This is a genomic window from Sphingobium sp. ZW T5_29, assembly GCF_044987515.1.
Lineage (GTDB): Bacteria > Pseudomonadota > Alphaproteobacteria > Sphingomonadales > Sphingomonadaceae > Sphingobium.
Genome location: NZ_JBJDRM010000004.1, coordinates 219,535 through 264,188, shown reverse-complemented (window position 1 = coordinate 264,188; position 44,654 = coordinate 219,535). Strand labels below are relative to the sequence as shown.

Below are 44,654 nucleotides of genomic sequence, written 5' to 3'. Positions count from 1 at the left end.
GTTCGGGGGCGGCGGCGCTGCTGGGGAACGCCGGGGCGGCGGTGGATTCGGGGGCTTTGGGCGGCAGGCCCCACCCCAGCGCGGGGCCAATGTTTCCTACCGGCTCGCGGTCAGCTTTGTCGACGCGGCGACGCTGGCCCCGCAGCGTGTCACGCTCCAGGACGGCAAGAATATCGACCTCAAGCTTCCGGCTGGCGTCGAAACCGGCACCCAGATGCGTTTGTCGGGGAAGGGTCAGCAGGGGAGTGGCGGCGCGGGCGACGCGATCGTCACCATCGAAGTAAAGCCGCACCCCTTCTTCACCCGTGAAGGCGACAATGTGCTGCTCGACCTGCCGATCACGCTGGATGAAGCGGTCAAGGGCGGGAAGGTCAAGGTGCCCACCGTCGATGGCCCGGTGATGCTGGGCGTGCCCGCAGGCTCCACATCCGGCAAGACGCTTCGGCTGCGAAACAAGGGCTTTACGATGAAGAATGGCGAGCGCGGCGATCAACTGGTGCGATTGCAGATCGACGTTTCCGCCGACGACCCCGCGATCCGCGAACTGGTCGAAGGCTGGCAGGACAGCCGGGCCGTCCGGGCCCATCTGGGCGTCTAGGCGTTAAAGGCGGATGCAACCTTCGCCTTATTCGCCCGAAACCCGTCGGCGCAGGGTCGCCAAGCAGGCCCGCGCGCGATGGCAGCGCCATATGGAGCGCGTGCCACCCGGATCCTACATGCTGGAGATATTGAAGCGGGTCGCGGTAGGCACCTATAATGACGGCTTCATCCACGCGGGCAACCTTGCCTATCTGTCGTTGATGACGCTGTTCCCATTCTTCATCGTCGCGGCTGCGGTGGCGAGCATCTTTGGACGATCTGCCGACGGGCTGGCGACCGTAGGCACTTTCCTTCAATCCGTGCCCCAGGGCGTCGCCGATGTCGTGCGCAAGCCCATCTACGACGTGTTGAACGCCCGCACCGGGCCGCTGCTGTGGCTTGGCGGCCTTGTGGGCCTGTGGACAGTGGGCAGCCTTATCGAAACCATCCGCGATATATTGCGCCGCGCCTACGGGACGGAAAGTACGCGGCCTTTTTGGCATTATCGGCTGAACGCGATCGGCATCACCCTGGTCAGCGTCCTTGCGGTCATGTTCGCCTTTTCCATGCAGGTCCTGATGGCAGGCGCGGAACAATTTTTGCTGCGGTTGCTGCCCTTTGCCGATGATGCGATCCGTATCGTGACGGTTACGCGGTTCGTGCCGATCGCGATCCTGTGCGTCGCTCTCTACTATCTCTACTTTTCCCTGACCCCCAGCGCCTACAAGCATAAACGCTTCCCCAAATGGCCCGGCGCGGTAGCCACGGCCCTGTGGTGGTATGGCGTCACGACGCTCCTTCCGCCCACCTTGTCCTTGCTGGGCAACTATGATGCGACCTATGGCAGCCTGGCAGGTGTGATGATCACGCTCATTTTTTTCTTTCTCGTTGGGCTTGGCGTGGTAATTGGCGCGGAACTCAATGCGGCGCTTGCTGAATTTCCCGAAGAGGAATGGCAGGCGGTTGTCGCCGAAAGCAAAGGGAACGGACATCAGAATGACGGGCTTGATGGCGGGAAAACGCGGCCTCATCATGGGGCTGGCGAATGACAAGTCGCTTGCATGGGGCATTTCCAAGGCGCTGCGGGCGCAGGGCGCGGAACTGGCCTTTGCCTATCAGGGCGATGCCCTGGCCAAACGTGTGCGGCCGCTGGCGGAGGAACTCGGCTCCGATTTCCTGATCGATTGCGATGTTTCCGACATGGCAAAGCTGGACGCGGCGTTCGACGAAGTGAAGGCGCGCTGGGGCAAGCTGGACTTCGTGGTCCATGCCATCGGATTTTCCGACAAGAACGAACTTCGCGGCAAATATGTCGACACCAGCCTGGAAAACTTCCTGCTGACGATGAATATTTCCGCCTACAGCTTCGTCGCCGTGGCCAAGCGGGCGCGCGCATTGATGACGGAGGGCGGCAGCCTGCTGACGCTCAGCTATTATGGCGCGGAAAAGGTCATTCCCCATTATAATGTGATGGGCGTCGCCAAGGCGGCGCTGGAAACCAGCGTCAAATATCTGGCGATGGACCTGGGGCCTGAAAATATCCGCGTGAACGCCATTTCTGCCGGTCCGATCAAGACGCTGGCGGCGAGCGGCATTGGCGATTTCCGTTACATCATGAAATGGAACGAACTGAATTCGCCGCTGCGCCGCAATGTGACGATCGAAGATGTAGGCGGCGCGGGCCTTTATCTATTGTCCGATCTGGCATCGGGCGTCACCGGCGAAGTGCACCATGTCGATGCGGGCTACAATGTCGTGGGCATGAAGGCGGAGGACGCCCCGGACATCGCGCTCGACAAGGGCTGATGGGGACGCCAAAGGTCAGGGCATGAGCTTCAACACATTCGGCCGCGTCTTTCGCTTCACCACCTGGGGGGAAAGCCATGGTCCCGCCATTGGCGCGGTCGTGGATGGCTGTCCTCCCGGATTGGCGCTGAGCGAAGCGGAGATTCAGCCCTTTCTCGACAAGCGCAAGCCCGGCACGTCCAAATTCACCACCCAGCGTCGTGAGCCGGACGAGGTGCGCATCCTTTCGGGCGTGTTCGAAGGGAAGACCACCGGAACGCCGATCAGCCTGATGATCGAAAATACCGATCAGCGGTCCAAGGATTATTCCGAAGTCGCCAAGGCCTATCGTCCCGGCCACGCCGATTATGCCTATGACGCCAAATATGGCTTTCGTGACTATCGCGGCGGCGGACGCTCATCCGCGCGCGAAACGGCAAGCCGGGTCGCGGCGGGTGCGGTCGCGCGGCTGGTCATCCCGGACATCGATATCTTTGCCTATGTGAGTGAAATTGGTGGCGATGCGATCGACCCTGCGCGCTTTGACGCGAGCGAGATCGACAACAATCCTTTCTTTTGCCCGGACGCGCAGGCGGCGCTGCGCTGGGAAAAGCTGGTGGATGACGCGCGCCGGGACGGTTCATCGCTCGGCGCGGTGGTGGAATGCATCGCCAGCGGCGTCCCTGCGGGCTGGGGCGCGCCGCTCTATGCCAAGCTCGATAGCGAACTTGCTGCGGCGATGATGAGCATCAATGCGGTCAAGGGCGTTGAGATTGGCGACGGTTTCGCCGCCGCCCGGCTGCGCGGCGAACAAAATGCCGACCCCATGCGGCCAGGCAAGGATGGGCCTGAATTCCTGGCCAATCATGCAGGCGGCATCGCTGGCGGTATTTCCACCGGCCAGCCGATCAAGGTTCGCATCGCCTTCAAGCCGACCAGTTCGATCCTGATCCCGGTCGAAACCGTGACCCGCGAAGGGGAAGCATCGGACATCATTACCAAGGGGCGGCATGACCCCTGCGTCGGCATCCGGGGCGTTCCCGTGGTTGAGGCGATGATGGCGCTGGTCCTTGCCGATCAGAAACTGCTGGACCGCGCCCAATGCGGTGACGGCGGCGAGGGCCGCTGACGCGATGAATTGAGCCGGCCTTCGCGCAAATGCGCGATTCCGGCGAGACGACTCGGCAAATCTAGGTTACTATCCTTGTCATCGATCGCCCGCGGGAGGGCGAGCGGCAGCGCGTAAGCCTGGGGAGCGTCATCATGCTGAGCATGGCTTGACGGTCAAAACGTCCCCCTAAGCCGCAACACGGGCCAGCCATGACAACATGGCTGGCCCTTTGTCGTTGACGCCGGGACTGTCGGTTGGACACAACCGCGTCATCCTGTGCGGGCGTGCCGCAACGGTGATGGAAGGCGCTTTCCAGCTGGGACCGCCAGAGTTCAGCGGGGGAACAGCGCGATCAGCCTGGCGAGGCCTGATTTCAGCGCCTGACGCTGTTCCTTGTGTGGAGAAAGGCCGATCCGTACGACGGTCAGTTCCTGCGAAGGCGACACCAGAATATATTGCCCGCCATGCCCGACGCAGCCGAACAGGCTGGCGGACGCCTGACCCGGCATGAGGGCGCTTTCCCCGCTGTCCCGGTTCAGCCACAGATGTGCGCCATAGGCGGGATTGCGCCGGGAAGGCGTGCGCATGAAATCGACCCATTTTTCCGGGACGATCTGATGCCCGCCCGGTCCCCGCCCATGATTGCGCAGCAATTCGCCAAAGCGCCCATAATCGCGCGCCGTCATGTGCAGGAAACTGCCCCCGATCATGGTGCCCGCCGCATCATATTCCGCCGTCAGACTGTCAAGGCGACCGGGTATCTTCAGCCGCCCGTCGATGAACGTCTGCATTGCGCGCCGCCGCTCGTCGGGGTCGGCGCTGCTGGTCAGCATCCGCGTCATCAGATCGGCCAGGATCAGCGTGCTGCCCGTGCTGTAGGAAAATGTCGATCCAGGCATATGGCCCAATGGCTGCGCTTCGGCAAAGGCACTCATATCCTGTGCGCCATCGGTGAACAGCATGCGGACGGTATCGGCGGTGGCGATCGGTTCATCGTCCTCCACATGGTCGAGGCCTGACGACATGGACAGCAATTGCCGCAAGGTGATCCTGCCGCGTGGGTCGCCAGGCTGGCTCCAGGCGGCCACGGGCACCGGCGAATCGAGCGCCAGACGCCCGTCGGCCACCATCAGGCCCACCAGCACCGCCGTCACGCTCTTGGCCATCGACCAGGACAGCAGCTTTGTTTCGGGGCCATAGCCCGGCGCATAGCGTTCCGCGACGATTTCACCCCGATGCATGATCAGCAGCGCGCGCGTCTCTCCCACATCATCATCATCGCCATCGAACAGCGGATCGATGGCCGACCGGAGCATCGTTTCTTCAACGGCGCCGTCATTCATCACATGATAGGCCGGATCGGCGCCAGAGGCCTGCGCCGTCCACACGCCGACCATCGCCAGCAGCGACAAAAGGCCGACTGCCGCGCCAAGACGCTTTACGCTTTTCCGATCGAGCTTCATAAGCCGCGCCCTAGTGGATTGATTTTTGACATTTGCATCCCGCCAACCGGATAGGATGGTCGCAAATGCCCAATCGGACCACTAGTGCATTTTTGCGCCGGGTGAAAAGCCAGGGGCCACGAATTACGTCAACAGTCACTGGAATGCAGGAATGGGGAGCATGGCGGGCCGCCCGAAGTGGATATTTGCCCTTGCCGTCGTGGCGCTGGTGCTGACGGCGCTGCTGGCCTGGAAATGGGGTGATCTGCGCGCCCGGGCCGAGGTGGGGGCTGGCTATGGCGCACGCATCGCCTGCTCATGCCGCTATGTCGAGGGACGGCCAATGGACAGCTGCCGCAGCGACAAGGAACCGGGCATGGCGCTGGTAACGCTCGCCGATCAGCCCGAAACGCGATCCGTCCGCGCCAGTGTGCCACTGCTCGCATCGCGCAGCGCGCATTACCGGCCCGGCTGGGGATGCCTGCTCGATCCACTGCAATGAATATTTGCGCGGGGGCGCATAGCGGCTAGGACCCTGCGGATGCAGCCCGACATTCTTACCCTTCTTCACGACGTTTTTGGCTTTTCAGGCTTTCGCGGCGTGCAGGACCAGGTCGTCGGGCGCGTCATGGCGGGACGGCCCACCCTTGCCATCATGCCGACGGGCGCGGGAAAGTCGCTTTGCTATCAGCTGCCCGCCGTGGCGCTGGACGGGTGCTGCGTCGTGATTTCCCCCCTAATCGCCCTGATGCACGATCAGCTTCGCGCCGCGCAGGCGGTCGGCATAAAGGCGGCCAGCCTCACCAGCGTCGACGCCGATTGGCGCGAAACGCAGGATCGCCTGCGCAATGGCGACCTCGACCTTCTCTATGTCGCGCCCGAACGCGCGAGTGGCGAGGGGTTTCGCAACCTGCTGCGCTCCGTCCGCATCGCGCTATTTGCCATAGACGAAGCGCATTGCGTTTCGGAATGGGGGCATGACTTCAGGCCGGATTACCGGCTTCTTCGCCCGTTGCTCGACGAATTCCCCGACGTGCCGCGACTGGCGCTGACCGCGACCGCCGACGCGCACACGCGCGAGGATATTCTCGTCCAGCTGGGCATCCCGCGCGAAGGGCTGGTGATTGCGGGCTTCGACAGGCCGAATATCCGCTACGCCGTGCATCCACGTGATGGACTTAACCGTCAGCTCGCCGACCTGATCGCGAGCAATCCGGGGCCGGGTATCATCTATGCGCCGACCCGCGCGGCGACGGAAAAGCTGGCGGAGGCGCTTGGCCGGGGCGGACGTCCGGCGCGGGCCTATCATGCCGGGCTGGACCCGCAGGTGCGCGCCGCCAACCAGACCGCCTTCATCGCCAGCGAAGACATGGTGATGGTCGCCACCGTCGCGTTCGGCATGGGCATCGACAAGCCGGACGTGCGCTTCGTCGCCCATGCGGGGCTGCCAAAGTCGATCGAGGGCTATTATCAGGAATCAGGCCGCGCCGGGCGCGATGGGGAGCCTGCGCAAGCCCATCTTTTCTGGGGAGCGGAAGATTTCGCCCGCGCCCGCATGCGGATCGCCGAACTGGAACCGGCGCGACAGCAGGGGGAACGCACGCGCATCGCCGCCTTGGGCGCGCTGGTCGAAACGGGGACTTGCCGCCGCGCCATATTGTTGCGCCACTTCGGTGAAAATCCGCCGCCCGGCTGCGGCAATTGCGACAACTGCCTGAACCCGCCCCCCAGCATCGATGCGACCCAGACCGCACGAAAATTCCTGTCTGCCGTCTACCGGACCGGCCAAAGCTTTGGCGTGGGGCATATCGAATCCGTCCTGACGGGCGCGGTGACGGATAAGATCCGCGAACGGGGCCATGACCGGATTTCGGTCTATGGCATCGTCGAAGGGGAGGAAACGGCCCTGCTCCGTCCCGTCTCCCGCGCGCTGCTGGTCAGGGATGCGTTGCAGACGAATGAACATGGCGGGCTGGAACTTGGTCCCAGCGCGCGGCCCATCCTGCGTGGGGAGGAGTATGTGAGCCTGGTGCTGCCTCCACGCAAGGAACGTCGCAGCCGCAGGAGCGCGCGGAACGGCAGCGACGCCAATCCCGGGGGCAATCCCCTGTTCGACGCGCTGCGCGCCTGCCGCCGCGAACTGGCACAGGAAGCGGGGGTGCCGCCCTATGTCATCTTCCATGATTCGACGTTGCGGGAAATGGCCGAGCAACGTCCGTCCACTTTGGCCGAACTCAGCCATGTGAGCGGCGTCGGCCATCGCAAGCTGGACGCCTATGGCGACGCGTTCCTTGCGGCGATCAGGCTCCACCTTTGAACGGGGCAGGGCAGGCGACCATTGTCCTTGCCCCTTGAAAGCCGCGTCCCACAGGCGCATGGCAGGCCGCAATACAAGGAGTATGCCCATGTTTCGCCAGCTAACGAAAAGCCTCTACGTGTCTCCCCAGATCAGCGTCGATCAGGTGGAAGAGGCCAAGGCGCTGGGCGTGACCATGATCGTGAACAACCGTCCCGATGATGAAGAGCCTGGCCAGGTCAACGGTGCAGCCATCGAAGCGGCGGCGCAGGCCGCTGGCATCGGCTATGCCGCCGTACCGGTCGCCCATGGCGGTTTTGCGCCCTGGCAACTCGACGGCATGGCCGCTGCGCTGGAACGGGCGGGGGAGGGCAAGGTCCTGGCCTATTGCCGGTCCGGCACGCGCAGCACTTTGCTATGGGCGTTGACCCGCGCACGCGCAGGCGACCACCCGGCTGCCCTGACCGAACAGGCGGCGGCGGCTGGATATGACGTCGCCCCGGTTCGCCAGATCATGGACGCGCTCGCCACCGGATGACGTCGGCCAATCAGGAAAATTTCGACGCCATCGTCCTGGGCGCTGGCGGAGCGGGCCTTATGTGCGCGGCGACCGCCGGGCAGCGGGGCAAGCGCGTCCTTGTCATCGACCATGCGGATCAGGCGGGCAAGAAGATCCTGATTTCCGGCGGTGGCCGTTGCAACTTCACCAACATCCACACCGCGCCCGACCGCTATCTGTCGGCCAATCCGCACTTCGCCAAATCCGCGCTGGGCCGCTACACCGCCGCCGACTTCCTGGCCATGGTGGATAAGCACGGCATCGCCTGGCATGAAAAGACGCTGGGCCAGTTGTTTTGCGACGGCAGCGCTCGTCAGATCGTGGCCATGCTGCTGACGGAGTGCGATGCGGGTGGGGTGACGATCCACCTCGATCACGCCATCACGTCCATCAGCCATGCCGACGGACATTATCGCGTCGCCCATGGGGACCGGCTGGCGGTCGCGCCAGCGCTTGTCATCGCCACGGGCGGTCCTTCCATTCCGAAAATGGGCGCCACCGGCTTTGCCTATGACCTGGCCCGGCAGTTCGGGTTGAAGGTCGTGGAGCCGCGCCCGGCGCTCGTGCCTTTGACGCTGGGCGGCGAAGACCTGTTGTTCCGGGCCTTGTCGGGCGTTTCGACCGACGTAATCGCGCGCCACCGCAAGACCGCTTTTCGGGAGGCGGCGCTCCTGACCCATCGCGGGCTGTCCGGTCCCGCGATCCTGCAAATTTCGTCTTTTTGGCGTCATGGTGAATCGATCAGCCTGGATTTCCTGCCGGATCAGCCAACAGGCTGGCTGGTCGAGGCCAAGCGGACCAAGGCGCGGACCACCGTCATGGCACTATTGCGCGGGCTCCTGCCCGCCCGACTGGCCGATGTGCTGGCCGACCGGCTGGGCCTGGTCGGCGATCTGGGCAATATTCCCGACCGCCGGCTGCAGGACGCCGAACAACGACTGCGCGGCTGGACCTTTACCCCTAACGGTACGGAAGGGTTCGCCAAGGCTGAAGTCACGGTCGGCGGCATAGCGACGGCGGACCTGTCATCGCAGACCATGGAGGCGCGCCGCGTTCCCGGCCTCTATGCGATCGGCGAAGCAGTGGATGTGACCGGCTGGCTGGGCGGATACAATTTCCAGTGGGCCTGGGCGAGCGGATGGGCGGCAGGCCAAGCGCTCTGATCGTTGCTCCGGCGGTTAGCGTTCAGCCGCATTCCACCGTCACATGCTCCATCCGGGGAAGGGCGCGCACGCGATTGCGCACCGCCTTGGCATCGACGCCGGGGGCAATGCTGATGATCGCGGCATGCGCATGGGGTCCGATGCGCCAGACGTGCAGGTCGCGAATGATCGCCCCTTCCGCCTCTGTCAGCGCCCTGACACGCGCCATCAGGGCAGGCTCCGCCGTGTCGAGCAGGATCGCGGCGGTATCTTTCATCAGGCCCCAGGCCCAGCGCGCAATCACCACCGCGCCCAATATGCCGACCGCAGGGTCCATCCACCACCATCCCATATAGCGCCCGGCCAGCAAAGCGACGATGGCCAGCACGGATGTCAGCGCGTCGGTCAGCACATGGATATAGGCCGCACGCAGATTATTGTCGGCGTGGCTGTGGCTCGATGATGCGTGATCGCCATGGTCATGGTCGTGATCATGGCTATGATCATGGCCCAGCAGCAGGGCGCTCACCAGATTGACGACCAGTCCGATCACGGCGACCAGTGTAGCCTCGCCGAACTTCACCGCCACGGGATCGAAAAAGCGCAGGATCGATTCCACGGCGATGAACAGGGCGGTCACGCCCAGCAGCAGCGCCGATGCAAAGCCCGAAAGGTCGCCCACCTTGCCCGTGCCGAACGTATAACGGGGATTGCGCGCATGTCGGCGGGCATAGCTGTAGGCCGCCGCCGCTACCGCAAGTGCACCGGCATGGGTCGCCATGTGAAAACCGTCGGCCAGCAGCGCCATCGACCCCGTCAGCCAGCCGAAGACGATTTCCACCACCATCGTCACGGCGGTCAATCCGACCACCAGCAACGTCCGCCGGGCGTTGCGGTCATGACCAGCGGTCAGGTAGATATGGTCGAAATAATGACTTTCTTCGCCATTGCCATCAACGGATGGGCCGACGGGCGGCGCAAAGCCTTGCTCATCATGATGATGCGATCCGTCATGCGCGTGGCAATGACCGCCATGATCCTGATGCATAGTCATTTCCCGTACCGCCGGATCAGCGCCAGCATTTCTTCCGCCGCCGCCTGCCGTTGCGCATCTGTAAGGCCGGGGCGGGCAACATGGTCGCGCATATGCTGCTCGATCAATTCCTCCATCAGGCTGCCGACCGCGCCGCGCACCGACGCCACTAGCTGGAGTGTTTCGGAACAATCGGCTTCCCCCGACAACTGACGCTCGACCGCGCTAACCTGACCCGCGATGCGGCGAACGCGGGCCAGCAGCTTGTCTCTATCTACAACTATATGCATAGGATACCCCCCTATACTATATCGTGCGCTATCGCAAGTTCGGCCCTTCCCGTCGGCTCCCCCTCTCTCTAACAGGGGCAGGATGACAGATGGGCTGGACTATGATCTTGCAATCGTGGGCGGCGGACTCGCTGGCAGCCTGGTGGCGCTTGCGTTTGCGCAGTTGCGTCCTGAGGTGCGATTGCTGCTGGTCGAACGGGACGGCGCGCTGGGCGGAAATCATCTCTGGTCCTTCTTCGACGGCGATGTCCGGGCGAAGGATCGGTGGCTGGTCGATCCCCTGATCACGCATCGGTGGGCGCAGGGGCATGAAGTGCGCTTCCCCACCTATGTTCGCCGTCTCGATACTCCGTACAACAGCATCGCCTCGTCCCAACTGGACGCGCATGCGCGCAAGCTGCTTGGCGACCGGGTGGTGCTGGACGCTGACGTGACGAACATTGCGGCGGATCACGTAACGCTCGCCGACGGTCGCATCTTTCGTGCGCGCGCAGTGCTTGATGCACGCGGCGGCGGCGACCTGAAGGACCTGCAATGCGGGTGGCAGAAATTCGTTGGCCATGCGCTGCGGCTGAGCGCGCCCCATGGGCTGGAGCGCCCGGTCATCATGGATGCCACGGTGGACCAGCTGGACGGCTATCGTTTCGTCTATCTGCTCCCATGGGATGAGCGCACCCTGTTCGTCGAGGACACCTATTATAGCGACACGCCCGATCTGGATGGCCCCGTCCTGGACGCCCGCATCGCCGCCTATGTCCATGCCGCCGGATGGCAGGTGGAGACGGTGGTCCATCGCGAAAGCGGTGTGCTGCCCGTCGTTCAGGGCGGCGACTTCGATCGATTCTGGCCCCGGCATGACCCGGTGGCGCGCGTCGGGGTTCGCGCCGGGCTGTTTCACCCCATGACCGGCTATTCCCTGCCCGACGCGGTGGCTTTCGCATTATGGGCGGTGGAGCAACCGCTGGAAGGGCTGGCGACCGCCACGCGCGCGCGGGCATCGGCGCATTGGCGCTCCGGCGGTTTTTACCGGCTGCTCGCCCGCATGCTCTTTCGCGCCGCCGCGCCGGATCAGCGCTGGCGCATATTCCAGCGCTTCTACCGCCTCGATCCTCGCCTCATCGGCCGTTTCTATGGCGGTCGCTCCACTTGGGCAGATCGCATCCGCATCTTGTGCGGAAAGCCTCCGGTGCCCATAAGGAGCGCCATGCGCGCAGTTTTGAATCCCCCCGCCCGATGAACCGGAAAGCTATTGTCATTGGAGCGGGCTTTGGCGGGCTGGCGCTTGCCATCCGGCTGCAGTCCGCCGGTGTAGACACCACTTTGGTGGAAGCGCGTGACCGGCCCGGCGGTCGGGCTTACATGTGGGAAAAGGATGGTTTCGTCTTTGACGCGGGGCCGACCGTCATCACCGATCCTGACTGCCTTGCCGAATTATGGCGGCTGTCCGGCCACGACATGGCGGAGGATGTGACCCTTGTCCCGGTCACGCCCTTTTACCGGCTGAACTGGCGTGACGGCACCAACTTCGATTATTCCAACGACGAAAACGCGTTACGGGCGCAGATTGCCAATCTGAACCCGGAGGATGTGGCCGGTTACCAGCGCTTCCTCGACTATGCGGGCGAAGTATATGAAGAGGGCTATCGCAAGCTGGGCTCGGTCGCCTTTCTCGATTTCGTGTCCATGATCCGCGCCGCCCCCGCGCTAGCGAAAAATCAGGCGTGGCGGTCGGTATATTCGATCGTTTCATCCTATGTGAAAAACGAGAAGCTGCGCGAAGCGCTGTCATTTCACACGCTGCTGGTCGGCGGCAATCCGATGAATACCAGCGCCATCTACGCCCTCATCCATAAGCTGGAAAAGGATGGCGGGGTGTGGTTCGCCAAGGGCGGGACCAACCGGTTGGTGCAGGCGATGGCGACCCATTTCGAACGGTTGGGCGGCACCATGCGCCTGGCCGACCCGGTTGTTCGGGTCGAAACCCACGGCGACCGGGCGGTGGGCGTCACCACGGCATCGGGATGGCGGGGGGAGGCCGACGCGGTCGCATCCAACGCCGACCTGATGCACAGCTATCGCGACCTGATCGGCCATCATCCGCGCGGACAAAAGGAAGCGGACAAACTCAGCCGCAAACGCTGGTCACCCAGCCTGTTCGTGCTTCATTTCGGCATCAAGGGCAGCTGGCCGGGCATCCCCCATCACATGATCCTGTTTGGACCGCGTTATGAAGGGTTGTTGAACGACATCTATCAGCACGGTGTGCTGCCGCAGGACTTTTCGCTCTATCTGCATCATCCCACCGTCACCGACCCGTCAATGGCGCCGGACGGGCATTCGACCTTCTACGCGCTTGCCCCCGTGCCGCACATGGGCAAGCTGCCGATCGATTGGGAACAGTTCGGGCCCGTATTTGCCGAACGGATTCTGGACGAGATAGAGCATCGACTGATCCCGGACATCCGTTCACGCATCGTCACCCAGTTCCATTATGCGCCGCCGGATTTCCGCACCGACCTTGCGGCGCATCTGGGCAGCGCGTTCAGTCTGGAGCCGCTGCTGACGCAGAGCGCATGGTTCCGCGCCCATAACCGGGACGATGTGATCCCGAACCTCTATCTGGTGGGGGCGGGGACGCATCCGGGCGCCGGGATTCCCGGTGTCGTCGGCAGCGCCAAGGCGACCGCCACGTTGATGTTGGAAGACCTCGCCTGAAGGGGGCGCGATGAAAAGACTGGCTGTATATTGCGGTTCGGCTACACCCGCCGATCCGGTTTATGTCGAAGCCGCGCGACATGTCGGGCGCGCATTGGCGGAACGGGGCATCGGCATCGTTTATGGCGGCGGACGGCTGGGCCTGATGGGTGCGGTCGCGGACGCGGCGCTCGCCGCCGGGGGTGAAGTCATCGGCGTCATTCCCGAAGCACTGGTCGGGGCGGAGGTAGCGCACCGTGGCTGCACGCAGTTGCACGTCGTCCAGACCATGCACCAACGCAAACAACTCTTCACCGACCTTTCGGACGGGTTCCTGACCCTGCCCGGCGGGGTGGGGACGATGGATGAATTGTGGGAAGCGATCAGTTGGGCGCAGCTTGGCTATCATGCCAAACCCGTGGGATTGCTCAATGTCGCTGGATTTTACGACCAGTTGATCGCGTTCGACCGGCACATGATCGACGCGGGGTTTATCCGGCCCCAGCACGCCGGTATCCTGATGCATGCCGACAGCCTTGAACTGCTGCTCGAACGCTTGGCCGCCTATCGCCCGCACCAGCCGATCATCGCGATGAAGGCGGACAGCCTCTAGCCCCGCCTGCTAACCGGTGGCTTGCGGACACAGGCTGGCGCGGGCATGGCTCTGTCGGTGACCGATAGCCATCCGCCTTCTCCGCTTCATACGCCCGATCGCGCCGCACTGGTCGCCTTCGCGCGGGACAGCATCGCCCGTGGATCAAAATCCTTTGCCTTGGCGTCGAAGCTATTCGACCGTCAGACTCGTGAGCGTGCTTGGCTCCTCTATGGCTGGTGCCGCAAATGCGATGACATCGCCGATGGGCAGGACCATGGCGGCTTGATGCAGGGCGTGACCGACGGACAGGCGCGGCTGTCGTCCATGCGGGTCCTGACCGGGGCCGCTCTGCGCGGGGAGCCGACCGGCGATCCCGCATTTGACGGCTTCGGCCTGGTAATGCGCGAATGCGCCATACCCCCGCGCTATGCCCATGACCTGATCGAAGGTTTCGCGCTGGACGCGCAGGATTGGCGCCCACGCAGCGAAGCCGACATGCTGCGCTATTGCTATCATGTGGCGGGCGCGGTCGGATGCATGATGGCGGTCTTGATGGGCGTCGACCCGCAGGACGACGCCACGCTGGACCGCGCCTGCGACCTCGGCCTTGCGTTTCAGCTCGCCAATATCGCCCGCGACATCAGCGAGGATGAAGCCGCTGGCCGCTGTTACCTACCCATGGAGTGGCTGGCGGAAATGGATATTCCCCCTGGGGAGCATATGAAACCATGGGCCCGGCGCCAACTGGCCATCCTGGCGCGCCGCCTGGCTGACATGGCTGCCGACTATGAAGCGAGCGCCCGGCACGGCACAGGCGCGTTGCCGCCGCGCGCGGCCTGGGCCGTGTTGGCTGCGGCGGGCATATATGGGGACATAGCACGGGAAGTGGCGCGCCGTGGCGAACGGGCATGGGATCATCGCGTCATCACTGCCAAAAGTGCCAAGGCAGGCTGGGTGTTGCGCGCGGCATGGCAGGTTGCGGGTCGATCCATCCGCTGGCCTGCGTCATCGCCTCGCCCGGCGCATCTATGGACACGGCCCAGGGGATAAGGCGGCAGCGCCCGCTCTTTCCGAAACGCAATCGAATCAGCGAAACAAAAAAAGGACCGATACTTTCGTACCGGTCCAAGGCGTGTTCGCAGGAGGAACATCGTGTGGCGGGCGGGCCGTGCCCCTTGTGATGGCGGCCCGCCCTGCCGAATTTGATCAGACGTTGTAGGCGCGCTCGCCATGTTCGCCGAGGTCGAGACCTTCCTGTTCGACTTCGCGGCTAACCCGCAGGCCGGTGACGGCCTTGGCGATGAAGATGGCGATTGCAGTGCCGATCGACGCCCAGACGATGGTGGTGACGGTGGCCAGGACCTGCGTCACCAGCTGGTCGCCGATGACGAAGTCTTCGCCGCCCGGTCCACCCAGCAAGGGCGAATAGACGATGCCGGTGCCGATCGCGCCGATCATGCCGCCGATGCCGTGGATGCCGAAAGCGTCCAGCGAGTCGTCGTAGCCCAGCTTGGGCTTCAGCACGGTGACCGCGTAGAAGCAGATGATCGAAGCGACAGCGCCCAGAACGATCGCGCCGAACGGACCTGCATTGCCGGCTGCCGGTGTAACAGCGACCAGACCGGCGATGATGCCCGAACAGAAGCCCAGAGCCGACCCCTTGTGACCGCTGACGCGCTCTGCAAGCATCCAGAACAGGCCACCCGATGCCGTTGCGACAAAGGTGTTGATCATGGCCAGCGCCGCCGAACCATTGGCTTCCAGTGCCGAACCGGCGTTGAAGCCGAACCAGCCAACCCACAGAAGGCCAGTACCGACGCCGGTCAGCGTCAGCGAGTGCGGAGGCATCGGTTCCTTGGGGAAGCCCATGCGCTTGCCAAGGATGAGGCAGGCGACGAGAGCCGACACACCGGCGTTGATGTGCACGACCGTGCCACCAGCGAAGTCCAGCGCGCCCATTTCGAAGAACAGGCCGCCAGCAGCCCAGACCATGTGAGCGATGGGGAAGTAAACGATGGTCAGCCAGACTGCGGCAAAGACCATAACCGCTGAAAACTTGATCCGCTCGACCACAGAACCCAGTACCAGCGCGACGGTGATCGCGGCGAAGGTCATCTGGAAGCTGACGAAGACATATTCGGGAATGACCACGCCATCAGTGAATGTCGCGGCGGTCGAATCGGGCGTGATGCCCTTCAGGAAGACCTTCGACAGGTCCGAAATGAAGCCGTTGCTGGGGCCAGCGAAGGCCAGGCTGTAGCCGTAGATTACCCAGATCAGCATCGCCAGGCAGGCGACGGCGCCGATCTGCGTCATGACCGACAGCATGTTCTTGGTGCGGACCAGGCCGCCGTAGAACAGGGCCAGGCCGGGAAGAATCATGGCCAGCACCAGAACGGTGGATACCATCATCCAGGCGGTGTCGCCCTTGTCGGGCGTTGGCACGGCGGCAGCCGCGTCCTGCGCCCAGGCGGGCAGCGCGGCGAACAGGGACAGGCCAGCTGCCCCCATCGCGCCGCAAAACTTCTTGGAAAAGGTCATTATTCCCCCCTTCTTTACAGCGCGGTTTCGCCGGTTTCGCCGGTGCGGATACGCACGGCCTGACCGACATCCAGGACAAAGATCTTGCCGTCGCCGATCGCGCCGGAATTGGCCGCTGCCTGCGTGGCTTCCACGACGCGCGGCGCGAGATCGTCGTCGCAAACGACCTCGATCTTGATCTTCGGAACCATGTTCGTGGAATATTCGGCGCCCCGGTAGATTTCGGTTTGCCCCTTTTGGCGGCCGAAGCCCTTCACCTCGGACACCGTCATGCCGGCGATGCCTAGCGAGGAGAGTGCCTCGCGGACATCGTCAAGCTTGAACGGCTTGATGATTGCCATGACAAGTTTCATGTCGCCCCCTGTTAATGGTGTGCGGGGACAATCCAGCAAGAGCCGTGCCAATTTCTTAAAGGCGGTTTAACGCGGGCTTTTTCCACGCCCGACGGATCAGGAGCGCAAAAAAAATGGGCAGATGTCGCGCTCTGCCCAAAAATTGGGCAGTCGGGCTACCAGTTCCTGCCTTTGCGCACGGCTTCTTCTTCTTCGGGCAAGGTCTGGCGACCCAGCACGGCATTGCGATGAGGAAAACGCCCGAAGCGCTCGATCACCGCATGATGCTTCCGGGCGAAATCCAGGGACTTCGGGTCGCCCGCAGCCTCGAACAGGCTCAGCGACAGCGTCTGGTCCTCCATATCTTCACTATGCTGGAACGGCATGTAGAAAAAGATACGCCCAGCGCCGCCGATCTGGATGTCATAACCATGCGCAATCGCCCCGCGGGCGACCTCTCTCGCCAGCAGGTCGGTAGCAAAAGCCTTTGCCGTGCCGCGAAACATATTGCGCGGCAACTGGTCGAACAGGATGACCGCCGCCAGGGCATCATCGGCGCGATCCAGAAATTCCTCCGGCGCCAGACCCTGCTTTTCTTCCCACAGCGAACCGAACCGATCGACGCAGGCGCGGTCCAGCGCAGGGTCATGTTCCCACCAGCGCTGCTCCCCGACGCGATTGAACCAGAAATCCAGTAGCGACGCCGCCCAATCGGCGGTCACGGCATCATGGCTATCGGTCAGCATGTTCATGATGAAAGAAAGACGGACAGGCCTTTCTGGTTCCACCAATGCTGCACCATCCGTGGCGTGGGCGCCTCAGGTCGCCGTGCCGCCGATCGTTAGCCCCTTGATCAGCAAGGTAGGCTGGCCGACCCCTGCCGGAACGCTCTGCCCGCCCTTGCCGCACATGCCGACGCCATGGTCCAGCGCCCAGTCATTGCCGATGCCCACAACCTTGGTCAGCGCAGTCGGACCGTCGCCGATCAGCGTCGCGCCCTTGATGGGATCGCCCAGCTTGCCATTTTCGACCTTATAAGCCTCTGTACAGGAAAAGACGAACTTGCCCGATACGATATCGACCTGACCACCGCCAAAGCTCCGGGCGAAAATGCCGGATTTTACGCGCGAAAGCAGCTCTTCGGGGTCATCCTGCCCACCCTTGATGAAAGTGTTGGTCATGCGCGGCATCGGGGCATGGGCGTAGCTTTCGCGGCGACCGTTGCCGGTGGGTTCAACCCCCATCAGTCGGGCGTTCAGCCGGTCCTGCATATAGCCTTTGAGTATCCCGTCCTCGATCAGGACATTTTCCCTGGTCGGCGTGCCTTCGTCGTCGATCGACAGCGACCCGCGCCGGTCCGTGATCGAACCATCATCGACAACGGTCACGCCCGGCGCGGCCACGCGTTCGCCGATCCGTCCCGAAAAGGCGCTGGTCCCCTTGCGGTTGAAGTCGCCTTCCAGCCCGTGCCCAATCGCTTCATGAACCATCACGCCGGGCCAGCCTGGCCCCAGCAGAACCGTCATCTCACCCGCAGGCGCGGCGACGGAGCCAAGATTGACCCGCGCCTGCGCCAGAGCCTCGTCGATCGCCCTGTTCCAGACGGCCGGCTCCATCACCTGATCGTAGAGATAGCGCCCGCCGATACCGAATGTGCCAGTTTCGCGGCGGCCATTTTCTTCCAATATGACCGACACGTTCAACCGCACCAGCGGGCGTATGTCGGTCGCGGTGAAACCGTCCGCACGCACGATTTCAACCACGGACCAGCTGCCCGACAGGCTGACCGACACCTGAGCGACACGCGGATCGCGCGCCCGCGCGGCGGCGTCGATGGCGGCGCACAGCGTCACCTTTTCAGCAAAGGGCACGATTTCCAGCGGATTGGCGTCCGTGTAAAGATGGCGGTTCGTCCGCTGCGGCGGCGGGGCGGGCTGGCCCTTCGCCGGATCGAGCAGGGTCAGCGTTTCGGCGGCACGGCGTATCGCTGCTTCGCTGATGTCGTTCGCATGGGCAAAGCCAGTCATTTCGCCCGACACCCCGCGCAGGCCGAAACCTGCGTCGGTGGAATAATCGGCGGTCTTCAGCCGACCATCGTCGAAACCAAAGCTCTCGCTGGCTCTATATTGCAGATAAAGCTCGCCATCGTCGCACTGGCGCAACGCGTCGGCGGTCAGGCGTCGCGCGCCATCGGGATCAAGCAGCCCAGGACGATAAAGCAGGCCACGCGCGTCGGTGAATTGAGAGGCTATGTCGTTCATGCCGCCCGATATAGGGGGCGCGGCGCGCAAGCCCAATCAAAATTACAAGCGTCGCCTGATCAGAGGCTGGCGATCAGAGGCTGGCCCCGGAAGCGATGTCGGGCAACCCGGCGATTTCCGGTGTGTCTGCCGGTCCGCCGATCAGGACGAAGCGCCGGTCGCAATAGCCGCAATCGACATAGCCATGCTCATCAATTTCCAGAAACACGAGCGGATGCCCAAGGGCGGCGGGGATGTCCCCCGAACCGTCGCAGGAAACGCGCGGCTTGGTGACTCGAAGGATTTCAGGCGGCTGGATCATGGATCAGCCGATTAGCAGCGGTGCGCGCACGCCGCAATATGCGGCGCGCCCGATTGCATGGAACGACGTAAGACGGGGAAGAATGGTGGGCGATGACGGGCTCGAACCGCCGACATTCTCGGTGTAAACGAGACGCTCTACCAACTGAGCTAATCGCCCGGAGCCGCAACCTGTAACGGTGCGACCGGAGCGCGTCTATCTAGGGCAATCGACGCGCCGGTCAACCCTCGTTACGCCATTGCGTTCACCCGCACAGGAAACGTCGGCTGGCCGTGAACCAGCGGCTGAGCGCTTCGAACGTGTCGTCGGCCAGAGCGATGAAGATGCGGCGGCCATCCTGCGGGTCCGCCTGACGCTGGACGAAACCCTGTTCGGTAAGGGTGCGAATCCAGCGTAGCGCCGTGGTCGGCGGCACGGCAGAGGCGATACACAGGCTGGAAACCGACACACGTTCCTGTTCCAGCCGGGCAGCCAGCAGGTCGAGCAACATGTCCCAGGCGGGATCGGCGAACAGGTCGCCGGGCAGGAAATCTTCCCGCAGGCGACGCGCGCGCAGCATGTCGCGCACCTGGGTAGCGCTCAGGCTGGGTTGGTCCGCCGGTGCCTGGTGGCTCCCCATCGGCGTCAGCGCGGGCATGCCGATATAATCGCTGTCCCGGTCGGAAATGCGAGAGCCGAGCGCGAAGGACGGAGGAGCATGGCGCGGGCGGGACGTCAACGCCTCCAGCGTGCGGGCCAGGCGGCTGACTTCTTCGCTCAACTGCTGGAGCCGCACGCCTTCGCTTTCCTGATTGACCTCATGCACGGTCCGCTGGGGCGTTGTCCTCCCTGCCGTCAGGAGCGCGGCGGCGATGTCGGCATGATCGGGCGAACAGAGCAATTGCGTCCGGTCGCTGCGCATGCATGCATAGGCCAGGTCCAGGCTGTCGATGCCGCTTATCAGAATGACGGAAAGGTCATTCTGAACCGCCAGCGTTTCGGCCTGCACCAGCAAGCGTTCCAGTTCGGCAGAAGGATGCGGACAGAATAGCAGGATGACATCGCACCCCACCTGCATGTCCAGCCGGGCGGACGCCTGCTCTATCGGCACAATGTCCAGCAGGCGGAAATCGGCCGCCTCCGCCAAGCCTGTCACATCGTCGAGAAAAATGTCATTGGCCAGGATCAGCAGACCCGGCCTTTGGTCTTTCATCCCGTACAGTTCCCCAGCCGGAACGCGCAAGTCTGTCCGGGTTCGATCCATTTCCACCATGATAATCCCCTGTTTGTTCCGACCTTACCGGAACGCGATGATTTCACCGCAGCTCTTTTCTCCGTTTCGGACCCCGACCCGCTGCTGGCGCCGCGCCTGATTTGTGCGCATGTAAGACCCGGCCTTCGATACCGATCCTTGCTGTCGTCAAAATGGCGGCGTTTCCTGCCGAAACGGTGGGATATCCTCCCCGTCCATTCTGGTCCGAAATGGAGATGCTTCTTTGCCCGGTGTAGCTCAAACCGCCGTGCGGCGCGCAAAATCAACGTAAATCTCGCGCAGGCGGGTCGCAACGGGGCCGGGTCTGCCATCGCCGATGGGCTGGCCATCGATACGGACTACCGACTGGCACAGCGTCGATGCGCTGGTGATGAACGCCTCCTTCGCACCCAGCGCCTCCGCCACGGTGAAAGGGCGGCGGACGACCGTCATCCCAGCTTCCTGGGCAAGGGCCGTAAGCGCCGCGCCGGTGCATCCCGCCAGCACGGCCTGCGAATAGGCGCGGGTGACGATAGCGTCGTCTGTAACGATGAAGGCGGTGGAGGATGCGCCTTCCGTCACATGGCCGTCCTCGACCATCCATGCCTCCTGCGCTCCCGCGTGCGCCGCGATCTGTTTCGCCATCGCCTGAGCGAGCAGCCCGGTGCTCTTGATGTCGCGGCGCGCCCAGCGCAGGTCCGGCGTGGTGACGACCGCTATGCCTGTTCTGGCCGCTGACGCATTCAGGAACAGCTTGTGCTGCACGAACATCACCAGCGTCGGCTGCAGGTCCGGCGCGGGCAGGAAGTCGCGGCTTTCGTCTGCGCCCCGCGTCAGCTGAAGGTAGATCAGCCCTTCGTCCAGGCCATTGCGCTCCACCAGCTGCTTCTGGGTCGCTTCTATCTCATCGGGGATTAGGGGGAGGGCAATGCCGATCTCGCCAGCCGATCGCGCCAGCCGATCAAGGTGCGACGCGCTGTCGACCAGGCGCCCATCGATCACAGCCGTCACCTCATAGACGCCCTCAGCGAACAGGAAGCCCCGGTCGAGCACCGATATGCGTGCATCGGCAATCGGCAGGAACCGACCATTGAGATAGGCGATGGACATGACAGGCTGCTTCCCCCTGAAGGCGCGACGATTTGGATAGGGGATGTCGCTGGGCGGAAGCGCCGGGTCAAGCCGGAACGGCGCAACCCTGTCGTCTCGATGGGAGCGCCGTCATCAGGAAATCGCCTTCGCCCGCACGCCGATTTCACGCAATTCCTCGACGAACCGGGCGCGTTCCTGCGCCTTGCGCGCTTCGTCTGGAACGCGCAGCAGAAAACTCGGATGGATCGTGACCCAGCCTTCCGCCCCGCTTTCCAAAACTATCGGCGCGCCGCGCGTGCGGCTGATCGTGACCGCCTTGCTTAGCAGCGCGCGTGCGGCAGTCACCCCCAGGGCGACGATGATCCGGGGACGCAGCAGGTCGATTTCCTGGTCCAGCCACCAGCGGCAGGCCTGAATTTCGGGCGTTTCAGGCGTCTGATGAATACGGCGCTTTCCCCGGCGCTCATGTTTGAAATGCTTGACGGCGTTGGTGACATACAGCCGACCGCGGTCGATTTCCGCCTCCTCCAGAACGCGGTCGAGCAACTGCCCGGCCGGACCGACGAACGGACGTCCGGCCAGATCTTCCTGATCGCCCGGTTGCTCGCCAATCAACATCAGCGGCGCGTCCAGCGGACCTTCACCAAAGACGGTCTGTGTGGCGTCCTGATAAAGTGGGCATCGGGTGCACGCCATCGCCTGTTCCTTCAGCGCTGACCATGACGCTGCGATATTGCTGGGGCGGCTCGCGTCTCGGTTCGCCCCGCTCGGACGGGCAGGGGGTTTTGGCGATGTCGCGATCATGGCCGCCTCCCTTGCCTGGGCTCCGGCCACCAGGTCGGGAATCAAAGCTGCTTCGGGCAGGTTGCGCCAATATTTGCGGGGCATTTCCGACAGCATGGCGCGCTGCTTCAGCCGGGCCGGGTTGAAGATCGCGGCGTAATAGCGTTTCCACGCATCTTCCACCGGATCTCCATCAGGCGCGTCGGATCGGGTCGCACCGGCGCTTTCGGTCAGGATCTCGCCGTCCCAGTGGATGCACAGTTCCGGCGTCAGGATCGACCAGCGCATCGACGCGAACCGGCGCACGAAAAATCCTGCATTGGCCCGGACGATATGATGTTCCGGTTCGAACCAGGCGACGAAGCGCGCTCCTCCTTCATCCTCCACCTCGCGGAACCGGACGAAGGCGCGCATCTTGTGGATGTCGCGCCTGACCGCCTTGGCGAGCATGTCCACCCTGCGCAAAAGTGGGTCGGCGCGGTCCTCCATCAATGCGGGGTTGTCCCGCACCCGGACCAACAAGGCGTAAAGTAGGGCGAACCGTTCCCGGTCATGATGCAATATTGCGCTTTCCGCCACTGCAATGAAGGCGCGGGGCACGGAAAAGGCACCGCCGTTAATGGGTGGCGGCGGGGCCTCGAAAGGCAGCAGGGACGCTTCATCGCCCTCCACCTGCCAGTCGATCCCTGTCGCTTCGACGCCGCCCATGGCAAAGCGCCGCGCTGCTTCTCGCCACCCGTCGAAATCGTCAGGGCCGTTCAGCAGCGCGCGATACATGGCCTTCGGTCTGCGGCTTCTGCCCGTTTCAGCTCGGCGGGTTTGCGCTTGGCAAAGATTTCCGCAAGCCGTGTTTCCTCTTCCGCTGTCAATTCTTCAGCGGCATTGGGAAACATTTCCTCCTCCTCTTCCTCGATATGATGGAGGTAGCGCTTTTTCAGCTGGTCGAAGGTCTGCCGCCATTCTTCGCTGTTGAATTCCAACTCGTCCAGCTCTTCGAGATAATCGTCTATCTCCTTATGCTCGGATACGCTGTGCTGTGCATCTTCGCGCAGGTCCGGCCGGGCCAGCATGGTGGCGTAGAGCGTTTCTTCCTCAGCGGCGGCGTGGGCGGTCACTTCGACCTTGAACTGATCGAACAGCTTTTCCAGGCGATCATGGTCATCCTTTGCATCAGCCATCTTGTCGAACAGCTGACGGTGGGCGTCGTGATCTTCCTTCAACCGGTCGAAAATATTGGCATTCGCCATGGCATGCTCCTCTGTCTTGCAGGGGGCATAACGAAGCGTCGCGGGCTTTGTGTCCGCTCGATCAACCGAACAGAAAACGGAAAATGACGGCTATCGGTATCCACAGAAAGCTGCTGGCGATGCTCACCATCCAAAGCTGCGCCGCGTCACGGCGAAACCGGACATCCAGGCCGCGCGTGGACAAACCGCTTGAATCCAGCAGTTCCCAACGCCGTTCCAGCCCGCGAGCCGCGATGGCGAAGGCGCCAATGGCGACGATGATGCCCAGGTGGAGGACGAGCGATCCGCCCATTTTGGCAACGATGAAAATCTGAAGCAGGCAGAAAGTGACGAGCGCGGCTGCCAGATGCGAACTCATGCGCTTTGCATATCCCGACGCCTGCGCTTCCGCCGAATGTCCCTTGACCAGCTGTCCTTTAAACAGTGTTGCCACCAATATCGCCCTTCCCCTGCTCCACGATCAGGAAACCATGGAATTCCGCTGTGATCAACGGCAAAATCGGGCTTCAGGCGAAAAGCTCAAATTGCTGTGGCGCCGGACCGAGTCTGGGGCGCAGATCGAGGCTATCCGCCAGGCGAACAGGTCGCCAATCGCTCGCCACCAGAAAGGGGCGCAGCTTTTTGATGGAACTGGTGACGCGGGCGACATCGTCCAGCCGCAGGCGCCTGTGCCGTCGGCTCATCAGGATGCGGTCCACGGCCTTCACGCCCAGTCCCGGAACGCGCAGCAACATCTCGCGCGGGGCGCGGTTCACATCGACGGGAAATATATCCCGATGCCTCAGCGCCCAGGCGAGCTTGGGATCGATGTCGAGGGGCAGGCATCCGCTGTCCGGGTCAGTCGCCCCATCCAGATCATCCGCTGAAAAGCCGTAGAAGCGCATCATCCAGTCGGACTGGTAAAGCCGATGTTCGCGCAGCAGCGGTGGGCGCTTGAGCGGCAGGACGGTGCTGGGCGACGGGATTGGGGAAAAGGCGCTATAATAGACACGGCGCAGGGCGTGCCGGTCATACAGCGATCGCGCCCGCCGGATGATCGCCCGGTCGTCCGCTCCATCGGCCCCGACGATCATCTGCGTCGACTGGCCTGCGGGCGCGAATCGGGGCGCGTGTCGATATTTGCGCCGTGCCTCCCCCATATCCTCCATGGAACTGCGCATGCCCGCCATTGCGCCCTCGATCCGGCCTGCGTCTTTTTCCGGGGCGAGCTGTTCCAGGCCCTGGGCCGTGGGCAATTCGACATTGATCGATAGGCGATCGGCATATAGCCCCGCCTGATGGATCAGTTCCGGGTCGGCATCGGGAATGGTCTTGAGGTGAATATAGCCCCGGAAATCATGATCGTCGCGCAGGCTGCGAGCGACACCTACCAATTGCTCCATCGTATAGTCGGACGAACGGATGATCCCGGACGACAGGAATAGTCCCTCGATATAGTTGCGGCGGTAGAAGCTGATCGTCAGATCCACGACTTCCTGAACGGTAAAGCGCGCCCGCCGCACGTCGCTGGACCGTCGGTTGATGCAATAATGGCAATCGAAAATGCAGCTGTTGGTCAGCAGGATTTTCAACAGCGAGATGCAGCGCCCATCTGGCGCATATGCGTGGCAGATGCCCATCCCCTCTGTCGATCCCAGCCCTCCCTTGCGGCCGCTGGCGCTATCCCGCTTCTTTGTGCCCGACGACGCGCAGGACGCATCATATTTTGCTGCATCGGCAAGGATTTCAAGTTTTTCGGTGACGGAAAGAGCTGGCATTAGTTCATGATATGTTCTTGTGCCAAGCCTGTCTATGATCTGGATCGACTTTCCTGATATCGAGCCTATTATATTCAGCGGCGCAGGCCGTCGCGGTCATTGCGTTCCTGCGCAAGGTGCGCTGGCCCAAGGCTTTGGGGTTGAACTGGGGCGACTCTGCTGATAGGGCGCGCCCCACAACGGCGTAGGGTGACCTGCGGCGAATCACGGCTTTTATATTCGGTGGGCCCGTCGGGAAGGGTTTTCTGTCCTGGCGAATTGCTCGTTTTCGACTGGAGTTTGACTGGCTTATGCAAATCATCGTTCGCGACAATAATGTCGACCAGGCCCTGCGCGCGCTCAAGAAGAAGCTGCAGCGCGAGGGCGTGTATCGCGAGATGAAGCTGCGCCGTCACTACGAGAAGCCGTCGGAAAAGCGCGCTCGTGAAAAGGCTGCAGCCGTTCGCCGCGCTCGCAAGATGGACCGCAAGCGCGCCGAGCGCGACGGCGTCCGTTAAGAAGCCTTTCCGGGCACAGCGCCCGGATGGCTATTCCTGCTGATTACCCGCACCAACTGCGAGGCGTTCGCTCATGTCCACGACGGCTGTTCCCCTTCGTCCCATCGCCAAGGGGTCGCTGACGCGGCTCTGGATCGGTGTCGCGGCCGTAGCGGTCGCCGCCGGCGGACTTGCATGGGCGGGGCAACGCGGGCTTGAGCCTTCGCCTTCCAGCTATCTTGCGCACAATGCCCACAGCGATGGTGTCGTCACCACCGATTCGGGCCTTCAGTTCAAGGTGATTGAGGAAGGTGAGGGGCCAAGCCCGACCACGACGGATGTCGCGCTGGTCGGCTACAAGGGCACGTTGCTGGACGGCACGGTCTTCGATGAAAACCCCCAGACCGCCATGCCGGTCGATGGCGTCGTGCCAGGTTTTTCCGAAGGCCTGCAAAAGATGAAGAAGGGCGGCAAATATCGCCTCTGGATCCCGCCGCAGCTTGGTTATGGCGAGCAGGCGGCAGGTCCCATCCCGGCGAACTCTGTCCTGGTGTTCGATGTCCAGCTGCACGATTTCAAGTCGAAGGCGGAAATCATGCAGATGCAGCAGATGATGCAGCAGGGCGCTACTCCGCCGCCCATGCCCGGCAACTGACCGCCGCAGCATTGCAGATGAAAGGGCCCGTTTCCGGGCCCTTTTTTATTGTGGCAGCGGCATGTCGGCGGGAATGGCATCCCGCTCCAACGACTTGGACCGTTCTTCCAGATAGACTTTGATCATCGCCAGGATCGGGTCGGCCAGGAACAGGCCCAATATGCCGAACAATGTGCCGAACAGGATCTGCATTGCCAGCACCAGGGCCGGGGCAAGGTCGGTAGCGCGCTTCGCCACCATCGGCACGATCAGATATCCGTCGATCAGCTGCACGACCGCATAGACGAAAAAGGCGTAGAGGCCGACATCCGTGCCCGCGGAAAAGCCGACGATGATGATCAGCGCCCCCGATATGATCGCACCGATATTGGGCAGGAACGCAAAAAGTCCGGTCAATATGCCTAGCAGCCCAGCCATGGGAACGCCGCCCGCCCACAGCAGCAGCCACGTCCCTACGCCTTCCACCGTCATGCCGATCAGCCGCCCGAACATGAGCCGACGCAGCGTCCAGCCCATCTTGTCCGCCACAGAGTAAAAGCGGGCGCGCTTGTTCATCGGCAGCATCCAGGCGACGCCGCGTTCATAAAGTTTGGGTTCGATCGCGATAAAGATTGCCAACACCAGCATCATGACGGCGCTGGTCAGCGCGCCGAACATCGTGCCGACCGCCGCCGTGACCCGGCCCAGTGAACTCAGCGCCTGGCTGGCGAATCCCTTCAGGTCGTTGGCGGTGGCCGTTACCCCAAGCTGCTGTAGCCATCCGCCGACGCGATTGACCTGCGCCTCTATGATCTGGCGCATGGCCTGCGCCTGCGCGGTCAGGCTCGCGCCGGTCAGGTAGAATGTGTAGACGAGGAAAGCGACCGCTGCGATCAGGACGATGGCCAGCCGCCATCCCCGCTTGATCGGCAGGACGCGGCCCAGCAGTCGTGCTCCACCGTCCATCATGGTCGCCAGCACCAGAGCGCCCAGGATCAGCATGATCGGCTGGGCCAGCAATGCCACCAGCGCCACCGCGACCACCAGGGCGATCCATGTGCCCGCGCGGATGAATTCATGTTGGACGAGCGGACTGCGCAGTTCGCTGGGACCGGGTTGTTCCAGATGGATCTCTTGTTTGCCGCTCAACCCGCGCTCCCTGGGTAAATTTATTTCGCGGCTGTAACGCTCCGTGGGCGCAGGCTGTTCCCGGCGCGATCGCTGCGCAGCGCATGCAGCCAGGTCTGCGGGTTCCAGCTTGAATCGCCGTCCAGCGAGAAGGTGATGAATTCCGCACGTCCGCCGATCGCTTCCCACGGCACTGGACCGCCCAGCCCATTTTCTTCCAGCGGCGCACGGCTGTCGGCGCTATTGTCCCGATTATCGCCCATCAGGAAGACATGGTTGGACGGAATGCGAACCGGACCATACCAATCGAGCGAGCTCGGCCCCATGTCGACGGTGACATAGGTGCGGCCATTGGGCAGCGTTTCCTGCCGAACGGGCAGCTGGCAATAGCCTTTGCCGTCGCGTCCTTCGACCGCGGCGCCCGGAAACTGTATGGATGGGCAGGGCGCGTTGCCGTCGATCGGAATACGGATCGGCTTCAACGGCTTCTGTGGCACGGGTACGCCGTTCAGGATCACCTGGCCGCCGCGCACCTCCAATATGTCGCCCGGCAGGCCGATCACCCGCTTGATATAATCCTCGCGCCGGTGTCGTGGCGATACGATGACAATGTCACCCCGTTCGGGCAGGCGTCCAAAAATCCGCCCCTTGATAAAGGGCAGCGGATGGAAACTGGGCGATACATAGGACCAGCCATAGGGAAATTTGCTCACCACCAGCCGGTCGCCCTTCAGCAGCACGGGCATCATGGATTCGCTGGGAATATAAAATGGCTTGGCGACGAAGCTGTGAAACGCCAGCACCGCCAGGATCAGCAGCGCGATGCTCTTGACCTCCTGCCACCAATTGATGGTCGGTTTCTCCGCTTTGGGCCGGGCGACGGCCTGTTCTTCGGCGGGCGAGGAATCCTTTTCACTCATGTCTGCTGCCGTCATGGATGGCTTCTCGGATGTGGGGGGCATCATTATCGCGGCAATGCTTCAATGATGACGAAGGCTTGCGCCCAAGGATGATCGTCGGTCAGCGTCAGATGGATCATGGGGTCGTGGCCTGCGGGGATCATGGCGTGAAGCCGCGCCAGCGCGCCGCCGGTCAGTTCCAGCGTCGGCGCGCCGCCCGGACGGTTGACGACGCCGATATCCTTCATGAACACGCCGCTGTTGAAGCCGGTACCCACCGCTTTCGAAAAGGCTTCCTTGGCGGCGAAGCGTTTGGCCAGCGTTCCCGCCTTGGTGAAGGGACGCTGCTCTGCCTTGGCCCGCTCAATATCGGTGAACACGCGGCGTTCGAACCGTTCGCCATAACGGTCCAGCGAATTTTGGATCCGCTCTATGTTGCAAAGGTCGGATCCCAGGCCGATGATCAACGCGCCAGGTCCATCTGGCGACGCATTTCCGTGATAGTTTCGGCCAGGCCGCCAAAGATCGCTTCGCCGATCAGGAAATGACCGATATTCAGTTCCGCGACCTGCGGTATCGCCGCAATCGGACCGACATTGTCATAGGTCAGGCCATGACCGGCGTGCGGTTCTATCCCGTTTTTCGCGGCAAGGGCGGCGGCATCGCTGATCCTGCGCAGTTCCTGTGCACGCGCCGCGCCTGACAAGTGGGCGTAACGCCCGGTATGGAATTCCACCACGGGGGCGCCCAGGCGGATGGCAGCATCGACCTGCGCCGCGTCCGGTTCGATGAACAGGCTCACACGGATTCCCGCTTCGCCCAGTGCCGCGACGATGGGCTGGAGCGCCTCCATCTGCCCGGCAGCGTCCAACCCTCCCTCGGTCGTGCGTTCTTCCCGCTTTTCCGGGACAATGCATGCGGCGTGGGGCCGATGCCTTAGCGCGATCCGCAGCATTTCTTCGGTCGCCGCCATCTCCAGGTTCAACGGGACCGTCAGGGCAGCCATCAGCGCGACGATGTCTTCGTCGCGAATGTGCCTGCGATCTTCGCGCAGGTGGGCGGTAATGCCGTCGGCGCCCGCATCGACCGCCATCAGGGCCGCCTTGACCGGGTCAGGGTGCATGCCGCCGCGCGCATTGCGGATGGTCGCGACATGGTCGATGTTGACCCCAAGGCGCAGGGGAGCGGCGGGCTGCGGCATCGGGTTTACTGCTTCCGGCTTCCAGGCTTGATAGCGGGGATCGCTGCCAGTTCAGGCGGCACTTCATCTTCCTCATATACCGGGAAGTTAATGCTGACGAGCGGGTAGAAAGGAACGCCCAGATCGACTTCGCCGGCGGACCGGTCGACCAGCGCTGCCTCCGCCACGACGATTCCGCCTTCCTTGGTCACGGCATCAATGGCCTGGCGCGAAGACAGTCCGGTGGTGACGACATCCTCGACCATCAACACCTTTTGCCCTGGCGTTATGCTGAAGCCGCGGCGCAGTTCGAACGTGCCTTCGGGACGTTCCAGGAACACGGCATCCTTGTCCAGGGCGCGCCCGACTTCATGCCCGATGATCAGGCCGCCCATCGCCGGGGAAACGACGAGGTCGATTTCCTGCCGCAACTCGCGGGACAGTTGCTGCACCATCGCGCGGGCCAGCTTGCCCGCCCGTTCGGCGTTCATCAATACGCGTGCGCATTGCAGATAATTGGCGCTGCGACGGCCTGAGGACAGGATGAAATGTCCTTCCAGCAGCGCCCCGGCCGCCCTGAATTCCGCTAAAACTTCCTCGTCGGTCATTTAAATCCTGGATCCATTCGCGCGTACCGCCACCTTTGAAACCGGCGATCGGCACATCCCTAATCACCCATGGGACAGGCCCATGAGCGCGCCCCTGCGCGCGAGGTGCGAGATAGGCGGACGAGGGGGGCGTTGCAACAGCGAAGAAAATCTGTGCGTCCCCGCTTGAGGCAGGAAAAAACCATGCCTATAAGCCGCGGCAGACCGACCGGGCGAGGGATACGTGTATGCGCGCGTCCTCGTTGCAGCGGCTCAAAGGGGTTACGGGGTAAGAAGACGCTTATGAAAATGGTGAAATCGCTCGTTCTCGCCGGGTTGCTGGCCTTTGCGCCGGCTGCGGTGCTGAACAGTCAGGCGTTCGCGCAGGACAATGCAGCCGTTGCGGCTGCGCCTGCGGACAACGCCGCCGCACCGGCCGAATCGAGCGTGAATGCGACGGCTCCGGCAGCCGACGCCGCGCCGACGGCCACTGTTGCCGCGCCGCCCCGGATGAAGCCGACCCCTGGCGTCGGCATGCCCAGCCCCGGCGAAATCTCGCTGCAGGAACAGTTCAGCCCGACCGGCCACACTGCCCGCTGGTTGCATGACGTGCTGCTGCTGCCGCTGATCACGATCATTTCGGTCCTGGTCCTGGTCCTGATGCTCTATGTCATGTGGCGTTTCCGCCGCAGCGCCAATCCGACCCCGTCGAAAACCTCGCACAACACGTTGATCGAAGTGATCTGGACCGTGGTGCCGGTCGTGATCCTGCTGGTGATCGCCGTGCCGTCGATCGGCCTTCTGGCTGACCAGTACAAGCCCGCGCCCAAGGATGCGGTCACCGTCAAGGTCACGGGCTATCAGTGGTATTGGGGCTATGAATATCCTGACAACGGCATCCCGGAATATGTTTCCAACATGCTCCCCAAGGAAAAGGCCGAGGCGAATGGCGAGCCTTATCTTCTCGCCCCCGACAACCGCATGATCCTGCCTGCGGGCCGTCCGATCAAGTTGATCATCACCGGCGCGGACGTGATTCATGCCTTCGCAATCCCCTCGCTCTGGGTGAAGATGGACGCGGTGCCGGGCCGTCTCAATGAAAAGACGTTCACCATTGAAAAACCGGGCGTCTATTATGGGCAATGCTCTGAACTTTGCGGCGCTCGCCATGCTTTCATGCCGATCGCGATAGAGGCGCTGCCTCCCGCTCAGTTCGACCAGTGGGTTCTCTCGCAGGGCGGCAAGCTGCGCGACGCTGACGCGGCGGTCACTGCCGCAGCGCCTGCCGCCGCCCCCGCCGAAAAGCTTTGATGTAAGGGCATAGACGCCATGACAACCATTACCGCAGATCATCACGGCGATCATGCTCATGATCATCATGACGCCGATCACAAGCCTGCCTTCTTCCAACGCTGGTTCATGTCCACGAACCACAAGGATATCGGCACTCTCTACCTGATCTTCGCGATCATCGCCGGTATCATCGGCGGCGCGATTTCGGGCCTGATGCGCGCTGAACTGGCACAGCCGGGAATCCAGTATCTCCAGACCTGGGCACAGTTCAGCGACGGCCCTTCGGCCACGCTGGACCAGGCCTACCACCTCTGGAACGTCCTGATCACCGCCCACGGTCTTATCATGGTTTTCTTCATGGTTATGCCCGCGATGATCGGTGGCTTCGGCAACTGGTTCGTGCCCATCATGATCGGCGCGCCCGACATGGCCTTCCCGCGCATGAATAATATCAGCTTCTGGCTGCTCATCCCTGCCTTTGCGCTGCTGCTCGGCTCGACCTTTGTTCCTGGCGGCACCGGCAATGGCGCGGGCACCGGGTGGACGGTCTACGCGCCACTGTCGACCAGTGGTTCCGCGGGACCGGCCGTCGACATGGCGATCCTGTCGCTGCACATCGCGGGCGCCAGTTCGATCCTGGGCGCGATCAACTTCATCACGACCATTCTCAACATGCGCGCGCCGGGCATGACCCTGCACAAGATGCCGCTGTTCGTCTGGTCAGTGCTGGTCACCGCATTCCTGCTGCTGCTCGCCCTTCCGGTTCTGGCTGCGGCGATTACCATGCTGTTGACCGATCGCAATTTCGGTACGACTTTTTATGATGCCGCTGGCGGTGGTGATCCGGAACTGTACCAGCATCTCTTCTGGTTCTTCGGCCACCCCGAAGTGTATATCATGATTTTGCCGGGCTTCGGCATCATCAGTCAGATCGTGTCGACCTTCAGTCGCAAGCCTGTGTTCGGCTATCTGGGCATGGCATACGCCATGGTCGCTATTGGTGTCGTCGGCTTCGTCGTCTGGGCGCACCACATGTTCACCACGGGCATGTCGGTGAATGTGAAGATGTATTTCACCGCAGCAACGATGGTCATCGCGGTTCCAACGGGGATCAAGATATTCTCGTGGATCGCAACCATCTGGGGTGGCTCGATCAGCTTCAAGACCCCGATGGTCTGGGCGCTTGGCTTCATCTTCCTCTTCACGGTAGGCGGTGTGACCGGCGTTGTTCTGGCCAACGGGGGCGTCGACGACGTGCTGCACGACACCTATTATGTCGTGGCACATTTCCATTATGTGCTTTCGCTGGGTGCCGTATTCGGCCTGTTCGCAGGCTTCTATTACTGGTTCCCGAAAATGTCGGGCCGCATGTATAACGAGTTTCTCGGCCAGCTGCATTTCTGGGTGTTCTTTATCGGCGTGAACCTGTTGTTCTTCCCGATGCACTTCCTGGGCCTGTCAGGCATGCCGCGCCGTTATCCCGACTATCCAGAAGCCTTTGCCTACTGGAACAAGGTCGCTAGCCACGGTTACGAGATCATGGCTGCAGGCATGCTGATCTTCTTCGTCAATTTGATCTGGTCGCTTGCGGCTGGCCGCAAGGCAGAAGGTAACCCCTGGGGTGAAGGAGCGACGACACTGGAATGGACCCTGTCCAGCCCGCCGCCGTTCCATCAGTTCGAAACACTGCCGGTCGTCGACTGACCGGAAGGGCAGAGCCTTCTTGAGGAAGGCATGGGAGGCGCTGATCGCCTACCCTAATGAGCAGACCCGGCGCATGATATCGCGCCGGGCTGCCGCATGAGGAGCATATGGCAAGTTCGCCGTTCTTGGACAGGAGCACCGCTCCGGCAATTCCCGCACATTGGCGGGACTTCGTCGCATTGACGAAGCCACGAGTGATGACTCTCGTAGTTTTCACCGGCCTGTGCGGTCTGTTGGCGGCTCCTGGACACCTGCATCCGATTCTGGCCTTTACGGCGATCCTGTGCATCGCGATTGGCGCAGGTGCTGCTGCCGCGCTCAATCAGTGGTATGAAGCAGATATCGACGCGAAGATGAAGCGGACGGCGGGCAGGCCACTTCCTGCCGGGCGCATGGATCGGCAGTCCGCGCTGCATTTTGGGGTTGGCCTTTCCTTTTTTTCTGTGCTGCTGATGGGCGTCGCGACAAATTGGCTGGCCGCTGCGGTTTTGGCGGTGTCGATTCTTTTTTACGTTTTTGTTTACACGATCTGGCTGAAACCGCGTACGACACAGAATATTGTTATTGGTGGAGCGGCGGGGGCATTTCCGCCTGTTATTGGCTGGGCTGCCGTTACGGGCGACATTACGGCGCTGCCTATCGCGTTGTTTATGCTGATATTTTTCTGGACGCCACCGCATTTCTGGGCGCTCGCGCTGTTCGTGAAGACGGATTATGCGGCGGCGAACATTCCGATGCTGCCCGTTGTGTCGGGCGAGGTCGCGACCCGCCGGCAGATATGGTTTTACACCGCCATCATGGCAGTGGCGGCGATGGCCCCCGTGCTGCTGAAGTTGACCGGCCTGGTCTATGGCGTGACGGCACTGGCGGGCACGGCATTGTTCGTCCTGTTCGCGTTCCAGGTGCTGCGGCACCGCGAAACCGACCCCAGCCGGATGAAGCCGGAACGGCGGCTGTTCAAATATTCGATCATTTATCTGTTTGTCCTCTTTGGCGCGGTCGTCGCGGATCGGTGGTTGCTGTCATGACGCCAGAGGAGCAGGAACAGGTGCGTAGCCGCCAGAAATCCCGCGCCATCCTGACCGGCGTGCTGCTGGGGGCGTTGGTCATATTGTTCTACGCGATCACCATCGCCAAGATCGGCGGGGCGCAGTGATGGCCGCGAGCCTGCCACCTTCTCCATTCGATCGAGACCGCCGTAATCGGCGCACGCTGATCACGATGGCGGCGGTGGGCGTGGCCATGTTGGGCCTGGGCTTTGCGTCGGTGCCGCTGTACCGCATATTCTGCCAGCAGACCGGTTTTGGCGGCACGACCCAACGGGCATCGGGTGACATCAACGTCCGCGCGGCGGTTGGCCATAATATGTCGATTCGTTTCGATTCCAATGTCCAGCCTGGCATGCCCTGGCAGTTCTACCCGGAGCATCGGACCGACACGGTCACCGTGGGCGCGCGCGACATGGCGATCTTCATTGCGAAGAACATGTCGGACAAGCCAGTGACCGGCACGGCCAGTTTCAATGTGACGCCGACGCAGGCGGGCGCGCATTTCACCAAGATCCAGTGTTTCTGCTTTACCCAGCAGACGTTGAAGCCGGGTGAAGAGGTGAGGATGCCAGTCCTCTATTATGTCGATCCGAAGATTCTGGCGGACCCGAACAATCGGGACACGCAGGAAATTACGCTGAGCTACACCTTCTATCCTGTTGAGCAGGACAAGAAGCCAAGCTAAGGCAACCACGATAACGCGAACTGCGAACAGGGAAGAGCACGTCATGGCAGGCGCCAAGAACCACGATTATCACATTCTTCCGCCCAGCATCTGGCCGTTTTTCGGGTCGATGTCGGCGCTGGTAATGGCCCTTGGCGCGATCATGTGGATGCACCCCGATGCCATGCCTGCGGGTGGTGGCTGGGTGTTCTTCATCGGCCTGGCAGGCGTGCTGTTCACCATGTACAGTTGGTGGGCGAATGTGATCGACGAAGCGCATGCTGGCGACCACACTCCGGTGGTCCAGCTGCACCTGCGCTATGGCATGATCCTGTTCATCGCTTCGGAAGTGATGTTCTTCGTGGGCTGGTTCTGGGCCTTTTTCGACTTCTCGCTTTTCCCCAGCCAGCTGGCGCCGATCGAAGGCATGTTCCCGTCCAAGGGCGTCGAGGTCATGAACGCGTTCGAGCTGCCGCTGCTCAACACGCTGATCCTGCTATGTTCGGGCACGACCATCACCTGGGCGCACCATGCGCTGATCCATGGCGACCGCGAAGGGTTGAAGAAGGGACTGTGGCTGACCGTCATCCTGGGCCTGCTCTTCTCGTCGATCCAGGCCTATGAATATGCGCACGCGCCGTTCCCGTTCGGCGGCAGCCCCTATAGCTCGGCCTTCTACATGGCGACCGGTTTTCACGGCTTCCACGTTCTGGTTGGGACCATATTCCTGATCGTCAACCTGATCCGCGTCTATCAGGGCCACTTCACCCCGCGCCAGCATTTCGGGTTCGAAGCTGCTGCCTGGTACTGGCACTTCGTCGACGTGGTCTGGCTGTTCCTGTTCGTCGCCATCTATGTATGGGGCGGCTGGGGCGCGCCTATTCACGGCGGCTGATCCCGACGGCAATAAGGTGAACGAACGGCCGGGTCATACCGGCCGTTTTCTTTTGGGGCGGCCCCGGCTATGGCTGCGCCATGACATCGTCAGAACCGGTAGCACATCCATCCCTTCCGCTGATCATGGCGGCATCGCGCGGATGCTGTCCCCGTTGCGGAGCGACGACGCTGTTCGCCGGGCTGATCGGATTTTCGTCCCATTGTCGCCAATGCGACCTGGACTATGGCCAGTTCAATGTGGGCGATGGACCGGCGGCATTCCTGACCCTGATCGTGGGCGCGGTGATGGTAGCGCTGGCGCTTTATGTGGAACTGACGTTTCACCCGCCGCTCTGGGTTCATATGCTGCTGTGGACGCCGATCACGGTGGCGGCGGTTATCGGAAGCCTGCGGATCGCGAAGGGCGCGCTCCTGACGCTGGAATATCGCAACAAGGCTCGTGAAGGGCAGCTGGTGAAGGATATGCGGTCATGACCCGGATGCGCATACCCGTCATCCCGACCCTGATCGTGGCGGCAGCCATTGCGGTCATGATTGCCCTGGGTGTGTGGCAGTTGCAGCGACGCGGCGAAAAGGAAGCGATGCTGGCCCTGGCGGCGGCCAACCCGACCAAGCCATCCATCAGCTATCCAGCCATGGCGCCGGTCCACCCCGATCTGTTGTTTCGCCGATCTTCTGTGCAATGCATTCGCGTGACCGGATGGCGCACGGAAGCGGGTCGCGCCGCTGACGGGTCGACCGGCTACCGTTATCTGGCCGAGTGCGCGACCGGCGCCGAAGGCCCTGGAGCACTGGTGGCGATCGGCGTCGGGCAAAAGCCGGACCTGAAGCCGGATTGGACAGGAGGCCAGGTACGCGGCTGGATTTCGCAGGAGCCTGATCATCGGTCACTGCTGTCCCGAACGGGCGGAAGTGCGTCGCCCCTGCGGCCAATGCTGATCGCGCAGCAGCCGCCCGCCGGTCTGAAGGCGGTGGCCCCGCCCAGCGCGGCTGATGTTCCCAACAACCATCTGGCCTATGCGGTGCAATGGTTCTTCTTCGCTGCGGTGGCTGTGGTCATCTACCTGTTGGCGCTGCGCAAGCGCGTCCCGCCGTCCCGTCCGTCGTAAACGCTTGCCCCATGGCCGCTGCCTCGCTACCGCGCTTTCCCATCATGCAATATGTGAGCACCAGGGGAAGCGCGCCTGCGCGGGGTTTCGAAGATGTGACGCTGGCAGGGCTGGCGCCCGACGGCGGGCTGTACGTCCCTGAAAGCTGGCCGAGCTTTTCAGCGGACGATATTCGCGCGCTTGCGGGGCTGTCCTATGTCGAAACCGCTGTGCGCGTCATGGCTCCCTTTGTCGCCGGATCGCTGAGCGAAGAGGAACTGCGCGAACTGTGCACCGCCGCTTACGGACGGTTCAGCCATCAGGCGGTGACGCCTCTGGTCCAGCTCGACCACCGCAACTGGCTGCTGGAACTGTTCCACGGCCCGACCCTGGCGTTCAAGGATGTGGCCCTGCAACTGCTGGGGCAGTTGTTCGAACGATTCCTGTCCCGCCGCGACGACCATCTGACGATTGTCGGCGCGACCTCTGGCGACACGGGGTCCGCCGCGATTGACGCGGTCGCCGGTCGCGAGAAGATCGACATCTTCATGTTGCATCCTGAAGGCCGGGTATCCGACGTTCAGCGCAGGCAGATGACGACCGTGCGCGCGCCCAATGTCTATAATATCGCCATCGAAGGCAGTTTCGACGACGCGCAGGCGCTGGTGAAGGCGATGTTCAACGACGCCGCCTTTTCCAAACGGTTCAACCTGTCTGCGGTGAACAGCATCAACTGGGCGCGGTTGATGGCGCAGGTCGTCTATTATTTCTACGCCGCTGTCCGCCTGGGCGCGCCGGAGCGGCCCGTGGCCTTTTCCGTGCCGACCGGCAATTTCGGCGACGTGTTCGCTGGCTATGTCGCGGCGCGCATGGGTCTGCCGGTTGCAAAGCTGATGGTTGCGACCAACGTCAACGACATATTGCATCGCGCGCTGGCGGAGGGCGACTATAGCCAGGGGCAGGTGGTGCAGACCGCGACGCCCAGCATGGATATCCAGATCAGTTCCAATTTCGAACGCCTGCTGTTCGTAGCGGGCGGGCGCGACGGCCTGGCGCTGGCGGAACAGATGAAGGGGTTTGAAACCAGCCGCGCGATGCGCCTGACCAACGCCCAGCGCGCTGGCGCGGGCGAGCTGTTCGCATCGGCGCGTGTCGATGGCGATGGCATGAACATGGCCATACGCTGGGCATTTGACGCTGCGGGGCAGGTGATTGACCCGCATACCGCCATAGGCCTGGCCGCCGCGCGCACGATGGAGCTGGACCCAAGCATTCCCGTCGTCACGCTGGCGACGGCGCACCCCGCCAAGTTCCGCGATGCGGTCGAGCGGGCGATGGGCATCCGTCCGCCGCTACCGCCGCGCATGGGCGACCTGTTTTCGCGCGAGGAAGCCTGTGCCAAGCTGCCCGCGACCTTTGAGGCCGTGACCGCCTATGTCGCGGAGCGCGCCACGCCGCGGGCATGAATCTGCAGACACTCATTGGCGAGCCTTGGCCCGATTATGGGCTGATCGATTCGGGGCATGGCCGCAAGCTGGAGCGCTACGGCCGCTTTCGCTTCATCCGGCCTGAGCCGCAGGCGATGTGGGCTCCGGCGGAGGCGAGCTGGCGCGCCGATGGTGAGTTCGTTCCGGGATCGGACGAGGATGGCGGCGGCCGCTGGGTCCATAGTCAGCCGGTGCCACAGCATGGTTGGCCGCTCCGTTGGAATGAGGTGACTTTCCAGGCCAGTTGCACGCCCTTTCGCCATCTGGGCTTCTTTCCCGACATGGCGCCGGTGTGGAATTGGATGCGTGAACAGGTCGCGGACAAACCCGATCCGCAGGTCATGAACCTGTTTGGCTATACTGGCGTCGGTACGCTGGCGATGGCGGCGGCGGGCGCGCAGATGGTGCATGTCGATGCGTCGAAGAAATCGGTGGCGCAGGCCCGCGACAATGCGGCTGCATCCGGGCTGGATGACCGGCCCGTGCGCTGGATTATCGACGATGCGGCGAAGTTTGTTAGCCGTGAAGTGCGGCGCGGGCGGCGCTATGACGGCATTCTGCTCGACCCGCCCAAATATGGGCGTGGCCCCGATGGGGAGGTTTGGCGACTGGAAGAAGATTTGCCGGGGCTTATCGCCAATTGCCGCCAGCTTTTGGACGCCGACAGCCGCTTTCTGTTCCTGACGGTCTATGCCGTGCGCATGTCGGCGATCGCGATTGGCGAGCTGGTCAGGCAGGCCTTTGCCGATCTGCCCGGCACGGTCGAGGCGGGCGAGCTGGTCGTGCGGGAAGAAGCGCGGGGATTGTTGCTGCCCACGGCGATCTGGGCGCGCTGGGCGCGTTAGGCTTCGGTCTTTTCGTAGTCAGGCGCTTTTCGGATCGCTGCGCCGCTGCGGGCCAGTTCGCGTTTCAGCTGTTCCGGGGGCGGGGCGACGAGGAAGCCGAAGCTGACACATCCCAGCCGGGTTCCGACCGCATGATGCAGGCGATGGGCCTGCACGATCCGTTTCATATAGCTGGAACGCGGGACATAGCGGTGCGCCATCCGGCGATGGACGATGATGTCGTGGAAGCCGAGGTAGATGAGGCCATAGGCGGCGATCCCCGCGCCACAGGCCGTCGCCCAGTCCCCCCAGTCCCATTGCACTCCGCCCAGCAGCAGCAGGATGGACGGCATGGCGAAGATCACGAAATAAAGGTCGTTCGCTTCCCACATGCCGTTGCGCGGCCGATGATGGCTGGCATGCAGGAACCAGCCGGGGCCATGCATCACCCAGCGGTGCATGACATAGGCGAAGCCCTCCATCGCAGCGATGGTGGCGAGAAAGATGAGGAGCAGCACGGGCGACATGCGCTACATATAGAGCGGCAAGTCCGGCCCGGCGACCCGTAAATCACCGGAGGGGAGCAGTGCGGTTCGGTGGGCTGGTCAAGCCCGCTCACCTGGCCTTGCCGCGCCATCGGCATGGTGCAGGACGCGCTGCGGATAGGGGATGGTGATGCCATTGTCCCTGAACAGCAGCCACAGCCGGTTCAGGACGTCGGACTTGACGTTGCCGACGCCGCTTTCAGGATCGCTGATCCACACCAATATGTCATGTTCGACGCGGTTTTCGCCAAAGGCGGTCAGCCAGACATTGGGCTTGGGATTGCGCAGCACGCGCGGGCTTTCCTGCGCGGCGCGCAGCATGAGCTGCTGGGCAAGCTGAAGATCGCTGTCGTAACCGACGCCCACGGGAATCCGCACGCGGACATTGCGGTCGGAATAGGACCAGTTTTCAACCTCCTGCGTCATCAGATTTTCGTTCGGGATCAGATGTTCCTTGCCGTCGCGCGTGATCACCGACACAGCGCGCACGCCGATCTTGTTCACCCAGCCAAAGCTTTCGCCGACGACGATGATGTCCCCCGGCTTGATGGAACGGTCCATCAGCAGGATGATGCCCGCGATCAGGTTGCCGAACGTCTTTTGCAGGCCAAAGCCGACCGCAAGCCCCAGCGCACCCGAAAAGACGGTGAAGGCGGTGAGGTCGATGCCCAGAAGGTCGATGCCCACGAAAAAGGCGACGACGATCGCGCCGATCGCGCCCAGCTTTTGCGCCAGCAGCTTTTGGGTGGGGTCCAGTCCGCTGGTATGGGCGATGCTGCGCGCCACCAGCCGGTTGGTCAGGCGCACCGCCGCGAACAGGGCGACGCAGATCGCCGCCATGCTGAATATGCCGAGCAGGGTTAGGCGGCGCTTGCCAAGGTCGATGCCGATTTCGTCCAGCATGTCCGCGACCGGGGCAAAGCCGCCGCTGCTGCCCGACAGGACCATGACGAACAGCAGCAGGACCAGCGGGATGACGGCCAGTTGAGGAATGGCGAGGCTGCGCAATATGTGCCAGGCCAGCAGCGCCATGGCCAGCGCCAGCGCCGCGCCCAGAATCAGATGGGCCAGCCCGTCCGCTGGCCATAGCGCCACGCAGGTTGCCAGCAGGCCACCAGCCAGGGCATGGCGCAATATCGGGCGAAGATGCCCGTCCAGCGCTTCGCCCAGCGGCGTGACGCGGCGGCGCAGACGGGCGGCGGCGATGTGGGCCAGGCCATCGGCGGCCAGATAGACCAGCGTCGCCAGCGCCAGCGCGACCAGCGGGTTCACGATTGCCGGATCACCGGGCAGCAGCGCCAGCAGGTCGGGCAGCCCCGCCATCATCCGCGCACCGCGCGAAAGCGGGCGAGGCCCTGATCCAGGTCGGCGATGAGGTCCGCTGGATCCTCCAGCCCGATGTTGAGGCGCACGACGGGGCCTTCCGCTTGCCATCGGGTGGCCGTGCGATGGCGCGCCGGATCGACCGGGAGGGCCAGGCTTTCAAAGCCGCCCCAGCTGTAGCCGATACCGAAATGGGCGAGGCCATCGATCAGCGCGGCGCGCGCCTGTTCGTCGCCACCCTGGAGGACGAAGCTGAAAAGGCCGCTGGAGCCGGTGAAATCGCGCCGCCAGATATCATGACCGGGGCAGGACGGCAGGGCGGGGTGGAGGACGCGTGCGACGTCGGGCTGGTCCGCCAGCCAGTTGGCGACCGTCAGCGCGCTGTCCTGATGCTGGCGGAGGCGCACGCCCAAGGTCCGCAGGCCGCGCGAAGCCAGCCATGCGTCATCCGGGCTGGTCATCTGTCCGAACAGATAGGCCGACCGGCGAATGGCGGGAAACAGGGCGGGAGTTGCCGTGACGGACCCCATCATCACATCGCTGTGGCCGACAATATATTTGGTGCAGGCCAGAATGGAGATATCGACGCCATGCGAAAGCGCCGGGAAAAAGAGCGGCGTCGCCCATGTGTTGTCAAGCAGGGTGACGATGCCCCTTTCCCTGGCGATGGTCGTGATGGCGGGAATGTCCTGCACTTCGAAAGTGAGGCTGCCGGGGCTTTCCAGAAAGATGGCGCGGGTCGATCCAGTGATGCGGTCGGCGATGCGCGCGCCGATCGTCGGATCATAATAGACGGTTTCTATGCCCAGCGGGCGCAGCATCTGTTCGCAGAAATTGCGCGTGGGGTCATAGGCGCTGTCGGCCATCAACAGATGGTCGCCCGGTTTCAGTACGGCCATCAGGGCGCAAGCGATTGCCGCCACGCCGGAGGGGAAAAGCATGGTGCCTTCAGCGCCCGGCTCCATCTCTGTCAGGGCATCGGCCAGGCTCCAGGCCGTCGGCGTGCCCTTCCGCCCGTAAAATAGCCGCTCGTGCGTGCTGGCCCCCGCTGCGCTGCGCAGATGGGCGACATCGTCATAGAGGATGGTCGACGCGCGCCAGACCGGCGGATTGACGATAGCGCCAGGCTGGCCGGGCATGCCGGTCCATTCGGCCTTGCGACCGGCCTGCACCAGCTTCGTCAGCGGTCGCCGTCCATCCTTGCCGCCATCCCCGCCGCTCATGCCGGTCCCACCGCCTTGGGCATGGCGGGGTCCAGACCCCATTCGGACCAGCTGCCGTCATAAAGGGTGACGTCGGTCTTCCCCAGCATCTCCAGTCCCGCGAGCAGGATCGCAGCCGTCACACCGCTGCCGCAGCTGGTGATGAGGGGACGGTCGAAATCGACGCCCGCATCGATGAAAAGGCGGCGCAGTTCATCGCCAGTCTTCATACGGTTGTCGGATGTGAAGAGGGTGGACGAGGGGATGTTGCGCGAGCCGGGGATATGGCCAGACGCCATGCCCGGACGCGGTTCCTTGTCTTCCCCGGAAAAGCGGGCCGCGCTGCGGGCATCGACGATCTGCGCCGGTCCGCCCTGCAGGTTGGCGAGCAGGTCTTCCTTGGTCCGCACCTGCCCTTCGGCCCGGCGGGCGACGGCGTTTCCGCGTGGGACGACGGGCCAGCCGCTTTCGACCGGCCTTCCTTCGGCCAGCCATTTGGGCAGGCCGCCGTCCAGAATCGAAGCGGACGCGCCGACGCCATAAAGGCGCATCATCCACCAGCCGCGCGCAGCACTGTGTGTCGGGCTGTTGTCATAGACGACGACGCGGCTGTTGCTGTCGATGCCGAGCGCACGGCAGCGTTCGGTCATGAAATCATCGCTGGGGAGCATGCCGGGTCGGGGGTCGTCCGCATCGCTCAGGCTTGGCAGATCCAGAAAACGGGCTTCGGGAATATGGGCCGCTTCAAATTCGGCGCGCGGGTCGCGCGGATCGCCCGGCAGGAACAGGCTGGCGTCGATGATGCGCAGGTCGCTTTTGCCAAGCTCTGCCGCCAACCAGCTGGTGGAAACCAATATGTCCATGCCGCCCCTCTGTGAGTGCCGTTCTGATCTTTCTAAAGCATCGTGCGTAAAAGTGGGAACCGGTTTTGCGCTTAAAACGATGCGACAACAAAAAACTGGAGCGCGCAACCTGCGTCCGGTTAAACGCAGCGCGCTCCAAGGAGCGGGCGCGGTCGGTGGAAAGGGACTTTCCCGCCCGCCTTGTTCAGTTGGTGAGCGTGAGCGCGGTCGCCCGGCTTCCCGGCGTAGGGAATTGGCGTGGGCCAAGGTCGGCCCTGAAAGGCGCCAGCCGGTCGGCAGGCGGGGATTTTTCCTGCCCGATGATGAATGCTCGTCCCGTCCGGCCGGAACCCGGAGCGCCCTGCTCCCCGGTCCAGCGATATTGCACGTCGAACGCCGCCAGAGGGATCAGCAGGGCGCGGCCTTCCATCCGTACGGGGGATATCTGGTCCGGCAGCAGCCGCAGCTCCCCTTTCAGGCTGTGGCTTTCGCCTGCCATGACGGAAACGACGGAGTGGGTCGGCAGGCCGGTCGCGCCGGCGAAAAACTGCTGAAGCGCGGCCTGTTGTCCGCTGTCGGCATTGGCGATGAGGGTGCGGATCAGAATGTCCTCCGCCGGGCCGTCACCGCGATTGTGCAGGGTCAGCACATAATCGATGGTCGCCCCCATCAGCGAGAGGCGGGCGCTGCGCACCTCCATGGTCAGGTCGATCCACGGACGCGGACCGGTGGGCGGGGCGGGGGTTGGCCGTTGTGGTGGCGTCTTTGGGGCAGGTGCGGGCTGGGGTTTGGTTACCGCTGGCGCGATTGTCGCTTCTTCCGCTTCGGGACTCGGCGCGTCTATATCGTCGGACCCCTTCCGGCGGAGAAGACGGGCTGCGCCGATTGCCGCGATCAGCAGGGCGAGCGCTGCTGCGACCCAGGTCCATGAAAAGCTGCCGGTCGCCTGCTGGGAGGTGTCAGCCTGCGGCGGGGACGGCGCGGGTTGGGCCTCTGGTTCTGCCGGGGCAGGGGGCGGCAGAACGTTGGGCGATGGTTCGTTCGCGGTGGCGTCCTGTTGTGGCGAGGGCTGGATTGGCGCGGCCGGAGGGGGCGCGGGGCGTGCCGCCGGGCGCTGCGGTTCCGTAGCGGGTGGCGTGGCGGTCGAAGGTGCGGGCGGCTGGACCACTGGCGGTGGCGGCGTGATCGTGGGCACGGTCACGGGTGGCGGCGGAAGCTGAACCGGCCCGCCGCGATAGACGTCGAGTTCAGGTCCCTGCCGGTTGGGGTCGGCCTGCGGTTGCCCGGCGCGGGGAAGGTTGAACACCGGATCGGCGCCGTCCTGCTGCTGCGCCATCGCGGGCGTGGCCAGCAGCAGCGGCAGGATGATTATCAGGGCGGAACGCGAGATCATGGGCCGCAGCCAAGGCGATGGCCCGCTGAACGGGATGTGAACGATGCGGCCATGTGGCGAGACGATGACATTATGCGTGCAATGGCGTAGATGGCCGGACATGACCGACACGCCCAGCCTATCGAAACCAATCCATCTTGGCCAGAGCAGCGCGCTGCCCGCGCATCCGCAGGAGGCGGTGCTCGACTATGTGCCCAACCCCCGGCCCGGAAAGCCCTATCTGGTGCGTTTCACCGCGCCGGAGTTCACGTCGCTTTGCCCCGTCACCGGGCAGCCCGATTTTGCTCATCTGGTCATCGACTACGCACCGGCCCAAACGATCGTCGAATCGAAGTCGTTGAAGCTGTTCCTCGGTTCATTCCGCAACC

49 protein-coding genes and 1 tRNA gene (1 of these 50 running past the window's edge) are annotated in these 44,654 nt (G+C 63.1%); 25 read left to right on the top strand and 25 right to left on the bottom strand.

The window, feature by feature from the left end; all coding sequences use genetic code 11:
• The 4 genes from ACI3KQ_RS05225 to aroC form a co-directional block, all read left to right on the top strand.
• The coding region (locus tag ACI3KQ_RS05225) for a DnaJ C-terminal domain-containing protein (RefSeq protein ID WP_404955448.1) at positions 1-598 on the top strand (598 nt) is incomplete at its 5' end.
• 13 nt (positions 599-611) lie between these two features.
• A complete protein-coding gene (locus ACI3KQ_RS05220) occupies positions 612-1,628 on the top strand; it encodes a YihY/virulence factor BrkB family protein (RefSeq protein WP_404955446.1) in 1,017 nt (338 codons plus the stop codon).
• Positions 1,576-2,385 carry an enoyl-ACP reductase FabI gene (gene fabI, locus ACI3KQ_RS05215; protein ID WP_404955444.1) on the top strand — a complete coding sequence of 270 codons (810 nt, stop codon included), beginning with the start codon at positions 1,576-1,578 and terminating at the stop codon, positions 2,383-2,385. The genes ACI3KQ_RS05220 and fabI overlap by 53 nt, the downstream gene beginning before the upstream one ends.
• Before the next feature lie 22 nt (positions 2,386-2,407).
• The gene (gene aroC, locus ACI3KQ_RS05210) at positions 2,408-3,493 is read left to right on the top strand and encodes a chorismate synthase (protein ID WP_404955442.1); all 1,086 of its coding nucleotides are present in this window, start codon (positions 2,408-2,410) and stop codon (positions 3,491-3,493) included.
• Between the two features lie 314 nt (positions 3,494-3,807).
• On the opposite strand, the gene ACI3KQ_RS05205 is transcribed toward aroC, so the two are convergent.
• Positions 3,808-4,938 carry a serine hydrolase domain-containing protein gene (locus tag ACI3KQ_RS05205; RefSeq protein ID WP_404955440.1) on the bottom strand — a complete coding sequence of 377 codons (1,131 nt, stop codon included), beginning with the start codon at positions 4,936-4,938 and terminating at the stop codon, positions 3,808-3,810.
• 160 nt (positions 4,939-5,098) lie between these two features.
• Here ACI3KQ_RS05205 and ACI3KQ_RS05200 point away from each other — a divergent pair, with 160 nt between their 5' ends.
• The 4 genes from ACI3KQ_RS05200 (at position 5,099) to ACI3KQ_RS05185 (ending at position 8,935) form a co-directional block, all read left to right on the top strand.
• Entirely contained in the window at positions 5,099-5,419 is a 321-nt protein-coding gene (locus tag ACI3KQ_RS05200; RefSeq protein WP_404955438.1) for a hypothetical protein, read from the top strand.
• Positions 5,420-5,458: 39 nt separating this feature from the next.
• The gene (gene recQ / locus ACI3KQ_RS05195; RefSeq protein ID WP_404955436.1) at positions 5,459-7,234 is read left to right on the top strand and encodes a DNA helicase RecQ; all 1,776 of its coding nucleotides are present in this window, start codon (positions 5,459-5,461) and stop codon (positions 7,232-7,234) included.
• A gap of 88 nt (positions 7,235-7,322) precedes the next feature.
• On the top strand, positions 7,323-7,751 hold the full coding sequence (locus tag ACI3KQ_RS05190) for a TIGR01244 family sulfur transferase (RefSeq protein WP_404955434.1): 429 nt from the start codon (positions 7,323-7,325) through the stop codon (positions 7,749-7,751).
• On the top strand, positions 7,748-8,935 hold the full coding sequence (locus ACI3KQ_RS05185) for an NAD(P)/FAD-dependent oxidoreductase (RefSeq protein ID WP_404955432.1): 1,188 nt from the start codon (positions 7,748-7,750) through the stop codon (positions 8,933-8,935). Before ACI3KQ_RS05190 ends, ACI3KQ_RS05185 begins: the two co-directional genes overlap by 4 nt.
• A 22-nt stretch (positions 8,936-8,957) precedes the next feature.
• On the opposite strand, the gene dmeF is transcribed toward ACI3KQ_RS05185, so the two are convergent.
• Together dmeF and ACI3KQ_RS05175 are read right to left on the bottom strand one after the other, a co-directional pair.
• Positions 8,958-9,968, bottom strand: a complete 1,011-nt coding sequence (dmeF, locus tag ACI3KQ_RS05180; protein ID WP_404955430.1) for a CDF family Co(II)/Ni(II) efflux transporter DmeF — start codon at positions 9,966-9,968, stop codon at positions 8,958-8,960.
• Entirely contained in the window at positions 9,965-10,237 is a 273-nt protein-coding gene (locus ACI3KQ_RS05175) for a metal/formaldehyde-sensitive transcriptional repressor (RefSeq protein ID WP_404955428.1), read from the bottom strand. The genes dmeF and ACI3KQ_RS05175 overlap by 4 nt, the downstream gene beginning before the upstream one ends.
• Before the next feature lie 82 nt (positions 10,238-10,319).
• On the opposite strand from ACI3KQ_RS05175, the gene crtY reads away from it, so the two are divergent.
• From crtY to ACI3KQ_RS05155, 4 genes are read left to right on the top strand one after another with little or no spacing between them, the layout of a single operon-like run.
• Positions 10,320-11,474 carry a lycopene beta-cyclase CrtY gene (gene crtY, locus ACI3KQ_RS05170; RefSeq protein ID WP_404955426.1) on the top strand — a complete coding sequence of 385 codons (1,155 nt, stop codon included), beginning with the start codon at positions 10,320-10,322 and terminating at the stop codon, positions 11,472-11,474.
• Positions 11,471-12,952 carry a phytoene desaturase gene (locus ACI3KQ_RS05165; protein ID WP_404955424.1) on the top strand — a complete coding sequence of 494 codons (1,482 nt, stop codon included), beginning with the start codon at positions 11,471-11,473 and terminating at the stop codon, positions 12,950-12,952. Before crtY ends, ACI3KQ_RS05165 begins: the two co-directional genes overlap by 4 nt.
• A gap of 10 nt (positions 12,953-12,962) precedes the next feature.
• On the top strand, positions 12,963-13,544 hold the full coding sequence (locus ACI3KQ_RS05160) for a TIGR00730 family Rossman fold protein (protein ID WP_404955422.1): 582 nt from the start codon (positions 12,963-12,965) through the stop codon (positions 13,542-13,544).
• Positions 13,545-13,589: 45 nt separating this feature from the next.
• Positions 13,590-14,576 (top strand): phytoene/squalene synthase family protein, encoded by a 987-nt coding sequence (locus ACI3KQ_RS05155; protein WP_404955420.1) that lies wholly within the window; start codon positions 13,590-13,592, stop codon positions 14,574-14,576.
• 156 nt (positions 14,577-14,732) lie between these two features.
• Here the strand turns inward: ACI3KQ_RS05155 and ACI3KQ_RS05150 are convergent, their stop codons facing one another.
• The 12 genes from ACI3KQ_RS05150 to ACI3KQ_RS05095 all read right to left on the bottom strand — a co-directional run bounded on the left by ACI3KQ_RS05150 (position 14,733) and on the right by ACI3KQ_RS05095 (position 25,071).
• Positions 14,733-16,067, bottom strand: coding sequence for an ammonium transporter (locus ACI3KQ_RS05150; protein WP_404955418.1), 1,335 nt, complete (start codon positions 16,065-16,067; stop codon positions 14,733-14,735).
• A 14-nt stretch (positions 16,068-16,081) separates the two neighbouring features.
• The gene (locus ACI3KQ_RS05145) at positions 16,082-16,420 is read right to left on the bottom strand and encodes a P-II family nitrogen regulator (protein WP_004209785.1); all 339 of its coding nucleotides are present in this window, start codon (positions 16,418-16,420) and stop codon (positions 16,082-16,084) included.
• Between the two features lie 155 nt (positions 16,421-16,575).
• Entirely contained in the window at positions 16,576-17,151 is a 576-nt protein-coding gene (locus tag ACI3KQ_RS05140; protein ID WP_404955483.1) for a DUF924 family protein, read from the bottom strand.
• Between the two features lie 66 nt (positions 17,152-17,217).
• Entirely contained in the window at positions 17,218-18,660 is a 1,443-nt protein-coding gene (gene tldD / locus ACI3KQ_RS05135) for a metalloprotease TldD (protein ID WP_404955415.1), read from the bottom strand.
• 73 nt (positions 18,661-18,733) lie between these two features.
• Positions 18,734-18,961 (bottom strand): zinc-finger domain-containing protein, encoded by a 228-nt coding sequence (locus ACI3KQ_RS05130; RefSeq protein ID WP_404955413.1) that lies wholly within the window; start codon positions 18,959-18,961, stop codon positions 18,734-18,736.
• An 83-nt stretch (positions 18,962-19,044) separates the two neighbouring features.
• Positions 19,045-19,120: transfer RNA gene (locus tag ACI3KQ_RS05125), tRNA-Val, on the bottom strand.
• Positions 19,121-19,205: 85 nt separating this feature from the next.
• Positions 19,206-20,153 carry a MarR family transcriptional regulator gene (locus tag ACI3KQ_RS05120; protein ID WP_404955411.1) on the bottom strand — a complete coding sequence of 316 codons (948 nt, stop codon included), beginning with the start codon at positions 20,151-20,153 and terminating at the stop codon, positions 19,206-19,208.
• A gap of 297 nt (positions 20,154-20,450) precedes the next feature.
• Complete coding sequence (locus ACI3KQ_RS05115; RefSeq protein ID WP_404955409.1) at positions 20,451-21,302, bottom strand: D-amino-acid transaminase; 852 nt, start codon at positions 21,300-21,302, stop codon at positions 20,451-20,453.
• A gap of 114 nt (positions 21,303-21,416) precedes the next feature.
• Positions 21,417-22,844 carry a UdgX family uracil-DNA binding protein gene (locus ACI3KQ_RS05110; RefSeq protein WP_404955407.1) on the bottom strand — a complete coding sequence of 476 codons (1,428 nt, stop codon included), beginning with the start codon at positions 22,842-22,844 and terminating at the stop codon, positions 21,417-21,419.
• Positions 22,826-23,314, bottom strand: coding sequence for a hemerythrin domain-containing protein (locus tag ACI3KQ_RS05105; protein ID WP_404955405.1), 489 nt, complete (start codon positions 23,312-23,314; stop codon positions 22,826-22,828). Before ACI3KQ_RS05105 ends, ACI3KQ_RS05110 begins: the two co-directional genes overlap by 19 nt.
• Before the next feature lie 61 nt (positions 23,315-23,375).
• Complete coding sequence (locus ACI3KQ_RS05100) at positions 23,376-23,747, bottom strand: hypothetical protein (protein WP_404955403.1); 372 nt, start codon at positions 23,745-23,747, stop codon at positions 23,376-23,378.
• 73 nt (positions 23,748-23,820) lie between these two features.
• Positions 23,821-25,071 carry a putative DNA modification/repair radical SAM protein gene (locus ACI3KQ_RS05095; protein WP_404955401.1) on the bottom strand — a complete coding sequence of 417 codons (1,251 nt, stop codon included), beginning with the start codon at positions 25,069-25,071 and terminating at the stop codon, positions 23,821-23,823.
• Between the two features lie 290 nt (positions 25,072-25,361).
• On the opposite strand from ACI3KQ_RS05095, the gene rpsU reads away from it, so the two are divergent.
• A complete protein-coding gene (gene rpsU, locus ACI3KQ_RS05090; RefSeq protein WP_104954164.1) occupies positions 25,362-25,568 on the top strand; it encodes a 30S ribosomal protein S21 in 207 nt (68 codons plus the stop codon).
• Between the two features lie 73 nt (positions 25,569-25,641).
• On the top strand, positions 25,642-26,202 hold the full coding sequence (locus ACI3KQ_RS05085; protein WP_404955399.1) for an FKBP-type peptidyl-prolyl cis-trans isomerase: 561 nt from the start codon (positions 25,642-25,644) through the stop codon (positions 26,200-26,202).
• 45 nt (positions 26,203-26,247) lie between these two features.
• Here ACI3KQ_RS05085 and ACI3KQ_RS05080 read toward each other — a convergent pair whose 3' ends face one another.
• Genes ACI3KQ_RS05080 through pyrE form a run of 5 tightly spaced genes read right to left on the bottom strand, consistent with a single transcriptional unit; the run spans position 26,248 to position 29,996 of the window.
• A complete protein-coding gene (locus ACI3KQ_RS05080) occupies positions 26,248-27,330 on the bottom strand; it encodes an AI-2E family transporter (RefSeq protein WP_404955397.1) in 1,083 nt (360 codons plus the stop codon).
• 20 nt (positions 27,331-27,350) lie between these two features.
• Complete coding sequence (gene lepB / locus ACI3KQ_RS05075; RefSeq protein WP_404955394.1) at positions 27,351-28,244, bottom strand: signal peptidase I; 894 nt, start codon at positions 28,242-28,244, stop codon at positions 27,351-27,353.
• A 29-nt stretch (positions 28,245-28,273) separates the two neighbouring features.
• Entirely contained in the window at positions 28,274-28,675 is a 402-nt protein-coding gene (gene acpS, locus ACI3KQ_RS05070) for a holo-ACP synthase (RefSeq protein ID WP_404955392.1), read from the bottom strand.
• On the bottom strand, positions 28,672-29,409 hold the full coding sequence (locus ACI3KQ_RS05065; protein ID WP_404955390.1) for a pyridoxine 5'-phosphate synthase: 738 nt from the start codon (positions 29,407-29,409) through the stop codon (positions 28,672-28,674). Before ACI3KQ_RS05065 ends, acpS begins: the two co-directional genes overlap by 4 nt.
• Before the next feature lie 5 nt (positions 29,410-29,414).
• On the bottom strand, positions 29,415-29,996 hold the full coding sequence (pyrE, locus tag ACI3KQ_RS05060; RefSeq protein ID WP_404955388.1) for an orotate phosphoribosyltransferase: 582 nt from the start codon (positions 29,994-29,996) through the stop codon (positions 29,415-29,417).
• Positions 29,997-30,278: 282 nt separating this feature from the next.
• On the opposite strand from pyrE, the gene coxB reads away from it, so the two are divergent.
• The 10 genes from coxB (at position 30,279) to ACI3KQ_RS05010 (ending at position 39,002) form a co-directional block, all read left to right on the top strand.
• Entirely contained in the window at positions 30,279-31,286 is a 1,008-nt protein-coding gene (gene coxB, locus ACI3KQ_RS05055; RefSeq protein ID WP_404955385.1) for a cytochrome c oxidase subunit II, read from the top strand.
• Between the two features lie 18 nt (positions 31,287-31,304).
• Complete coding sequence (gene ctaD, locus ACI3KQ_RS05050; RefSeq protein WP_404955383.1) at positions 31,305-32,972, top strand: cytochrome c oxidase subunit I; 1,668 nt, start codon at positions 31,305-31,307, stop codon at positions 32,970-32,972.
• 107 nt (positions 32,973-33,079) lie between these two features.
• Positions 33,080-34,000, top strand: a complete 921-nt coding sequence (locus ACI3KQ_RS05045) for a heme o synthase (protein ID WP_404955380.1) — start codon at positions 33,080-33,082, stop codon at positions 33,998-34,000.
• Positions 33,997-34,128, top strand: a complete 132-nt coding sequence (locus tag ACI3KQ_RS05040; RefSeq protein ID WP_404955378.1) for a hypothetical protein — start codon at positions 33,997-33,999, stop codon at positions 34,126-34,128. The genes ACI3KQ_RS05045 and ACI3KQ_RS05040 overlap by 4 nt, the downstream gene beginning before the upstream one ends.
• Complete coding sequence (locus ACI3KQ_RS05035; RefSeq protein ID WP_404955376.1) at positions 34,128-34,706, top strand: cytochrome c oxidase assembly protein; 579 nt, start codon at positions 34,128-34,130, stop codon at positions 34,704-34,706. The genes ACI3KQ_RS05040 and ACI3KQ_RS05035 overlap by 1 nt, the downstream gene beginning before the upstream one ends.
• 43 nt (positions 34,707-34,749) lie before the next feature.
• Complete coding sequence (locus ACI3KQ_RS05030) at positions 34,750-35,580, top strand: cytochrome c oxidase subunit 3 (protein WP_404955373.1); 831 nt, start codon at positions 34,750-34,752, stop codon at positions 35,578-35,580.
• 80 nt (positions 35,581-35,660) lie between these two features.
• The gene (locus ACI3KQ_RS05025; RefSeq protein ID WP_404955371.1) at positions 35,661-36,056 is read left to right on the top strand and encodes a DUF983 domain-containing protein; all 396 of its coding nucleotides are present in this window, start codon (positions 35,661-35,663) and stop codon (positions 36,054-36,056) included.
• Entirely contained in the window at positions 36,053-36,691 is a 639-nt protein-coding gene (locus ACI3KQ_RS05020; protein WP_404955370.1) for an SURF1 family protein, read from the top strand. Before ACI3KQ_RS05025 ends, ACI3KQ_RS05020 begins: the two co-directional genes overlap by 4 nt.
• A gap of 44 nt (positions 36,692-36,735) precedes the next feature.
• Positions 36,736-38,136: a threonine synthase gene (gene thrC / locus ACI3KQ_RS05015; RefSeq protein ID WP_404955481.1), complete on the top strand. Its 1,401-nt coding sequence runs from the start codon at positions 36,736-36,738 to the stop codon at positions 38,134-38,136.
• Positions 38,133-39,002 carry a class I SAM-dependent methyltransferase gene (locus ACI3KQ_RS05010; protein ID WP_404955368.1) on the top strand — a complete coding sequence of 290 codons (870 nt, stop codon included), beginning with the start codon at positions 38,133-38,135 and terminating at the stop codon, positions 39,000-39,002. The genes thrC and ACI3KQ_RS05010 overlap by 4 nt, the downstream gene beginning before the upstream one ends.
• Here ACI3KQ_RS05010 and ACI3KQ_RS05005 read toward each other — a convergent pair.
• From ACI3KQ_RS05005 to ACI3KQ_RS04985, 5 genes are all read right to left on the bottom strand, one after another.
• The gene (locus ACI3KQ_RS05005) at positions 38,999-39,508 is read right to left on the bottom strand and encodes a beta-carotene hydroxylase (protein ID WP_404955366.1); all 510 of its coding nucleotides are present in this window, start codon (positions 39,506-39,508) and stop codon (positions 38,999-39,001) included. The two genes, ACI3KQ_RS05010 and ACI3KQ_RS05005, sit on opposite strands and share 4 nt — an antisense overlap.
• Positions 39,509-39,586: 78 nt before the next feature.
• Positions 39,587-40,852 carry a mechanosensitive ion channel family protein gene (locus ACI3KQ_RS05000; protein WP_404955364.1) on the bottom strand — a complete coding sequence of 422 codons (1,266 nt, stop codon included), beginning with the start codon at positions 40,850-40,852 and terminating at the stop codon, positions 39,587-39,589.
• Complete coding sequence (gene metC, locus ACI3KQ_RS04995; protein ID WP_404955362.1) at positions 40,849-42,072, bottom strand: cystathionine beta-lyase; 1,224 nt, start codon at positions 42,070-42,072, stop codon at positions 40,849-40,851. The genes ACI3KQ_RS05000 and metC overlap by 4 nt, the downstream gene beginning before the upstream one ends.
• Positions 42,069-42,914, bottom strand: coding sequence for a 3-mercaptopyruvate sulfurtransferase (gene sseA / locus ACI3KQ_RS04990; protein WP_404955360.1), 846 nt, complete (start codon positions 42,912-42,914; stop codon positions 42,069-42,071). The genes metC and sseA overlap by 4 nt, the downstream gene beginning before the upstream one ends.
• A gap of 184 nt (positions 42,915-43,098) precedes the next feature.
• Entirely contained in the window at positions 43,099-44,388 is a 1,290-nt protein-coding gene (locus ACI3KQ_RS04985) for a hypothetical protein (protein WP_404955358.1), read from the bottom strand.
• Here ACI3KQ_RS04985 and queF point away from each other — a divergent pair.
• Positions 44,387-44,654 carry the 5' portion of a preQ(1) synthase gene (queF, locus tag ACI3KQ_RS04980; protein WP_404955356.1) on the top strand. The gene runs 200 nt beyond the window's last position, so the window shows 268 of its 468 coding nt (coding positions 1-268); its start codon is at positions 44,387-44,389; its stop codon lies off the right edge, out of view. The genes ACI3KQ_RS04985 and queF overlap by 2 nt on opposite strands.

What these genes read in the sequence shown, in the direction of transcription:
- ACI3KQ_RS05205 (WP_404955440.1), bottom strand. Translation starts at nt 4,938, where the DNA reads ATGAAGCTCGATCGGAAAAGCGTAAAGCGTCTTGGCGCGGCAGTCGGC.
- lepB (WP_404955394.1), bottom strand. Translation starts at nt 28,244, where the DNA reads ATGACGGCAGCAGACATGAGTGAAAAGGATTCCTCGCCCGCCGAAGAA.
- ACI3KQ_RS05155 (WP_404955420.1), top strand. Translation starts at nt 13,590, where the DNA reads ATGGCTCTGTCGGTGACCGATAGCCATCCGCCTTCTCCGCTTCATACG.
- rpsU (WP_104954164.1), top strand. Translation starts at nt 25,362, where the DNA reads ATGCAAATCATCGTTCGCGACAATAATGTCGACCAGGCCCTGCGCGCG.
- ACI3KQ_RS05020 (WP_404955370.1), top strand. Translation starts at nt 36,053, where the DNA reads ATGACCCGGATGCGCATACCCGTCATCCCGACCCTGATCGTGGCGGCA.
- sseA (WP_404955360.1), bottom strand. Translation starts at nt 42,914, where the DNA reads ATGGACATATTGGTTTCCACCAGCTGGTTGGCGGCAGAGCTTGGCAAA.
- ctaD (WP_404955383.1), top strand. Translation starts at nt 31,305, where the DNA reads ATGACAACCATTACCGCAGATCATCACGGCGATCATGCTCATGATCAT.
- tldD (WP_404955415.1), bottom strand. Translation starts at nt 18,660, where the DNA reads ATGAACGACATAGCCTCTCAATTCACCGACGCGCGTGGCCTGCTTTAT.
- crtY (WP_404955426.1), top strand. Translation starts at nt 10,320, where the DNA reads ATGACAGATGGGCTGGACTATGATCTTGCAATCGTGGGCGGCGGACTC.
- ACI3KQ_RS05000 (WP_404955364.1), bottom strand. Translation starts at nt 40,852, where the DNA reads ATGATGGCGGGGCTGCCCGACCTGCTGGCGCTGCTGCCCGGTGATCCG.
- ACI3KQ_RS05030 (WP_404955373.1), top strand. Translation starts at nt 34,750, where the DNA reads ATGGCAGGCGCCAAGAACCACGATTATCACATTCTTCCGCCCAGCATC.
- ACI3KQ_RS05095 (WP_404955401.1), bottom strand. Translation starts at nt 25,071, where the DNA reads ATGCCAGCTCTTTCCGTCACCGAAAAACTTGAAATCCTTGCCGATGCA.
- recQ (WP_404955436.1), top strand. Translation starts at nt 5,459, where the DNA reads ATGCAGCCCGACATTCTTACCCTTCTTCACGACGTTTTTGGCTTTTCA.
- ACI3KQ_RS05110 (WP_404955407.1), bottom strand. Translation starts at nt 22,844, where the DNA reads ATGTATCGCGCGCTGCTGAACGGCCCTGACGATTTCGACGGGTGGCGA.
- ACI3KQ_RS05165 (WP_404955424.1), top strand. Translation starts at nt 11,471, where the DNA reads ATGAACCGGAAAGCTATTGTCATTGGAGCGGGCTTTGGCGGGCTGGCG.
- ACI3KQ_RS05040 (WP_404955378.1), top strand. Translation starts at nt 33,997, where the DNA reads ATGACGCCAGAGGAGCAGGAACAGGTGCGTAGCCGCCAGAAATCCCGC.
- ACI3KQ_RS04985 (WP_404955358.1), bottom strand. Translation starts at nt 44,388, where the DNA reads ATGTCCGGCCATCTACGCCATTGCACGCATAATGTCATCGTCTCGCCA.
- ACI3KQ_RS05085 (WP_404955399.1), top strand. Translation starts at nt 25,642, where the DNA reads ATGTCCACGACGGCTGTTCCCCTTCGTCCCATCGCCAAGGGGTCGCTG.
- ACI3KQ_RS05190 (WP_404955434.1), top strand. Translation starts at nt 7,323, where the DNA reads ATGTTTCGCCAGCTAACGAAAAGCCTCTACGTGTCTCCCCAGATCAGC.
- fabI (WP_404955444.1), top strand. Translation starts at nt 1,576, where the DNA reads ATGACGGGCTTGATGGCGGGAAAACGCGGCCTCATCATGGGGCTGGCG.
- ACI3KQ_RS05160 (WP_404955422.1), top strand. Translation starts at nt 12,963, where the DNA reads ATGAAAAGACTGGCTGTATATTGCGGTTCGGCTACACCCGCCGATCCG.
- ACI3KQ_RS05120 (WP_404955411.1), bottom strand. Translation starts at nt 20,153, where the DNA reads ATGAAAGACCAAAGGCCGGGTCTGCTGATCCTGGCCAATGACATTTTT.
- ACI3KQ_RS05105 (WP_404955405.1), bottom strand. Translation starts at nt 23,314, where the DNA reads ATGGCGAATGCCAATATTTTCGACCGGTTGAAGGAAGATCACGACGCC.
- ACI3KQ_RS05145 (WP_004209785.1), bottom strand. Translation starts at nt 16,420, where the DNA reads ATGAAACTTGTCATGGCAATCATCAAGCCGTTCAAGCTTGACGATGTC.
- ACI3KQ_RS05150 (WP_404955418.1), bottom strand. Translation starts at nt 16,067, where the DNA reads ATGACCTTTTCCAAGAAGTTTTGCGGCGCGATGGGGGCAGCTGGCCTG.
- dmeF (WP_404955430.1), bottom strand. Translation starts at nt 9,968, where the DNA reads ATGACTATGCATCAGGATCATGGCGGTCATTGCCACGCGCATGACGGA.
- metC (WP_404955362.1), bottom strand. Translation starts at nt 42,072, where the DNA reads ATGAGCGGCGGGGATGGCGGCAAGGATGGACGGCGACCGCTGACGAAG.
- ACI3KQ_RS05175 (WP_404955428.1), bottom strand. Translation starts at nt 10,237, where the DNA reads ATGCATATAGTTGTAGATAGAGACAAGCTGCTGGCCCGCGTTCGCCGC.
- coxB (WP_404955385.1), top strand. Translation starts at nt 30,279, where the DNA reads ATGAAAATGGTGAAATCGCTCGTTCTCGCCGGGTTGCTGGCCTTTGCG.
- ACI3KQ_RS05025 (WP_404955371.1), top strand. Translation starts at nt 35,661, where the DNA reads ATGACATCGTCAGAACCGGTAGCACATCCATCCCTTCCGCTGATCATG.
- ACI3KQ_RS05130 (WP_404955413.1), bottom strand. Translation starts at nt 18,961, where the DNA reads ATGATCCAGCCGCCTGAAATCCTTCGAGTCACCAAGCCGCGCGTTTCC.
- ACI3KQ_RS05140 (WP_404955483.1), bottom strand. Translation starts at nt 17,151, where the DNA reads ATGAACATGCTGACCGATAGCCATGATGCCGTGACCGCCGATTGGGCG.
- ACI3KQ_RS05010 (WP_404955368.1), top strand. Translation starts at nt 38,133, where the DNA reads ATGAATCTGCAGACACTCATTGGCGAGCCTTGGCCCGATTATGGGCTG.
- ACI3KQ_RS05185 (WP_404955432.1), top strand. Translation starts at nt 7,748, where the DNA reads ATGACGTCGGCCAATCAGGAAAATTTCGACGCCATCGTCCTGGGCGCT.
- ACI3KQ_RS05005 (WP_404955366.1), bottom strand. Translation starts at nt 39,508, where the DNA reads ATGTCGCCCGTGCTGCTCCTCATCTTTCTCGCCACCATCGCTGCGATG.
- ACI3KQ_RS05220 (WP_404955446.1), top strand. Translation starts at nt 612, where the DNA reads ATGCAACCTTCGCCTTATTCGCCCGAAACCCGTCGGCGCAGGGTCGCC.
- pyrE (WP_404955388.1), bottom strand. Translation starts at nt 29,996, where the DNA reads ATGACCGACGAGGAAGTTTTAGCGGAATTCAGGGCGGCCGGGGCGCTG.
- thrC (WP_404955481.1), top strand. Translation starts at nt 36,736, where the DNA reads ATGCAATATGTGAGCACCAGGGGAAGCGCGCCTGCGCGGGGTTTCGAA.
- ACI3KQ_RS05045 (WP_404955380.1), top strand. Translation starts at nt 33,080, where the DNA reads ATGGCAAGTTCGCCGTTCTTGGACAGGAGCACCGCTCCGGCAATTCCC.
- ACI3KQ_RS05115 (WP_404955409.1), bottom strand. Translation starts at nt 21,302, where the DNA reads ATGTCCATCGCCTATCTCAATGGTCGGTTCCTGCCGATTGCCGATGCA.
- ACI3KQ_RS05035 (WP_404955376.1), top strand. Translation starts at nt 34,128, where the DNA reads ATGGCCGCGAGCCTGCCACCTTCTCCATTCGATCGAGACCGCCGTAAT.
- ACI3KQ_RS05065 (WP_404955390.1), bottom strand. Translation starts at nt 29,409, where the DNA reads ATGCCGCAGCCCGCCGCTCCCCTGCGCCTTGGGGTCAACATCGACCAT.
- ACI3KQ_RS05200 (WP_404955438.1), top strand. Translation starts at nt 5,099, where the DNA reads ATGGCGGGCCGCCCGAAGTGGATATTTGCCCTTGCCGTCGTGGCGCTG.
- aroC (WP_404955442.1), top strand. Translation starts at nt 2,408, where the DNA reads ATGAGCTTCAACACATTCGGCCGCGTCTTTCGCTTCACCACCTGGGGG.